This is a genomic window from Shewanella maritima, assembly GCF_043643735.1.
In the GTDB taxonomy this organism is placed as follows: Bacteria; Pseudomonadota; Gammaproteobacteria; order Enterobacterales; family Shewanellaceae; genus Shewanella; species Shewanella maritima_A.
The window spans coordinates 1-57,671 of record NZ_JBHZSM010000006.1; the positions used below are offsets into that span (position 1 = coordinate 1).

At 42.6% G+C, this 57,671-nt stretch carries 53 protein-coding genes (1 of these 53 running past the window's edge); 34 read left to right on the forward strand and 19 right to left on the reverse strand.

Annotated features, from left to right (window positions below; all coding sequences use genetic code 11):
* Positions 1–409: 409 nt before the first annotated feature.
* From ACHUGF_RS08420 to ACHUGF_RS08520, 21 genes are all read left to right on the forward strand, one after another.
* Positions 410–865: a hypothetical protein gene (locus ACHUGF_RS08420; protein ID WP_394130361.1), complete on the forward strand. Its 456-nt coding sequence runs from the start codon at positions 410–412 to the stop codon at positions 863–865.
* Between the two features lie 145 nt (positions 866–1,010).
* Positions 1,011–1,469, forward strand: coding sequence for a tRNA (adenosine(37)-N6)-threonylcarbamoyltransferase complex ATPase subunit type 1 TsaE (tsaE, locus tag ACHUGF_RS08425; RefSeq protein WP_394130363.1), 459 nt, complete (start codon positions 1,011–1,013; stop codon positions 1,467–1,469).
* A 2-nt stretch (positions 1,470–1,471) separates the two neighbouring features.
* Entirely contained in the window at positions 1,472–2,797 is a 1,326-nt protein-coding gene (locus ACHUGF_RS08430) for an N-acetylmuramoyl-L-alanine amidase (RefSeq protein ID WP_394130364.1), read from the forward strand.
* Positions 2,798–2,799: 2 nt separating this feature from the next.
* Positions 2,800–4,824, forward strand: coding sequence for a DNA mismatch repair endonuclease MutL (mutL, locus tag ACHUGF_RS08435; protein ID WP_394130366.1), 2,025 nt, complete (start codon positions 2,800–2,802; stop codon positions 4,822–4,824).
* Entirely contained in the window at positions 4,808–5,734 is a 927-nt protein-coding gene (gene miaA / locus ACHUGF_RS08440) for a tRNA (adenosine(37)-N6)-dimethylallyltransferase MiaA (RefSeq protein ID WP_394130367.1), read from the forward strand. The genes mutL and miaA overlap by 17 nt, the downstream gene beginning before the upstream one ends.
* A gap of 78 nt (positions 5,735–5,812) precedes the next feature.
* Positions 5,813–6,076, forward strand: coding sequence for an RNA chaperone Hfq (hfq, locus tag ACHUGF_RS08445; RefSeq protein ID WP_394130369.1), 264 nt, complete (start codon positions 5,813–5,815; stop codon positions 6,074–6,076).
* A 22-nt stretch (positions 6,077–6,098) separates the two neighbouring features.
* Positions 6,099–7,406: a ribosome rescue GTPase HflX gene (hflX, locus tag ACHUGF_RS08450; protein WP_394130371.1), complete on the forward strand. Its 1,308-nt coding sequence runs from the start codon at positions 6,099–6,101 to the stop codon at positions 7,404–7,406.
* A 31-nt stretch (positions 7,407–7,437) separates the two neighbouring features.
* Positions 7,438–8,598 carry an FtsH protease activity modulator HflK gene (gene hflK, locus ACHUGF_RS08455; RefSeq protein ID WP_394130373.1) on the forward strand — a complete coding sequence of 387 codons (1,161 nt, stop codon included), beginning with the start codon at positions 7,438–7,440 and terminating at the stop codon, positions 8,596–8,598.
* 2 nt (positions 8,599–8,600) lie between these two features.
* Positions 8,601–9,491, forward strand: a complete 891-nt coding sequence (gene hflC, locus ACHUGF_RS08460) for a protease modulator HflC (RefSeq protein ID WP_394130374.1) — start codon at positions 8,601–8,603, stop codon at positions 9,489–9,491.
* Positions 9,492–9,906: 415 nt separating this feature from the next.
* Positions 9,907–10,497 (forward strand): ubiquinol-cytochrome c reductase iron-sulfur subunit, encoded by a 591-nt coding sequence (gene petA / locus ACHUGF_RS08465; RefSeq protein ID WP_394130375.1) that lies wholly within the window; start codon positions 9,907–9,909, stop codon positions 10,495–10,497.
* Positions 10,497–11,711: a cytochrome b gene (locus ACHUGF_RS08470; RefSeq protein WP_394130377.1), complete on the forward strand. Its 1,215-nt coding sequence runs from the start codon at positions 10,497–10,499 to the stop codon at positions 11,709–11,711. Before petA ends, ACHUGF_RS08470 begins: the two co-directional genes overlap by 1 nt.
* Positions 11,711–12,454, forward strand: coding sequence for a cytochrome c1 (locus tag ACHUGF_RS08475; RefSeq protein ID WP_394130379.1), 744 nt, complete (start codon positions 11,711–11,713; stop codon positions 12,452–12,454). The genes ACHUGF_RS08470 and ACHUGF_RS08475 overlap by 1 nt, the downstream gene beginning before the upstream one ends.
* Before the next feature lie 95 nt (positions 12,455–12,549).
* Positions 12,550–13,179, forward strand: a complete 630-nt coding sequence (sspA, locus tag ACHUGF_RS08480; protein ID WP_394130381.1) for a stringent starvation protein SspA — start codon at positions 12,550–12,552, stop codon at positions 13,177–13,179.
* The gene (locus ACHUGF_RS08485; protein WP_394130383.1) at positions 13,179–13,646 is read left to right on the forward strand and encodes a ClpXP protease specificity-enhancing factor; all 468 of its coding nucleotides are present in this window, start codon (positions 13,179–13,181) and stop codon (positions 13,644–13,646) included. The genes sspA and ACHUGF_RS08485 overlap by 1 nt, the downstream gene beginning before the upstream one ends.
* Positions 13,647–13,722: 76 nt before the next feature.
* Complete coding sequence (locus ACHUGF_RS08490) at positions 13,723–14,292, forward strand: anthranilate synthase component II (RefSeq protein ID WP_394130384.1); 570 nt, start codon at positions 13,723–13,725, stop codon at positions 14,290–14,292.
* Between the two features lie 139 nt (positions 14,293–14,431).
* Complete coding sequence (locus ACHUGF_RS08495) at positions 14,432–16,918, forward strand: S9 family peptidase (protein WP_394130386.1); 2,487 nt, start codon at positions 14,432–14,434, stop codon at positions 16,916–16,918.
* A 191-nt stretch (positions 16,919–17,109) separates the two neighbouring features.
* On the forward strand, positions 17,110–18,252 hold the full coding sequence (locus ACHUGF_RS08500; RefSeq protein ID WP_394130387.1) for an HDOD domain-containing protein: 1,143 nt from the start codon (positions 17,110–17,112) through the stop codon (positions 18,250–18,252).
* Between the two features lie 350 nt (positions 18,253–18,602).
* A complete protein-coding gene (locus ACHUGF_RS08505; RefSeq protein ID WP_394130389.1) occupies positions 18,603–19,820 on the forward strand; it encodes an aspartate aminotransferase family protein in 1,218 nt (405 codons plus the stop codon).
* Between the two features lie 98 nt (positions 19,821–19,918).
* Positions 19,919–20,938, forward strand: coding sequence for an arginine N-succinyltransferase (gene astA, locus ACHUGF_RS08510; protein ID WP_394130390.1), 1,020 nt, complete (start codon positions 19,919–19,921; stop codon positions 20,936–20,938).
* Between the two features lie 12 nt (positions 20,939–20,950).
* Entirely contained in the window at positions 20,951–22,411 is a 1,461-nt protein-coding gene (astD, locus tag ACHUGF_RS08515) for a succinylglutamate-semialdehyde dehydrogenase (protein WP_394130392.1), read from the forward strand.
* Positions 22,412–22,474: 63 nt separating this feature from the next.
* Positions 22,475–23,272: a DUF1338 domain-containing protein gene (locus tag ACHUGF_RS08520; protein ID WP_394130393.1), complete on the forward strand. Its 798-nt coding sequence runs from the start codon at positions 22,475–22,477 to the stop codon at positions 23,270–23,272.
* Between the two features lie 98 nt (positions 23,273–23,370).
* Here the strand turns inward: ACHUGF_RS08520 and ACHUGF_RS08525 are convergent, their stop codons facing one another.
* From ACHUGF_RS08525 to crp, 4 genes are all read right to left on the reverse strand, one after another.
* Positions 23,371–24,717, reverse strand: a complete 1,347-nt coding sequence (locus tag ACHUGF_RS08525; RefSeq protein ID WP_394130395.1) for an ATP-binding protein — start codon at positions 24,715–24,717, stop codon at positions 23,371–23,373.
* A complete protein-coding gene (locus tag ACHUGF_RS08530) occupies positions 24,714–25,388 on the reverse strand; it encodes a response regulator transcription factor (RefSeq protein WP_394130397.1) in 675 nt (224 codons plus the stop codon). Before ACHUGF_RS08530 ends, ACHUGF_RS08525 begins: the two co-directional genes overlap by 4 nt.
* Positions 25,369–25,713, reverse strand: coding sequence for a hypothetical protein (locus ACHUGF_RS08535; protein WP_394130399.1), 345 nt, complete (start codon positions 25,711–25,713; stop codon positions 25,369–25,371). The genes ACHUGF_RS08530 and ACHUGF_RS08535 overlap by 20 nt, the downstream gene beginning before the upstream one ends.
* A gap of 82 nt (positions 25,714–25,795) precedes the next feature.
* Positions 25,796–26,431: a cAMP-activated global transcriptional regulator CRP gene (gene crp / locus ACHUGF_RS08540; RefSeq protein WP_011864391.1), complete on the reverse strand. Its 636-nt coding sequence runs from the start codon at positions 26,429–26,431 to the stop codon at positions 25,796–25,798.
* A 311-nt stretch (positions 26,432–26,742) separates the two neighbouring features.
* Between crp and ACHUGF_RS08545 the strand changes: the two genes are divergently transcribed.
* On the forward strand, positions 26,743–27,519 hold the full coding sequence (locus tag ACHUGF_RS08545) for a tetratricopeptide repeat protein (protein WP_394130626.1): 777 nt from the start codon (positions 26,743–26,745) through the stop codon (positions 27,517–27,519).
* Positions 27,520–27,730: 211 nt separating this feature from the next.
* On the opposite strand, the gene ACHUGF_RS08550 is transcribed toward ACHUGF_RS08545, so the two are convergent.
* From ACHUGF_RS08550 to ACHUGF_RS08560, 3 genes are all read right to left on the reverse strand, one after another.
* Complete coding sequence (locus ACHUGF_RS08550; protein ID WP_394130400.1) at positions 27,731–28,627, reverse strand: phosphoribulokinase; 897 nt, start codon at positions 28,625–28,627, stop codon at positions 27,731–27,733.
* 189 nt (positions 28,628–28,816) lie between these two features.
* Positions 28,817–29,050 (reverse strand): YheU family protein, encoded by a 234-nt coding sequence (locus ACHUGF_RS08555; RefSeq protein WP_394130402.1) that lies wholly within the window; start codon positions 29,048–29,050, stop codon positions 28,817–28,819.
* Positions 29,047–30,021, reverse strand: a complete 975-nt coding sequence (locus tag ACHUGF_RS08560) for a hydrolase (RefSeq protein WP_394130404.1) — start codon at positions 30,019–30,021, stop codon at positions 29,047–29,049. The genes ACHUGF_RS08555 and ACHUGF_RS08560 overlap by 4 nt, the downstream gene beginning before the upstream one ends.
* 116 nt (positions 30,022–30,137) lie before the next feature.
* On the opposite strand from ACHUGF_RS08560, the gene ACHUGF_RS08565 reads away from it, so the two are divergent.
* From ACHUGF_RS08565 to arsJ, 6 genes are all read left to right on the forward strand, one after another.
* Complete coding sequence (locus ACHUGF_RS08565; RefSeq protein ID WP_394130405.1) at positions 30,138–30,659, forward strand: TAT leader-containing periplasmic protein; 522 nt, start codon at positions 30,138–30,140, stop codon at positions 30,657–30,659.
* A gap of 79 nt (positions 30,660–30,738) precedes the next feature.
* Positions 30,739–32,322, forward strand: a complete 1,584-nt coding sequence (locus ACHUGF_RS08570; protein ID WP_394130408.1) for a GMC family oxidoreductase — start codon at positions 30,739–30,741, stop codon at positions 32,320–32,322.
* Positions 32,323–32,385: 63 nt separating this feature from the next.
* Positions 32,386–33,306 carry a hypothetical protein gene (locus tag ACHUGF_RS08575; protein WP_394130410.1) on the forward strand — a complete coding sequence of 307 codons (921 nt, stop codon included), beginning with the start codon at positions 32,386–32,388 and terminating at the stop codon, positions 33,304–33,306.
* Between the two features lie 460 nt (positions 33,307–33,766).
* A complete protein-coding gene (locus ACHUGF_RS08580; protein WP_394130412.1) occupies positions 33,767–34,117 on the forward strand; it encodes a metalloregulator ArsR/SmtB family transcription factor in 351 nt (116 codons plus the stop codon).
* A 26-nt stretch (positions 34,118–34,143) separates the two neighbouring features.
* Positions 34,144–35,151 (forward strand): ArsJ-associated glyceraldehyde-3-phosphate dehydrogenase, encoded by a 1,008-nt coding sequence (locus ACHUGF_RS08585; RefSeq protein ID WP_394130414.1) that lies wholly within the window; start codon positions 34,144–34,146, stop codon positions 35,149–35,151.
* Positions 35,152–35,159: 8 nt separating this feature from the next.
* The gene (gene arsJ / locus ACHUGF_RS08590) at positions 35,160–36,386 is read left to right on the forward strand and encodes an organoarsenical effux MFS transporter ArsJ (protein WP_394130628.1); all 1,227 of its coding nucleotides are present in this window, start codon (positions 35,160–35,162) and stop codon (positions 36,384–36,386) included.
* Between the two features lie 33 nt (positions 36,387–36,419).
* Here arsJ and ACHUGF_RS08595 read toward each other — a convergent pair whose 3' ends face one another.
* On the reverse strand, positions 36,420–36,941 hold the full coding sequence (locus ACHUGF_RS08595) for a DUF2390 domain-containing protein (protein WP_394130416.1): 522 nt from the start codon (positions 36,939–36,941) through the stop codon (positions 36,420–36,422).
* Positions 36,942–36,944: 3 nt separating this feature from the next.
* The gene (locus ACHUGF_RS08600; protein WP_394130417.1) at positions 36,945–38,855 is read right to left on the reverse strand and encodes an ABC transporter ATP-binding protein; all 1,911 of its coding nucleotides are present in this window, start codon (positions 38,853–38,855) and stop codon (positions 36,945–36,947) included.
* Between the two features lie 136 nt (positions 38,856–38,991).
* On the opposite strand from ACHUGF_RS08600, the gene ACHUGF_RS08605 reads away from it, so the two are divergent.
* Positions 38,992–39,189 (forward strand): YheV family putative zinc ribbon protein, encoded by a 198-nt coding sequence (locus ACHUGF_RS08605; protein WP_394130419.1) that lies wholly within the window; start codon positions 38,992–38,994, stop codon positions 39,187–39,189.
* 66 nt (positions 39,190–39,255) lie between these two features.
* Here ACHUGF_RS08605 and ACHUGF_RS08610 read toward each other — a convergent pair whose 3' ends face one another.
* The 8 genes from ACHUGF_RS08610 to sfsA form a co-directional block, all read right to left on the reverse strand.
* A complete protein-coding gene (locus ACHUGF_RS08610; RefSeq protein WP_394130421.1) occupies positions 39,256–39,780 on the reverse strand; it encodes a DUF4124 domain-containing protein in 525 nt (174 codons plus the stop codon).
* 292 nt (positions 39,781–40,072) lie between these two features.
* A complete protein-coding gene (gene panC, locus ACHUGF_RS08615) occupies positions 40,073–40,918 on the reverse strand; it encodes a pantoate--beta-alanine ligase (protein WP_394130422.1) in 846 nt (281 codons plus the stop codon).
* A 102-nt stretch (positions 40,919–41,020) separates the two neighbouring features.
* Positions 41,021–41,815: a 3-methyl-2-oxobutanoate hydroxymethyltransferase gene (panB, locus tag ACHUGF_RS08620; protein WP_394130424.1), complete on the reverse strand. Its 795-nt coding sequence runs from the start codon at positions 41,813–41,815 to the stop codon at positions 41,021–41,023.
* A gap of 81 nt (positions 41,816–41,896) precedes the next feature.
* Positions 41,897–42,379 carry a 2-amino-4-hydroxy-6-hydroxymethyldihydropteridine diphosphokinase gene (gene folK / locus ACHUGF_RS08625; protein ID WP_394130426.1) on the reverse strand — a complete coding sequence of 161 codons (483 nt, stop codon included), beginning with the start codon at positions 42,377–42,379 and terminating at the stop codon, positions 41,897–41,899.
* 2 nt (positions 42,380–42,381) lie between these two features.
* On the reverse strand, positions 42,382–43,719 hold the full coding sequence (gene pcnB, locus ACHUGF_RS08630) for a polynucleotide adenylyltransferase PcnB (protein ID WP_394130428.1): 1,338 nt from the start codon (positions 43,717–43,719) through the stop codon (positions 42,382–42,384).
* 159 nt (positions 43,720–43,878) lie between these two features.
* Positions 43,879–44,739: a tRNA glutamyl-Q(34) synthetase GluQRS gene (gene gluQRS, locus ACHUGF_RS08635; protein ID WP_394130430.1), complete on the reverse strand. Its 861-nt coding sequence runs from the start codon at positions 44,737–44,739 to the stop codon at positions 43,879–43,881.
* Between the two features lie 60 nt (positions 44,740–44,799).
* Complete coding sequence (dksA, locus tag ACHUGF_RS08640) at positions 44,800–45,243, reverse strand: RNA polymerase-binding protein DksA (RefSeq protein WP_394130432.1); 444 nt, start codon at positions 45,241–45,243, stop codon at positions 44,800–44,802.
* Between the two features lie 117 nt (positions 45,244–45,360).
* Positions 45,361–46,065, reverse strand: a complete 705-nt coding sequence (sfsA, locus tag ACHUGF_RS08645; RefSeq protein WP_394130434.1) for a DNA/RNA nuclease SfsA — start codon at positions 46,063–46,065, stop codon at positions 45,361–45,363.
* Between the two features lie 202 nt (positions 46,066–46,267).
* Here sfsA and pepB point away from each other — a divergent pair, with 202 nt between their 5' ends.
* Complete coding sequence (gene pepB, locus ACHUGF_RS08650) at positions 46,268–47,545, forward strand: aminopeptidase PepB (RefSeq protein ID WP_394130436.1); 1,278 nt, start codon at positions 46,268–46,270, stop codon at positions 47,543–47,545.
* 25 nt (positions 47,546–47,570) lie between these two features.
* Here the strand turns inward: pepB and thpR are convergent, their stop codons facing one another.
* Positions 47,571–48,164, reverse strand: coding sequence for an RNA 2',3'-cyclic phosphodiesterase (gene thpR / locus ACHUGF_RS08655; protein ID WP_394130438.1), 594 nt, complete (start codon positions 48,162–48,164; stop codon positions 47,571–47,573).
* A 218-nt stretch (positions 48,165–48,382) separates the two neighbouring features.
* On the opposite strand from thpR, the gene ACHUGF_RS08660 reads away from it, so the two are divergent.
* The 4 genes from ACHUGF_RS08660 to ACHUGF_RS08675 all read left to right on the forward strand — a co-directional run bounded on the left by ACHUGF_RS08660 (position 48,383) and on the right by ACHUGF_RS08675 (position 57,105).
* Positions 48,383–50,647 (forward strand): putative bifunctional diguanylate cyclase/phosphodiesterase, encoded by a 2,265-nt coding sequence (locus ACHUGF_RS08660; RefSeq protein ID WP_394130440.1) that lies wholly within the window; start codon positions 48,383–48,385, stop codon positions 50,645–50,647.
* 131 nt (positions 50,648–50,778) lie between these two features.
* On the forward strand, positions 50,779–53,319 hold the full coding sequence (gene hrpB, locus ACHUGF_RS08665; protein WP_394130442.1) for an ATP-dependent helicase HrpB: 2,541 nt from the start codon (positions 50,779–50,781) through the stop codon (positions 53,317–53,319).
* Between the two features lie 42 nt (positions 53,320–53,361).
* Complete coding sequence (gene mrcB, locus ACHUGF_RS08670) at positions 53,362–55,710, forward strand: penicillin-binding protein 1B (RefSeq protein WP_394130444.1); 2,349 nt, start codon at positions 53,362–53,364, stop codon at positions 55,708–55,710.
* A 249-nt stretch (positions 55,711–55,959) separates the two neighbouring features.
* Complete coding sequence (locus tag ACHUGF_RS08675; protein WP_394130445.1) at positions 55,960–57,105, forward strand: GGDEF domain-containing protein; 1,146 nt, start codon at positions 55,960–55,962, stop codon at positions 57,103–57,105.
* Between the two features lie 61 nt (positions 57,106–57,166).
* Here ACHUGF_RS08675 and ACHUGF_RS08680 read toward each other — a convergent pair whose 3' ends face one another.
* A protein-coding gene (locus ACHUGF_RS08680; RefSeq protein WP_394130446.1) for an ion transporter crosses the window boundary here: on the reverse strand, positions 57,167–57,671 show its 3' portion. Its footprint extends 356 nt past the window's final position; 505 of the gene's 861 nt are visible here — the last part of the coding sequence; its start codon lies off the right edge, out of view; its stop codon occupies positions 57,167–57,169.

The window sequence follows — 57,671 nt, forward strand, 5'->3', positions numbered from 1 at the left end:
ATTAGCTCAGTTGGTAGAGCGAAACCTTGCCAAGGTTTAGGTCATCGGTTCGAACCCGATATGTCGCTCCAAACTCTCTCATTGCTAGTCTACAATATTCAAATGCGATATTAGCTCAGTTATTAGAGCGAAACCTTGCCAAGCCAATTAGTTTAGTAAAAAGCGTCATCGGTTCGAACCTCTATTAATGACAGCATGGGTCGCTCCAAATCTCTTTTCGCTGTATTTTCACATTTCCCCTTTAAAAAGCTTTTCGATAGATTTCATCTTTTCAATCTTGTGTTCTATTAGCAATTTATAAAGTATTTACTGCGTGACGCTCAAAATTTGAACCTGTTCAAATTAAAGCGCTGGCAAATCAATGATAATGCGTTAAGTATCTTCTGATTGACCACCTTGGAGTGATGACATGCGAATTCAACAATTAAGCGAGCTTCTTGAATATATTGCCGAATGTAGATTGAGTATGGGGAAATTGTATAGCCGTTTACACCGAAATGCTGACTCGTCTCGTGTGAAGCTTATGTTGGAGTATTTTCAGCAGCATGAACAGCACATCCATGACACCCTAATACGGTATATTGATGATGCTCCCAAGCGTATTTTGGACACTTGGTTTAAAGATGTGGTGTTTGAGGACTTTGCTAAGCGTTGTGAAAATACAACCCTACCAGCAAACATGTCTGAAGAAGAGGTGTTGGAACTTCATCTTGATTTAGAAAATCGTTTAATTGACCTGTTAGAAAAAACGGCAACAAACTGTGCGACGAATGAAATTACCGGGGCCTTAACTGATTTAGTGACTGTCGCGCGTACCCAGCAAAAACGCCTTGTTCATAGCGCCATGCGGATGGATGATATTTAAAATCCACAATTTTGAATAAAAAACCAGCATGCATGCTGGTTTTTTTTGGTTTATTTACACTGTTGTCAGTGGGAGTTGTTAACATTGTTCTGGTATATTAAACGGTTTAGTATCAACAAGTATTAACTTTGCTTTGGCAGTAATTATGACAGTTTATGAATCCAACCTAGAGAATGAATCTGCAACCGTCGCGTTAGGGCAGCAAATTGCACAACATCTAACAACGCCTACTGTGATTTATTTATCAGGCGATTTAGGTGCAGGTAAAACGACATTTAGTCGCGGGGTGATTCGCAGTCTCGGGCACCAAGGCGCTGTAAAAAGCCCGACTTATGCGTTGGTTGAGCCTTATGAACTTGAGATAGGCGAAGTCTTTCATTTTGATTTATATCGCGTTGCAGACCCAGAAGAATTAGAGTTTATGGGGATACGTGATTATTTTACCGATAATTCAATATGCCTAGTAGAATGGCCTAATAATGGTCATGGGCTCATTCCCAAAGCTGACTTAGAGATATATATCAGTTATAAAGATCAACAAAGACAGATAACAATTAAACCTGTGTCAGAAGCAGGTCAAACTATTGTGAGCAAATTAAGATAATAATGATTATAAAGCGCTTCTTTGTATTTTGTGTTGTATTGCTTGGCTTGTTGATGACAACACAGGCCAGTGCGGCAAATAGATTGGACAGTGTGCGTATTTGGGCCGCTCCTGATACGACACGTGTTGTTTTTGATATGTCCAACGGTCCTGAATATACCTATTTTACATTGACTGAGCCTTATCGGTTGGTGGTTGATGTCAAACAAACTAGTTCTAAAATTGATCTAAAAAAAATAGAGAATAACAGTAAGCTAATTAAACGAATTCGTCTGAGTAAACCACCCAAAAAAGGGACACTCCGTTTGGTGCTTGATTTGACCAAACCTGTTCAATCAAACCTCTTTACTTTGCCACCCACGGCCCCTTATGGTAATCGACTTGTCGTTGATTTAAATGATGCTGAAGGTGGTAATTCACCATCCAAAACGGTGCGTAAATCGACCAGTGATTCAGCCAGAGACATCATTGTTGCCATCGATGCCGGTCATGGTGGTGAAGATCCTGGTTCAATCGGCCCCACCGGAATGTATGAGAAGAAAGTGGTACTGGCTATTTCGAAAAGACTTGAGCGATTAATTAATCAAACGCCAGGTATGCAAGCGGTGATGACCCGTACAGGGGATTACTTTGTCGATTTAAATCGCCGCTCAGAAATTGCTCGTAAGAGCCGCGCGGATCTGTTGCTGTCAATCCATGCCGATGCATTTACTACGCCTCAACCTCGAGGGGCTTCTGTATGGGTATTATCAATGCGCCGTGCAGATTCTGAACTGGGTCGCATGCTGGAGCAAAAAGAAAAACATTCCGAGTTACTCGGTGGTGTAGGCGATATTATTCAAAATTCAGATGTAGAAAAGTATCTTGTTCAAACCCTTATTGATATGCAGAAAAATAACTCTATGGTGGTCAGTAATGATATCGCCAAGGATATTTTGCGTGATTTGGATGATGTGACTCATTTACACAAGAAAGCCCCAGAAGCGGCAAGTTTAGCTGTGTTAAAGTCACCCGATATACCTTCAATTTTGATTGAAACTGGTTTTATTTCTAATCCGAAAGAAGAGCGCCAGTTGAAAGATGGTAATCATCAGGAGCGTGTCGCGAAGGCGATCCATAGGGGGGTGCTACGTTATTTCCAGACTAACCCTCCCACGGGGACCTTATTAGCCAAGCAATCTAATATTAAGCACAGTGTCAAACGTGGCGAATCTTTGTCTGTGATTGCACAGCGATACCAAGTAAGTGTGACTAATTTGAAAAAGGCCAATAATCTAAAGTCTGATATGCTTAAAATTGGCCAAAAACTGATAATTCCGAGAGCTTAGCCATGGCCATTGAACTGTTACCGCCACAACTTGCTAACCAAATCGCGGCAGGTGAAGTGGTAGAAAGGCCCGCTTCTGTAGTAAAAGAACTGGTGGAAAATAGCTTGGATGCTGGTGCCAGTAAAGTGGAAATTGATATTGAAAGAGGTGGCAGTAAGCTCATCCGTATTCGTGACAATGGCAATGGAATTGTCAAAGAAGATCTCTCACTCGCTTTGTCGCGCCATGCAACATCCAAAGTTCATACACTAGATGACTTAGAGGCTATTCTCAGTTTCGGCTTTCGTGGCGAGGCATTAGCCAGTGTTAGCTCTGTATCTCGCTTATCGTTGACATCTAGAACTGCTGAACAGACAGAAGCTTGGCAGGCTTATGCTGAAGGTTCTCAAATGGCGGTGAAGGTGGTGCCTGCGGCTCACCCTGTGGGAACGACTATTGAAGTGGCTGATTTATTTTTCAACACTCCCGCAAGAAGGCGTTTTTTAAAGAGCGATAAAACAGAGTTTACCCATATTGATGAGTGGCTAAAACGCATCGCTTTAGCGCGAACCGATATTCATTTCATATTAAGCCACAATGGCAAGCGCATTAGGCAGTATCGTCCAGCCAACACTAACATCCAATTGCAGCAACGTATTGGGCAGGTTTGTGGAAAAAGTTTTGCAGAGCAAGCTTTATCCGTGAGCTGTGAGCATGATGGGTTAGAGTTAAGTGGTTATTTACAATCGCCTTTTGATAGTGTGTATTCAGGTGTGCACTATTTTTACGTTAATGGCCGCTTGGTACGTGATCGCCTAGTTAATCATGCTGTAAAACAAGCATTCAATGAATTTGGCTTTGAAATTCAACCTTCGTATGTGTTGAAGCTGACATTGGATCCTCATCAAGTTGACGTTAATGTACATCCAGCTAAGCATGAGGTCAGATTCCACCAAGCTAGGTATGTTCACGACTATATTTTACAAGCGCTACAATCTGTATTAGCACAGGTAAACCATCAAGAACAGCAACCACTCATTGCTGAGCATGGTCTTCATTCTGAAGCTACTAAGGCTAATTATGCTGGCCCTGGTTCTAGTCAAGCTGATGTTAGTCATAGCAGTGTTAGCCAAAATGTTTTTAGCCAGAGTGAAGTCAGAAATGACAGTGCTGATCCATCAATCCAATCGCGAGATGATGCTGTTGTAAGCTCAGGTGGATTTAACAGTCATAGTCAGTATGGACGTATGCGGATACCAGATGGTTCTTCATCAGGTTACACCCAACAAACGAGTCAACCAGTAGACTCAAACCATACCGCTGCTGCAGGGTCACAGAATACTGATGTTTCTGGTGGTGCTGGGAAAACTGGTTACCAATACGGCCAACCTCAAGCTGTGTCAAAGACTGCTATTGCCAGTTATGGTCAATTATTATCAACGACTTCAGCCCAGAGCAACTCGTCATATGTTGAAGAGCAACCATTGAATTCAACGGGTTTATCTCAATCTACAGTCAACATGCCTAACGTCTTAGATGGACAATATTGGGTAATGGTTAAGCAAAACTCATTGTCGCTACTCGCCATCTCTAAAGTCGCTACTGTCACCATAAAGTCAGAAATATTAGCTAAGCTAAGTAATGGTTTAGTTGGGCAACCTTTGCTCATGCCGGTATCAATTAAAGCAGATAGTGATTGGCAAGCACTGATTGAACAACGTTCCATTTTACTGAAAAAATTGGGTATTGAACTTGCTATTCGTTATCAGCAGTTGATTATTAAAAAAGTGCCCCAATATATAAGAGATACCCATTTAGCAAGTGTTATGCCTGAGCTACTCCAGTGGATAGCACTAGAAGAACCGTCTGATGAAGCGATTGCTCACTGGATTGCGCCATTGGCTAGTGAGAAATTCGAATCTGCGCAAACTATTTGGCAAAAGTATTGTCAATTAGATAACGATACACAACTGCAATTAGTGCAAAGCGCGATACATATACCTTGGCAGAATTGGATACAAGAGCAAACCTGTGAACAGCAACAGTAAACCCAAAGTCATTTTTTTGATGGGACCCACTGCTTCCGGTAAAACCGCATTGGCCATAGAAATGGCTAAGCAGCATAATTGTGAAATTATTTCGGTGGACTCCGCGCTGATTTACCGTGGTATGGATATTGGTTCAGCTAAACCGACAGTCGATGAGTTAGCACAAGCACCTCATCGCCTAATTGATATTTTAGATCCAAGTGAGAGCTACTCTGCTGCCGATTTTAGGCGAGATGCACTGCAAGAGATTGAAGTGATTCTTGCAAAAGGGAAAACACCACTGCTTGTAGGTGGTACTATGATGTATTTTAAGGCCTTACTTGAAGGTTTATCACCACTACCGAGTGCTGATGAAGCTGTGCGTGCACAAATCGCAGACGAAGCAGAGCAACATGGTTGGCAGGCCTTACATCAGCAACTTTGTGATATTGATCCTGTTGCTGCTGAAAGAATACACCCTAACGATCCGCAAAGGCTTTCAAGAGCATTAGAAGTCTATAGAATATCGGGTAAAACCATGACTGAGCTCACTCAGTCAAAAGCACCTGCTTTACCGTATGATGTCGTGCAGTTTGCTATTGCACCATCCGATAGAAAAGTGTTACATGAGTTAATTGCCAAACGTTTTAAGTTAATGCTTAAGCAAGGATTTGTTGCTGAAGTGGAGCAGTTAAAAGCAAGAAGTGATTTACATATTGATATGCCATCTATGCGCTGTGTAGGTTATAGACAGTGTTGGCAATATTTAGATGGTGAGTATGACTATTCGACTATGGTCGAAAAGGGTACCGCTGCGACTAGGCAATTAGCCAAACGTCAATTAACATGGCTTAGAGGTTGGCCAGAGTTAATTTGGCTAGAAAGCGGTGCAAGTGAGAATTTAGTTACACTTATGCGCCAAAGCCACTAGCATATTAGTGAGTGCTGTATAATACTAAAACTAAACAATAAAACGTGAATTGATAATTTTAAGAAAAGGATATTAGAAATGGCTAAGGGGCAATCTTTACAAGACCCATTTTTGAACGCTTTGCGTCGTGAGCGCGTACCTGTTTCAATCTACTTGGTGAACGGTATCAAGCTACAAGGACAAGTTGAATCATTCGATCAGTTTGTCATTTTATTAAAAAATACTGTAAGCCAAATGGTTTACAAGCACGCTATTTCTACAGTTGTGCCTGCTCGTCCGTTTAATGTATCTAATCATCAAGGTGCCAATGCACAAGGTGATGATGCCGGAAGCGCAGAGTAATAATTAAAAAGGAAATCGCTTTTTGTTTGAGCGTTATGAAGCCGGTGAGACCGCAGTACTTGTTCATGTTGACTTTTCTGACGATGAACGTCGTGAAGATGTAGTCGAATTACAATTACTGGTTGAATCTGCTGGTGCCCGCGCTGTAGGCGTGGTGACTGGTAGTAGGCGCTCACCCGACCGCAAGTTCTTTATCGGCACAGGTAAAACTGAAGAACTTGCAGCATTGGTCGCTGCCACAGAAGCCAATGTTGTTATTTTTAACCATGCACTGAGTCCAGCTCAAGAGAGAAACCTTGAAGCTGTATGTCAGTGTAGGGTGTTAGATAGAACAACATTAATTCTAGATATTTTTGCTCAAAGAGCCCGTACCCATGAGGGTAAGTTGCAAGTGGAGCTAGCGCAATTGCGCCACATGTCGACTCGCCTAATTAGAGGTTGGACTCACCTTGAGCGTCAAAAAGGCGGTATTGGTATGCGCGGTCCTGGGGAAACCCAGTTAGAGACCGACAGACGATTACTGCGTGGGCGTATTAAGAATATTAATCGCCGTTTAGAAAAAGTTGATAAGCAACGTGAACAGAGTCGACGCGCACGTAAACGTAGTGATTTAGCCACAGTATCCCTAGTCGGATATACTAATGCGGGTAAATCAACGTTATTTAACGCGCTCACGACATCTGATGTTTACGCGGCTGATCAGCTTTTTGCGACGTTGGATACTACGTTACGTAAGTTATCTTTGCCTGATGGTGAAATTATTCTTGCTGACACAGTAGGGTTTATTCGTCATTTACCTCATGATTTAGTTGCAGCATTTAAAGCAACGTTACAAGAAACTCAACAGTCAGAAATTTTATTGCATATTGTTGATTGTGCAGATGACAACATGAGTGACAACTTTGACCAAGTTCAATTGGTATTAGATGAAATTGGTGCAGGTGATATCACCCAGTTGGTCGTATGTAATAAAATAGATTTACTAGAAGATTTTTCGCCACGTATTGATTATGGTGAAAACGGTAAACCTGAACGCGTGTGGGTTTCAGCGCAACAGCGCCAGGGCTTTGATTTACTGTTACAAGCCATTACCGAATTAATCGGTAAGGTGATTCATGAGTTAACACTAAAAATTCCAGCAACAGCTGGACATTATCTCGGCCAATTTTATCGGCTGGATGCAATACAGCAGAAAGAATATGACGATCTGGGGAACTGTATTTTATCTGTTCGAGTTTCGGATGCCGATTGGCGCCGATTGACTAAACAGAGTCAAGGCGAGTTAGCGTCATTTGTTTTTGAATCACCAGAAATAGATGACACAAATTAAACTCTTTTTTTCATCCAACTTGGAGTGCTAGATGGCTTGGAATGAGCCCGGTAACAAGGGTAATAAAGATCCTTGGGGAAACAAAAGTGGTAACGATAAGGGACCACCTGATCTTGACGAAGTATTTCGTAACTTTTCAAAACGCTTTGGCGGCAAAGGCGGTAACTCGTCTTCAGGTCAACCGTTTAGTTCTGGCGCTTTCATTGCCATTGCTGTTGTTGCGCTGATCATATGGGGTCTTTCTGGCTTATATACCATTAAAGAAGCGGAGCGTGGTGTGCAACTGCGTTTTGGTCAATTTATTGGTGAAGTAGGCCCAGGTCTTCACTGGAAAGCAACCTTCATTGATGAAGTTTACCCTGTTGATGTAGAAACTTATCGCTCATTGCCAGCTTCTGGCAGCATGCTAACTTCTGATGAAAACTTAGTTAAAGTTGAATTAGTTGTGCAATACAGTGTGAATGATGCGTATTCATACTTGTTCAGCGCTGTTGATGCGAATGCAAGTTTAAGTGAAGCGACAGATAGTGCTTTCCGCTTTGTGATTGGTCACAACAATATGGATGACATCTTGACTACGGGTCGTGATGCTATTCGCCGTGATACATGGCGTGAGCTTGAGCGTATTATTGAACCTTATAAGCTTGGTATTCAAATTCGCGATGTCAACTTCCTGCCAGCGCGTCCACCTGAAGAAGTGAAAGATGCATTTGATGATGCCATTTCTGCGCAAGAGGACGAACAACGTTTCATTCGTGAAGCAGAAGCCTATGCTCGTGAAATTGAACCTAAAGCTCGTGGTCAAGTTGAACGTATGGCGCAACAAGCAAGTGCATACATGCAGCGTGTAACCCTAGAGGCACAAGGTCAAGTCGCCCGCTTTGAGCTATTACTTCCTGAGTATCAGCAATCGCCAGAAGTGACTCGTAAGCGTTTGTATTTAGATGCAATGCAAGAAGTGATGAGTGACACCAATAAAGTGCTTATTGATACGAAAAACAATGGCAACTTAATGTATTTACCGCTTGATAAACTGATGGATTCTTCTCGTAGCAATCAAGCTCAAGAGGAACCAGAAGTGGAAAGACACATTAATTCCAACTCTGCTACAACTAATAGCAACTCGTTCACGCGCATGCCAACCGATGGCAGAATGTCTCGTGAAGAACGTGCTCGTCAAGGGAGGGATTAATCATGGGTCGTATTAGCTTAATTGTGATTATTGCTCTACTTGGTGTGGGATTCTCTTCATTGATGGTTGTTAATGAAGGCGAACGTGCAATTGTATCTCGCTTTGGTAAAGTGGCTAAAGATATCGTGGATGGTGAAGAAGTGACGCGTGTATTCGGTCCTGGACTTCACTTTAAAATTCCTATGATTGATAAGCCGCGTTATTTAGATGCGCGTATCCAAACCTTAGATGGTGCAGCTGACCGCTTCGTAACATCAGAGAAAAAAGACTTAATGGTCGACTCTTATGTTAAGTGGCGCATCAAAGATTTTGAAACCTACTATCTTGCTACCAACGGTGGTGTAAAAGAAAACGCTGAGCGTTTACTACAAGATAAAATCAATAACGATTTACGTACTGAGTTTGGTCGACGTACGATTCGTGAAATTGTCTCTGGTAAGCGTGATGAACTGCAAACTGATGCGTTAGAAAATGCGTCGGAAAGTGCATCAAATTTAGGTGTTGAAGTCGTTGACGTACGTGTGAAGCAAATTAACCTGCCTTCAAACGTCAGTAACAGTATCTTCCAGCGTATGCGTGCAGAGCGTCAAGCGGTTGCTCGTGAGCATCGTGCACAAGGTCGTGAGCAAGCTGAAATTATCCGCGCAACCATTGATGCAGATGTGACGATTAAAATAGCAGAAGCTGAGCGTAAAGCACTTACCGTTCGAGGTGAGGGTGATGCGTCAGCTGCTAAAATTTATGCTGATGCATTTAATAAAGACGCTGAGTTTTATGGTTTTCTTCGCAGCCTAGAAGCATACAAAGAAAGCTTCTCTGGTAGCGGTGATATCATGGTGCTTGAGCCTGACAGTGACTTCTTTAAATACATGAAGACGATGGAAGGCAAATAGCTATTTATTCCAATTCAAAAAAGCTCGGTTTAATACCGAGCTTTTTTATGCCTGTGATATACAAATATTCACAAACAGATTTAGCTAAAATCAAAAAAAATCAATTTTTATTGAAATAGTGCTGTTAACTATATTAGCAACCAATGTCATACTTAAAAAAGCTTATGGTTCAGTGCTTTATTGATTTTATTCTGCAAGGTTATGTTGTGAAGTTGTAGCTTGATGTCACTGTTTGGCCGCAAAAATTAAAAAAACAGGTAATATCCTCAACTTAGTTGTGTATTTTAACTATGATCTGCCTCTAGTTTTTCGCTATAATGAGCCCCGCCTCAAACTATGTTTTTAGCTAGTTACTGATTTTCACTGCTAAAACATTGAATTATAAAAATTCCAACACCCTTTGGGAGATAAGTGGATGAGCAATGCGCCAGTCGATACCGGACGTCGCAGATTCTTGACAGCCGCCACCGCCGTAGTCGGTGGTGCTGGAGCCGTCGCTGTAGCGGTTCCGTTTATAAAGTCATGGAACCCTAGCGCCAAGGCAAAAGCTGCAGGAGCACCGGTAGAAGTAAATATTAATAAAGTTGAACCAGGTCAGTTAATTCGTGTTGAATGGCGCGGAAAGCCTGTCTGGGTTGTACGTCGTACAGATGCTGTGCTTTCTGAGCTTAAAGGCTTAGATGGTCAGTTACGCGATCCTGATTCAAATGAAGAGCAACAGCCTGAATATGCTAAAAATGCGGCACGTTCAATCAAGCCTGAGTTTTTCATTGCCGTGGGTATTTGTACTCACTTAGGTTGTTCACCTACTTACTTACCAGATTCGTTTGGTGAGCAAGTTCAAGGTGTCACTGCCGGTTTCTTCTGTCCTTGTCATGGTTCTAAATTTGATATGGCTGGTCGAGTATTCTCTGGTGTACCTGCACCATTGAACCTTGTCGTTCCACCTCATCAATATGTGGATGACAATACCGTATTAATCGGTGTCGATAAGGGAGAAGCATAATGGTTAAGAATGTAATTGATTGGATTGATGCTCGCATCCCAATGACGGCAACTTACAACCGTCATGTTGGCCAATACGCAACACCTAAAAACTTCAACTTTTGGTACTTTTTTGGCTCGCTAGCCCTACTAGTACTCGTCAACCAATTGTTAACTGGTATTTGGTTAACAATGAACTACGTACCGACTGCAGAAGGCGCATTTGCGTCGATTGAATACATCATGCGTGATGTTGAATACGGTTGGTTACTGCGTTACATGCACTCCACTGGGGCATCCGCCTTCTTCGTGGTTGTTTATTTGCACATGTTCCGTGGTCTTATTTATGGTTCTTACCAAAAACCAAGAGAGTTACTTTGGTTGTTCGGTATGCTTATCTTCCTCGTGTTGATGGCTGAAGCATTCATGGGTTACCTACTGCCTTGGGGACAAATGTCTTACTGGGGTGCACAGGTAATTATCTCATTGTTCGGTGCGATTCCATTTATTGGTGATGACCTAACATTGTGGATCCGTGGTGACTATGTTGTATCTGGTGCGACGTTGAATCGTTTCTTCGCACTGCACGTGATTGCATTACCATTAGTGTTAGTTGTGCTTGTATTCCTACATTTGATTGCGCTGCATGAAGTAGGTTCAAACAACCCAGATGGTATCGAAATTAAGAAGAATAAAGATGAAAATGGTTGGCCAGTAGATGGCATTCCATTCCACCCTTACTACACAGTGAAAGACATCATGGGTGTAGCGGGCTTCTTAATCGTATTTTGTTATGTGTTGTTCTTCATGCCTGAAGGTGGTGGTTACTTCCTAGAGAAGCCAAACTTCGAAGCTGCTAACCCGATGAAGACGCCAGAGCATATTGCGCCAGTATGGTACTTCACACCATTCTACGCCATCTTACGTGCTGTACCTGATAAGTTATTAGGTGTTGTGGCGATGGGCTTAGCAATTGCAGTACTGTTCATCTTGCCTTGGCTAGATCGTTGTAACGTTAAATCTATTCGTTACCGTGGTCTGATCCATAAGATCAACATTGCACAGTTTACTGTTTCATTCCTTGTGCTTGGTTACTTAGGTGCAGTACCAGCTACACCAACGTTAACTATTGCGGCACGTATTTTCACTTTCACTTATTTTGCATTCTTCGTTGCGCTGTGGGTTTACAGTAAAAGCGAGAAGACTAAAGAAGTGCCAACGAGGGTGACACACTAATGAAAAAGTTATTAATTGCATTAGTTGCATTGTTACCAACGCTAGCAATAGCGGCAGGTGGCAACAATGAATTTGTTAAGAGTCCTGAGCAAGCGATAAACCTACATGACAATGAGTCACTAGAGCGTGGTCTTGGTTTGTTCCAACAATATTGTAGTGGCTGTCACAGCACTCAGTATCAGCGTTACGGCCGTGTTGCTGAAGATCTTGGTATCTCAGTCGAAGATATGCGTAATAAGTATATGTTCACTGACGCTAAAATTGGCGAGCTGATGGAAAATGCCATTCCAGCTGAGGATGCTGCAAAATGGTTTGGTGCAGCAGCCCCTGACTTAACGTTGGTTGCACGTGTTCGTGGTGCAGATTGGGTATATTCATATCTGAAAGGTTTTTATACAGATGAGAGTCGTCCTTTCGGTACGAATAACTCAGTGTTCCCATTAGTGGGTATGCCGCATGTACTACAAGACTTACAAGGTCTTTCAACACCAATCTACGAAACCGTAAATGAGAATGGCGTTGAAGTACAAAAGCTGGTAGGTCTTGAAGCGGCAACAGGTGGTAAATTAAATGCCGAAGAGTATGACCAAGCAGTACGTGATATTACTGGTTTCCTCGTATATTCTGCTGACCCAGTAAAATTAGAGCGTGAAGCTATGGGCTGGTGGGTACTTGGTTTCCTCTTCATTTTCTTCGTGATCTCATATTTCTTGAAGAAAGAGTACTGGAAAGATGTACACTAGCCATCAATAACGGGTAGAATACATTATCCGCATAGTGTAAACGGGGGGCTCTGCCCCTCGTTTGTTTTGTATTTTTTAGATTCTGGAGGGTATCAATGGCTGTTGCTGCCAACAAACGCTCTATCATGACACTGTTTTCTGGTGCCGATGATTTGTATAGCCATCAAGTACGTATCGTACTGGCTGAAAAAGGGGTAACTGTTGATGTATTGCAGGTAGACCCAAGTGAGATGCCTGAAGATTTACTTGAAGTAAATCCATATAACTCAGTACCAACACTCGTTGACCGTGAGTTAGTTTTATATGAATCTCGCATTATTATGGAATACTTGGATGAGCGTTTCCCACATCCACCATTAATGCCTGTTTACCCAGTATCTCGTGGCCAAAGCCGTTTGATGATGCACCGTATTGACACTGACTGGTATGTGCTTGTTGACCGTATCCGTAAAGGAGACCGTGTAGAAGAAGCGCGTAAAGAGCTAACTGAAAGCTTAGTGGCATTAGCGCCAGTATTTGCAGAAATGCCTTACTTCATGAGTGAAGAGTTTGGTCTAGCAGATTGTTATCTAGGTCCATTGTTATGGCGTTTACCTGAGCTAGGTATCAACCTAGATATGCGTACATCTCAAGATATTAATGCTTACATGACACGCATTTTTGAGCGTGAATCATTCAAAGCTTCATTAACTGAGGTTGAGCGCGAAATGCGCATGGGTATGTAATGAAACCATTAACACCTAATCGTCCATATTTGTTGCGTGCTTACTATGAGTGGTTAATGGATAACCACTTTACGCCTCATGTTGTTGTGGATGCTTTTGTGAAAGGGGCGGAAGTACCTCAACAATTTGTCAAAGATGGCCAAATTGTTTTAAACATCGCATCGGGTGCTGTGGGTAATTTACAAATGAACAATGATGCCGTGCAATTTAACGCCCGCTTTGGTGGTGTGCCGCATCAAGTGTATCTACCAATGGCATCTATTGTTGCTATTTATGCTCGTGAAAACGGTGCAGGTACAGTATTTGATATGGAAGAAGCTTACGCGGCTGAAGATGACAGTGAGTCATTAACGTCGGTACCGCAATCCACAGATACTGAAAAATCTGAGCCAGCACCTAAGGCTGATAGCAAAGCAACTGAAGTTGATAAGTCGAAACGCAAAAGCCACTTAACGTTAGTGAAATAACTTTTGTGTGTTGAGAGAAAACCAGTCATAAGGCTGGTTTTTTATTGCCTAAATTTGTGGTTATAACAGGTAATATATGCTGCTAGTGATTGATAATTATGATTCGTTTACGTTTAATCTTGTCCAGTACTTACAGGAGCTGGGACAAACCGTCTTAGTCAAACGTAACGATCAGATTTCATTGCAAGATATCGAAGCGCTATCCCCAAGTCACATTGTGATTTCTCCAGGCCCCTGTACTCCAAATGAAGCTGGCATATCATTAGCGGCGATTGAAGCATTCGCTGGCCGTATTCCGATTTTGGGTGTTTGTCTTGGTCATCAAGCTATTGGCCAAGTGTTCGGTGCAGAAGTGGTTAGAGCGAAGCGTGTGATGCATGGTAAAACGAGTTTTATCAATCACAACAACAATAGTATTTTTGCAAAGCTTAATCATCCCTTAAGGGTAACGCGTTATCACTCCTTAGTGCTTGAGCAAGTCCCACAAAACTTTGTCTTAGATGCTTGGTTTGATGATCCTGTTCATGGAACAGAAATTATGGCAATGCATCATGTCTCAATGCCATTAGTTAGTGTTCAATTTCATCCTGAATCAATTCTATCTGAGCAAGGCCAAGACTTGCTAAAAAACTTCTTACTGTTGTAAGTCCATTTCATCATTCCCAGAAAGTTTCAAGTGTCTGCTAATTTCGTTACAAATATGGTTAATATTGTTGAGGAAATTGGCGTATAAGTTGTGATATAAAGACTGCTTATAAAAATAATAGACACAGGAAGGATTATTCATGAAAAAGCTAATGCGACACTTTGCAATTAGTGCGCTCTCTTTAGCTGTGATTACTGGCTGTAACAGCACTCCGAGTTCCACAATTAGCACAGCTGTAAAGCAAGATAATGCTATTCAAGTTCCCTTGGCTCAACCTCCTCAAGCCGAAACCGCATTAACTTTAAATCAAATCATGGCTAACCCAGATTGGATGGGCATTTTTGCTAAAGGGCAATATTGGGCTGACGACAGTAAATCCATCTATTATGCGCGTCAGGCACATCAGGCTCCCATTACAGATTATTACCAGTTAAGCTTAAATGATGGTGCAAAGGCGCAAAAACTAGCAATTAACCAGTTGCATCAAGCTGATCAACGCTTTGGCTCATTCAATGCTGATCACTCTAAAAAGGCCTATTTATATCAAGGCAATGTGTTTGTAAAAACACTCGCGACTGGTGATGTGCAACAGTTGACTAAGCTCAACGGCAAAATTTCTGATATTCGCTTTTTAAGTAACGGTGATATTGCCTATTTCTTAAAGGATAATATTTACCGTATCCATGCAGATACAGGTATGGTTGAGCAGATAGCCGATATTCGTATGTCGAAAGCTCCTAAAGGTGTTAATGAGCCAGAAAGCTATTTAGCTAAACAACAACATCGCCTCATTAATTATGTATCGATGCAACATGAAAATGCTAAAGCAAAACAGGCATTCAAAGACGAAGTTGCAGCTACTGATCCAAGCTTTGCTTCGAAAACTTGGTATTTAGGTGACTCTGAGTCGATCACTAAAATGAGCCTGTCTGCCGATGGTCGATATGTGTTTATGGCACTTATTGATAAGAGTTATAGTTGGCGCAGCGAGCACGACATTATGCCTGATTACCTTGGTAAAGACGGTTATGTTGACGCAGTGCCTGCGCGTGCGCGTGTGGCTGAAGATGACTTCCCTGGTCACCGCTTTGTTTTATTAGATTTACAAGAGCATCAACAAAAAGACATTACCATTGAAGGTTTAGATGGCTTTGATGAAGATGTGCTAGCGAAAGTTAAAGCTGAAAATGCTAAAGCAAAAGGTGAAACTTACCGCAGCGAATCAGAGGTGCGTAAAATCCAGCTTATGCAGGACTGGGGCTGGAGCCAAAGTGCAATTCAATGGCATCCGACTGAAAACAGTTTATTAGTAATGTTGGAAGCCGTTGATAATAAAGACCGTTGGATTGCAAGTGTTGACCTGAAAAAGGGAAGTTTAACCACTGAGCATCGCCTACATGATACGGCATGGGTAAACTACACTTTCAACCAGTACGGCTGGTTAGGTAATTCTAGCAATTTCTATTACTTATCTGAGCAATCGGGTTATTCTCAGCTTTATGTCAAAAATGCCAATGGCAAAGTAACGCCATTAACTGATGGCAAGTATGTGGTAGACCAAGTTACTGCTAGTCGCGATGGTAAACATTTATATTATCGTGCAAACCCATCTCATCCAGGTATCTATAATGTCTTTAGAGTGTCCACTGATACTGCTGAAATTGAGCAGCTTACTGATTGGAAAGGGACTTTAGATTACACTGTTAGCCCAGATGAACAGCATTTACTTTTATCGGCTTCATCAAGAATTAAACCAGCTGAATTATATGTTCAACCGATTGGTGGCAAGCTGACTCAGCTAACCAATTACACTAGCAAAGCATTCAAGCAATATCCTTGGCAAGCCCCCCAAGTAGTGGCTGTTCCATCAAACCATGGTGCAGGCGACGTATATGCGCGAGTATATTTGCCACAGGGTTATGATGCTGACTCAGCAGATAAGTATCCTGCGGTTATTTTTAACCATGGTGCTGGTTACTTGCAAAATGCTCACTATGGTTTCTCAGGTTACTTTAGAGAGTTTATGTTCCACAACATGTTAGCTCAGCAAGGTTATGTTGTGATGGATATGGATTTTAGAGGGTCTAAAGGTTACGGCCGTGACTGGCGTACTGCCATTTATCGCAACATGGGTTATCCAGAAGTGGAAGATCTTAAAGATGGCGTGACTTGGATGGCTAGCAATGCAAATGTTGATACTAAGCGTGTCGGCACTTATGGTGGTTCTTATGGTGGCTTCTTAACCTTTATGGCACTGTTTAATGAGCCAGAGTTATTCCAAGCTGGTGCCGCGCTGCGTCCTGTGACAGACTGGGCTCATTATAATGCTCCGTACACTTCAAACATCCTTAATAAACCTGATGTAGATCCAATTGCTTATGAGCGTAGCTCGCCAATTGAACACGCTGAAGGGCTACAGAAACCACTATTAATCATGAGTGGTGTACTAGATGACAACGTGTTCTTCCAAGACAGCGTGCGTCTAGTGCAGCGATTGATTGAACTTGAAAAACCAATGTTTGAAACGGCAATCTACCCAGTAGAGCCTCATGGTTTCAAGCAACCATCAAGTTGGTTAGATGAATACCGCCGTATTTATAAGTTGTTTGAGCAAGAACTCAAGTAATCCGTAATCGTTAAATCAAGGCTTCCTTCGGGAAGCCTTTTTATTGGCGAGCAGAAATAAAACAGTCAGCGCCTGTCTGTTTGAAAAACGTACCGTTAATCAGTTTGTTATTTAACGTGTTGCTTGGTTCAATCGTGTAAGAGCTTAAGGTACACTCTACAGTAGGTTTAATGATCAAATAGGACGTTTGAGTGGCAGTGTCGATAGCTGGTGGAGTAAAGCCGGGAAAAATCATCCAAATAGAACGCAGGCTTTATCGACAAATGATAGTCGGTAAACGCAACAAAGATACCATTACAGATAAGGTGTTTATTGAAGCTGCGGATGACGCCAATAAATTGGAAATTGAGCGGATTGCGATTAATGAAAGGTTAAAAAAGCAAGCTGACGCTCAAGCTACCTATCGTCAAATATCGATGCAACTGACTAACACTGTCAATAATGCCATTGAACATGAGCTTGCATCCCCTGAACTTGTACTCGCAAATTCGAATGTAACTGAGTCGCAAATGTTAGTGCTGGAAATGGTGCTAGAAAAAGATCCTAACCTAGCTCGTTTAAGACCTCTAGTGAGTGGATTAAGTTGGTTAGCTCGTGATTTAACAACCTTGATCAATAGCCCCGCGTCTTCTCATCGTCGTCCTAAATCCGCAGATGTTCAGGTAACAGACCTTAAATTGGTGTTGAACTATATTGGTGTTGAAAACCTTCGCCTTCTCATTCCATATTTTAGTTTACGTTATTGTTTACCTTCTAATAATGCCAACTTAGCCTGGCCTACCCGCAAGCTATGGCGTTACAGCATAATGACGGCCATAGCTGCTAAAGCCTTAGCTGAAATGCATCGACTACCGACAGGTTTGGTTTATACCGGTGCGTTAATGAATCAATTTGGCTCAGCAGTTATTCTCAATAATAGCGCTAGCATATTCTCTAAAACATGGGGTAACTGGTTACGTGAAGCTAGCGAGGAGGGTAATCGGGAAGTACATGATGCCGTTATGGCAACAGAATTTCCTATTGAGTCTGTGCTTGAGCATGTTCTCGAACAAGGGCAGCAATTAAATTGGCGTTTACTCACTTTATTGAATTTCGAAGAGAGTCGCTTAACTAAAGTGTTAAAAGAGCTCGATGAACACTTTAACTTATCTGACTTATCAGCTGAAGCTGCGGTCATTGCAAAGGCAAGTTGTTATGCCAAGATGCGCCTATTAGAAGAACAGAATCTCATTGATAATAAGGAAAAGCGTTTAATGGCTGATTATTATCAGTTCTTACCTGAAGAGCTGATTCGCCTCAAAGCGCAAAATTATCGTAAGGTCGATCTCATCTAATTAAATACCACAACACAAATATCCTAGTACTTTTGGTTAGCTTATAACTGTGTAGTTATGCATTTTCGGTGAATAGCTACACAAAAACAGTGCAACGAAGTTTTTTTATGACTATTTATGCTGTAAATCCACCAAATAAGCGCTTTGTTTGCATGTATTTTTCAATCTTTATTCAGATTAACTAGATGAGACCCACAAGGTAAATGTCAATTACTGGCATTTTGATCACATTTTCGCTAATAATGTCCTGTTAGGTAAATAAACATGGGTCTTTTCACTAACAGAATAAAAAGAAAACACCCGATATTGCAGCGTTTACGCCGCAAATAACTAATTAAGGATTATAAGCGATGAGTGTTGAAATGAACTTAACTCGAGCCCAATTTGATGAAGTCATGGTGCCTAATTATGCGCCTGCAGCTGTCATTCCAGTAAAAGGCGAAGGTAGCCGAGTCTGGGACCAACAAGGCACAGAGTTTGTCGATTTCGCTGGCGGTATCGCGGTTAATTGTCTTGGTCACTGTCACCCTGCTTTAGTGTCTGCATTGAAAGACCAAGGTGAAAAACTGTGGCACCTTTCAAATGTCATGACCAATGAGCCTGCATTAGCATTAGCGACAAAGCTAGTGAATGCCACTTTTGCTGAGCGTGTATATTTTGCCAACTCAGGAGCTGAAGCGAACGAAGCAGCACTTAAATTAGCTCGTCGTTACGCGCTAGATAACCATGGTATAGAGAAAGATCAAATTATTGCATTTGATAAAGCCTTCCATGGTCGTACATTCTTTACTGTCACAGTCGGTGGTCAAGCTGCTTACTCTGATGGCTTTGGCCCTAAACCGCAATCGGTTACACATCTACCATTTAATGATGTTGCTGCATTAGAAGCTGCAGTGTCAGATAAAACTTGTGCCATCATGTTAGAGCCACTACAAGGCGAAGGCGGCATTATTGATGCCGACCCAGCGTTCCTTAAAGCGGTTCGTGAATTAGCTGATAAGCATGATGCACTTGTGATTTTTGATGAAGTACAGACTGGCGTTGGTCGTACTGGTGAGCTATTTGCCTACATGGGTACCGACATTCAGCCTGATATCCTTACTAGCGCGAAAGCGTTAGGTGGTGGATTCCCAATCGCTGCAATGCTGACCACAGCAAAAATTGCTGCGCACCTTAAAATTGGTACCCACGGTTCTACCTATGGTGGTAACCCACTTGCATGTAGCATTGGTAATGCTGTGATGGATGTTGTGAATACACCTGAGGTTTTAGCAGGTGTGAAACATCGTGAGCAACTCATCCGTGATGGTTTAACCAAAATCAATGACAAGTACGATGTATTCAGTGAAGTCCGTGGTAAAGGTTTACTTTTGGGCGCGGTATTGAATGACAAGTACACGGGTCGTAGCCGTGATTTCCTGGTAGCAAGTGTAGCTGAAGGCTTAATGAGTCTGATTGCTGGTGCCAATGTCATCCGTTTCACTCCTTCTCTTGTTATCCCTGAAGCAGACATCACTGAAGGCTTAGCGCGTTTTGAGCGTGCTGTCGCTAAAGTGGTTGCTGGTTAATACAAATCAAATGCGTCGAGATTCGGCGCATTTTTGTATGTTGGGATGGCATAACAAGTACTCATAAACAGTGCTTGTTATGCGCTTAGGAGAAATGAATGTTAATCATACGTCCGATCCGAGCATCTGATTATGATGCTCTCCACTCAATCGCAATTGAGTCGGGTCATGGTTTTACCTCACTGCCTGTGAACGAAGAGTTACTACGCTCAAAAATTGCGCGCGCAGAGGCTTCATTTACTAAAAATGTCGACACACCGTTGGATGAAGGTTATCTGATGGTGCTTGAAGACACCAAAACAAATGAAGTCGTTGGGACTTGTGGTATTGAAGCTGCAGTAGGGATGGAAGATGCCTTTTACCATTATCGGTTAGGCACAGAAGTCTATTATTCAGAGCAAATATCAGTGCGTAATGAGGTTGAAACCTTAACCTTATGCCATGACTACACAGGCGCTGCTGAGCTGTGCACCCTGTTTTTAAAAGATCGTTACCGTAAAGGTCGAAACGGCCGCATGCTATCGCGCTCACGCTTCTTATTCTTAGCACAGCACAAAGCTCGTTTTGGTCATACCGTCATCGCAGAAATGCGTGGTGTAAGTGATGATAAAGGCGATTCCCCTTTCTATGAGTGGTTACAAAAGCACTTTTTAGGTATCGACTTTGTCGAAGCAGACTATTTATCTGGACTGGGTAAAAAGGCTTTTATGGCAGAAATGATGCCTCGCAGCCCAGTTTACGTATGTATGTTGCCGTCTAAAGCTCGCCGAGTGATTGGTGAAGTTCATAAAAATACCAAACCCGCTTTACGTTTACTGGAAGCGGAAGGTTTCAGGTTCAGAAACTATGTTGATATTTTTGATGGCGGACCCACCGTCGAATGTAGCTTGACTGACATCCGCGCTGTGAAAAACAGCCGATTATTGACCGTCAATATTGGCAAAATGCCACATACGGATCAGCATTTTATTATATCTAATACCTCAGTGGCTGATTACCGTGCATCTTCAGCAAAAATCTTGATTTGTGAAGAAAGTGACAGTGTCACTCTTACACAAGAGATTGCCGATGCGCTGTTAGTGAAAGCGGGTGAGCAAGTTCGTGTATTAGCCATGTAGGGAGATTGAAACATGACACAATTTATTCAAGGACAATGGCTTGCAGGGCAAGGCCATAGTGTAAGTTCAACCAATCCAGCTAACCAGCAAGTGATTTGGCAAGGTAATACCGCCACGGTTGAGCAAGTTAACCAAGCGGTTGATGCGGCGCGCAAAGCCCAGTTTGACTGGTTTATGTTAGGTCATGAAGGCCGTTTAGCAATTATCAATGCTTATCGTGATCAACTAGAAGCCCACAAAGCAGAAATTGCAGAAACCATTGCCCAAGAAACGGGTAAGCCACAATGGGAAACTGCCACTGAAGCTGGTGCGATGATTGGTAAAATTGGTTTATCTATTCAATCATATGATAAACGTACAGGCACTGAAACTAACGAATTACCAGCAGGCCGTGCGGTATTGCGTCACAAGCCACATGGTGTCGTTGCCGTATTTGGTCCATATAACTTCCCTGGTCACTTACCGAATGGCCATATTGTGCCAGCGCTTATTGCGGGTAACACTGTGGTATTTAAACCATCAGAATTAACCCCGAAAGTGGCTGAGTTAATGCTGAAGTGCTGGGAAAAAGCTGGATTACCAGCAGGTGTGATTAACCTTGTTCAAGGTGAAGTTGAAACAGGTAAAGCACTCGCTTCTCATCCACAAATTGATGGTTTGTTCTTTACCGGTAGCTCACGCACTGGGCATATTCTGCATGAGCAGTTTGCAGGGCACCCAGGTAAGATTCTGGCATTAGAGATGGGGGGTAATAACCCACTGATCATCAAAGATGTTGCCGACACGAAAGCTGCGGTTCACGACATCATTCAGTCAGCATATATTTCTGCCGGTCAGCGTTGTACTTGTGCACGCCGCTTATATGTTGAACAAGGCGCGAAAGGTGATGCATTAATTGCTCAGCTTGTTGCAGCGGTGAAACAAATTGTTGTAGCCCCTTGGGATTCGCAACCACAGCCTTTCATGGGTTCAATGATTTCTGAAGCCGCGGCTAAAGGCATGGTGGCAGCACAAACAAACTTAGTTGAGTTGGGTGGCCAGCCTTTGATTGAATTAACCCATATGCAAGCTGGTACAGGTCTCGTTAGTCCAGGTTTGATTGATGTTACTGCGATTGAACAGCTACCTGATGAAGAATACTTCGGTCCATTGCTACAGGTTGTACGTTACAGCGATTTTGATCAAGCTATTGAATTGTCAAATGATACTCGTTATGGATTATCAGCTGGCTTATTAGCAGATAGCCGTGAAGACTACGATTACTTCTTAGCGCGCATCCGAGCAGGTATTGTCAATTGGAATAAGCAAATTACTGGTGCGTCAGGTGCTGCGCCATTTGGTGGTGTTGGTGCTTCAGGTAACCACAGAGCGAGTGCTTATTACGCAGCCGATTATTGTGCTTACCCAGTTGCTTCTATGGAAGCTGATAGCGTGAGCTTACCTGCAAACTTAAGCCCAGGTCTGAGCTTATAACAGCAGCTTGTTGGGCTACGCGTCAAACTAGTAGTCCATCATATTTTTACAAGGAGTTTTAGCGTGCATACAGATGTGAATTCGCTCTTTGCCGAGTTATGGCAAGACTATATTAAAATGACGCCTTCAGCGGCAAAAATCCACCAACTGCTTGGTCAAGGTGCGCCGATCATTAACGACCATATCGCACTAAGAACATTCAATATTGCTAAAGTCAATTTAGCTGTGCTGGCTGAGCATTTTCTGTCAATTGGCTACAAGGCTTGTGGCGACTACAATTTTGAGCAGAAAAAACTGGTTGCTAAACACTTTGAGCATCCTGACCCAACCCAGCCAAAAGTGTTTATTTCTGAGCTTTTAGTCGAGGAGTTTAGCCCTCAATTACAAGCAGCAGTTAAAGGCTTTGTAGAGCAGATGGATGCAAGTGTGACTACCGCGGATAATTTCATCTATTCAGGCCGTCATTGGGATGTTGATATTGCCACTTATCATGCTTTACAAGCTGAAAGTGAGTATGCAGCTTGGGTTGCTGCGTTAGGTTATCGTGCGAACCACTTTACCGTGTCGATTAATCATCTGCCAAATTTTGACGATATCATTGCAGTGAATCAATCGCTTAAAGATGCTGGTTTTGTATTAAATAGTGCTGGTGGTGAAGTAAAAGGTTCTCAAGAGGTACTACTTGAGCAGTCATCGACCATGGCTGACAAGATGGTAGTTAAGTTTTCTGATGGTGAGCTGGAAATCCCAACTTGCTTCTATGAATTTGCTAAACGCTACCCTATGGATAATGGTGAGATTTACACTGGGTTTGTTGCGGCCTCTGCCGATAAAATCTTTGAAAGTACCAATGCTCAATAGCATGTTGGTATTTCAGTAAGCTATGCAAGCTGAAAATAAGTTTGCATACTAGCCAAGCAAAAAAGGTCACATAATGTGACCTTTTTTATATCTGTACTTTAGGTTAATTGGTTACTGGTAAACCTGATATGCACAGCTAAACCTGACAGTGTTTGGCTGTTATGGAAGCGTAATTCAAAACCATATTGTTCGCAGATTTCTTTTACAATTGATAATCCAAGTCCATGACCTATAACTGCTTCATCGAGGCGAGTTCCCCGATCGGTTAATAGCTGTAATTCTTCTTGTTTCACACCTGGGCCATCATCTGAGATGACAATGCACTGTACTTGCTGTTCATCCTTATACAGCTGAACAGTTACATTGCTCTGCGCCCACTTAAACGCGTTATCAAGCAAGTTACCAAACAACTCCATGCCATCTTCGCGGTGGATAGGTATACGCAGAGTATTAGACTGATTATCTATCGTTGCTTGAATAGATTTATGATGATGGACTTTATTAAGTGTTGAAAGCAGACTTTCAAAATCTTTAGGGACAGCCATTTGAGCTGCTGGAAGCATGTCTCCAGTGACTCTGGCTGCAGCAAGTTTACGTTCAACCATTTGTCTAATACTGTCTAACTGCTGCTGCATTGCTTGAGCTGCTTCAGGGTCGCTTAACCCTAGTGCCTCCACCTGTTGTTGCATAACGGCGAGTGGTGTTTTTAAACCATGGCTTAAGTTGCCCAAGTTGTTTCGACTGCGTTCAATCTGTTTAGATGTATAGTCCAGTAATTCATTGTAGGTTTCTGCAAGCGGGATGATTTCTTGGGGTATTTGATCGACTTCAAGACGATCAATTTCACCATCTCTTAGCTTAGCTAAAGAAGCTTGCACTTGTTTTACCGGCTTAAATGATTGACGCAAAATGAGAATAATGCCGACTAACATTGAAAACAGCATGGCAATATTAATCGCGAGTTTAACGCCAAAGACTTCACTGAATACTCGTCTACCAATACTTAAATCTTGGGCAACGGTCAGTGTGGCAGTGAGGTCTGTATTAGGGGCACCAATTGCAATAGATAACAATTGAATATCATTATTCTTCGGACCTTTGGCTTGCCAAGAGCGAGTTGCATTGGCCTCTAATAATTTCACATTGAGCTCAACATCCCACAGTGAGCGTGAGCGAATCACTTTATCAGGCAGGTTTAGTTGATAATAACGCCCTGAATAAGCTGGATTATAAAAGCTGGAGAGTTGGCTTTTATCAATGAGTAGCTCACCGTCTTCTAAACTGGTGGCTAAGATAATATGTTCTAAGTCTTCTTCTAAGCGATTGATTATGGAGTCATGAAAAGCTTCTCTTAGCATAGACTCAAATAATATCAGCCCAGTGACAGTACCAACAATGATAAGGCCACTAAGCCAAAGACTGAGCTTAGAGCGAATGGAGATCATTCAGTCAAACCGTGGAAGATATATCCTTGACCACGACGGGTTTCAATAGCTGTTTTGCCGAGTTTTTTACGTAAATGGGTCACATAAACCTCAACTACGTTACTCTCTTTTTCATCGTCGAACTGATATAACTTATCGGTTAGTTGCGCTTTAGATAACAGCTTTTTAGGTGACATTAAAAAGATTTTCAATAATCTAAATTCCATTGCTGTTAACTCATACTCATCTTCACCAATAATGACTTTTTGCTCGTTTTCATCAAGGGTGACACCAGCATAACTGAGCTGGTTCGATGTGGTATTCATACGACCATGAGCACGGTGAATAAGTGCTTGAATGCGAGCGAGCAGCTCTTGTGCATGGAAAGGTTTGCCTAAGTAGTCATCGGCGCCAGCATTAAAACCTTCGACTTTTTCATGCCATTGGCTTCGCGCTGTTAGCATGATTACCGGTGTCATAATGCCTTGTTCTCGCCAAGATTCCACCAAGCTAAGGCCATTTCCATCAGGAAGGCCAATATCAAGGATAACGCAATCGTATTGAGTTTCTTTTATGAGGTAGTCAGCTTCAACGGCTTTATCAGTAATGTCAGTGACATAACCTGCTTGTTTTAGCTGCTTTTCAAGCTCAGTGACTAAAAGTGGATTATCTTCAACGAGTAACAGTTTCATTTTGAGTACATTCACTTGGTAATTGTGTCATGGATTCTAGCATACCATTGACTGCATTGAGTTTAATATCGATCAATTGATTTTCATTAACTCTTAATTGCAGGTTGTAATGTAATTTATCGAGACTTTGATAGAGTCTGGCGTCGACCAGTTGGCCATTACAAAACTGGTTAATCCAATTCAGTGAGTAATCAAGAGACTTGATTTGACCAGATGCCACTAATTTTTGCGCCTGATCGTGCTCAAGCTCTAACGGAGTAATAATTGTACTTTGGCTAACGATAAGTGTGCTTAGGCTAAGTAGAAGGCCTGAAGACGTACTCATGTTTTACTCCCAAAAAAAGTGGTGACCAGAATGACTGAGCACCACTTTAAATATTTAGGCTTAAAACAAGCTGAACCTTAAATTAACGCGTGCCGTACACCACGATTGTTTTACCGTGAGCTTGAATAAGGTTTTGTTCTTCAAGCATTTTTAAGATGCGTCCTACCGTTTCACGTGAACAACCAACAATTTGGCCAATTTCTTGTCTCGTGATCTTGATCTGCATACCGTCTGGGTGCGTCATGGCATCAGGTTGCTTCGCTAGGTGCAACAAAGTTTGAGCAATACGGCCTGCAACATCTAAGAATGCAAGGTCACCCACTTTTTGGCTGGTGCTTTGTAAGCGGTAAGCCATTTGTGATGACAACTTCATTAAAATTTCAGGGTTGACTTGAATCAGCTGCTTAAATTTCTTGTAAGAGATTTCAGCAATCTCACAAGCTTGTTTAGCACGTACCCAAGCAGTACGCTCAGCTTGTTCTTCAAACAAGCCCAATTCACCGATGAAGTCGCCTTGGTTTAGGTAAGACAATATCATTTCCTTACCTTCTTCGTCCTTGATCAGCACGGCGACTGAACCTTTAACGATGTAATAAAGCGTATCAGAGTCTTCACCAGCGTGGATCAAGGTGCTTTTGGCTGGGTACTTGTGGATGTGACAATGTGAAAGAAACCACTCCAAAGTAGGGTCTGGTTTAGGTTTACCAATCAAAGCCATAGTTAAGCTCCTAGATTTAAATAAATTAAGTATTCTCTAATTAAGTATCATACGCAAGAGGCAATCACAAAACATTGATACAGATCGAATAATTTCGAGCGCATATTTTATTATAACTTGCTAAGCATTTGAGTTATTTTGTCTTATTTGCGAGCGAGGTCAATAAAAATGTGTATTTTACCGCATATGTCACGGATAATTATGCTGTTAGTGGGTGTTTTTTATTGCGTTACCCTTATGAGTTGATTAGTGTTACTGATAAGCATTTTCAGTTGATGTATTGTCGTGTGAGGTTAGGTTTGAATTTGTCTATGTTTTCTCGATTCACTCGAGGTTTCCTCTTAGTATCAGTGTTTACTATAAGCGCTCAGGTTCAATCGTTTTCTATTCCGCAAACTGAACAAACTGCTATAGCAAGTAAGGTCCTAGGTATTCAATATCGTGCGGCTCAAGGTGACAAAGATGCACAATACCTATTTGGGCTAATGAACCTTGCTGGGCGATATGTAGACAAAGATATTGAAACTGGCCGACTGTGGTTAGAAAAAGCCGCCAACTTGCAACATGCTAAAGCGCAACAGGCCTTGGCTGATTTAACCTATGAAGGTAAATTGTTTGACCAAGATTTGGCTGTCGCCGAGCACTGGTACCAACTGTTAGCTGAAACAGGCAACAAGTGGGCTAACTTTCGATTAGGCTTTATATATTCTGCAGGCGGTAACGGTGTTGAGCGTAACTGTGGTAAGGCCATGGAACAATTTACTGCAGTGGGTGATGATATCTCATTGGGTAATGTTGCTTGGATTCTGGCTACCTGCCCAGAAGCTGAGTACCGAGATGGAAGTAAGGCGTTGGATTTATCGTTGCGCTTATTAGAGTCTAATCAAAATGACCCAACCATGTTAGATAACTTGGCCGCTGCCTATGCTGAAATAGGGGACTTTTCTCTCGCTGTGGATACGCAGCTAAAAGCCATTGATGCGTTAGAGCAAAGCCAAGACATTGCCAACCTAGATGAATTTCAATTGCGATTAGAGCAATACCGTAACCAGCAAGCTTACCGAGAAATTATCCCTCTACTTAATTAAGATTTTAATAGAGAAAAAGTTGGTAGGTTTCTAAAGTGAGTATTTAATGAGACTCGCGAACGCAGATGATCGACAAGAAGGTTAAGGTGCGTCGATGTACTCATGATACCAACAAAACAGATGGGGGAATCGATACCCGAGTACATCAACTATCGTTATTTCTTTGAAATTCCGATGGGCGCTATTTTAGCGATGGATACTTAAATCAAACTTAACCTTGTTCAAGATCATCTAGCTTTTGCAGCTCAAGTCGCTTATCCATTAACGCTTTGATTAATGGTGTTAAAATCAATTCCATTGCTAATGACATTTTACCACCAGGCACAACAAGTGTATTCACTCGAGACATGAATGAGCCTTGGATCATGTTGAGGTAGTATTGAAAGTCTACATTTTTAATCCCACGAAAACGGATCACGACAAAGCTCTCATCTAAGCTAGGAATATCTTTAGCACTAAAAGGGTTCGAGGTATCAACTGTTGGTACACGTTGAAAGTTAATATGAGTGCGCGAAAATTGTGGCGTCATGTGTTGAATATAATCATCCATACTGCGAACAATTGACCCCATGACTTTTTCGCGACTATGACCGCGATCTTTGGTATCGCGAATGATTTTTTGGATCCACTCTAAATTGACGATTGGCACCATGCCAATCAGTAAGTCCACATGCTGGGCCACATTCGCTTCATCAGTCACAACACCACCATGCAGACCTTCGTAATACAACATGTCAGTATTAGGTGGTAGATCGCGCCATAAGGTAAATGTGCCAGGCATTTGATTGAAAGGCACTGCTTCATCAAATGTGTGCAAGTAACTTCGGGTTTGGCCATTACCAGTACTTGCATAGCTAGCAAAACATTCTTCAAGCTTGACGAAATTATTGGCTTCGGGGCCAAAGTAGCTAATATTCTGGTTTTCAGACTGGGCTTTGCGGATCAATACTTCCATTTCTGCCCGAGTAAAGTTGTGAAAACTGTCGCCCTCAACAAAAGCTGCATTGATCCCTAGTTGTCTGAAAATATGGGTAAATGCAGTGGTGGTTGTCGTTGTACCTGCACCTGAAGAACCTGTTACAGCAATAATAGGGTGTTTGGCTGACATGCTTTCCGCCTAATGTTAAAGAGGGTTAAAGTGATGTTGTTGTTTTTATTTAGAGCAATAGTTATACGGTAATCTAGTCTGTTAGGTCAAATTACCTCACATAAGTGACAGCGCAAAGACAGACTAAAAGATACATCTCGCATTAGCGAAAGTTCAGCTTTGTATGAACTTTGCTCTTCCAAGCAACGATTACAACAGTTGGTCTTTCGCTTTGATAGCAATCGTTTCATCTTCTTCACTGAATTCGACGACTAATTCACCTGATTTTAGTTTCTGTTTACATAGTGCTATTGCTTGGATTAATTGCGCTTTACTGGCTTGATCAAAACCACCATCTTCCACTTGCGTAATCAGATGCTCCTTGATCATTTGCTCAAAAGTTTCTTGGGGTAAATTAAGTAAAGCATCAAAAGGTACTATCACGAATCACCTGAAATATTGAAAAAGTCTAATACACGTTGCTCAATATAATACCTTGGATTCCATGGGGAACCACCATTAATAAAGCCGACATGCCCACCACGATGATGCAGCTCATATTCCACTTGTTCGGATAGCTGCTCCTGTGTTGGGATAACATCATCAGTCATAAAGGGATCGTCTTTGGCATGAATAATGAGTGTTGGCACGGTAATATGTTGCAAATACCCAATACCACTTGCTCTTTGGTAATAGTCTTGAGCTCCTTTAAAGCCGTGTAATGGGGCGGTAATTTGATCATCAAATAAGTAGAAAGTGTTGAGTTGCGCCAATTGCTCTTGTGCAATAGGCATGCTGGCTACCATTGATGGTGTGTCTAATTTATCTTGCATTTTTTGCTGCAGCTGTTTGATGAGGTAGCGTTGATACACAGTGGAAAATCCCCCCTCAAGACGTTTTGCGCACGCGCCTAGTGCTAAAGGTGCTGAAACGACAACTGCGCGAGTCAATCGACTGCAATCTTGATAAGTACCCTGATATTTAGCCAGTACGTTACCGCCTAAGCTGTAACCCACTGCATAAAGTGGTGAATTAGGATAATGCTGATGAAGCTGTTCTAACGTAAAGGCGACATCTTCAATATCACCACTATGATAGCTGCGCGTCAGTCTATTTGGTTCACCTGAACAGCCACGGTGGTGATGCACCACAGCACAAATACCAGCCTCTTTGGCTGCATTAAGCATACGTCTTGCATAGTGACTGCTTGCACTGCCTTCTAAGCCGTGAATTATCACCATTATTGCTTGACCGTCTAGCGGCGTACCTTGCCAATCTAAGTCAATAAAATCACCATCAGGCATTTCTTGTCTTTGCCTGCGTGTTCTTGGCTGAGTCACTTTTGTGAGCACGGGTAATATGGTTTGAATATGTGGGTTTAACGCCCACCAAGGCGGTGAAAATGCAGTTTTCATACTGAGCTATAAATGCCGGTGTTGGTAAAAGTTTAAACGTATGTTTAAATGAAGGTGTAAGCTACTTTAACATATTCAACAAACTAACAACATGTTAGCGTTTTTTGGGGGGGAAGATGAAAAGACGCACCTTACTGACAGGCGCTTTTGTTGGCACTGCAGCACTTGCGCTTGGTGTGCAGCTGATACCATCTTCCTTTGAAAGTTCTGAGCAAGACACTGAACAAAATAGTGAACATCGTCTTTTATTTGCCGCGCTCATTCCTGTGCTACTTGATGGTGCGTTACCACAAATTTCAAGTCATCGTGAACAAGCGATTAATCGAACCTTAGATGCCATAGGGGCAACTATTTCAGCGCTCCCAGAAACGCAACAAGAAGAATTGGAAGATCTTTTACAAAAAATGGAATCACGTTTTTATTTATTGTTCCTATCGGGCAGCATGACGCCCGTTTTGTTAAAGCAACCTGATGAGCTTATCGATATGCTTGAGTCTTGGCGTAATCATTATACTGCGTTATTGCAAAGTGCTTATGTCGGTCTAAGGGAAGTCATTATGGCGAGCTATTATTCTTGTCCTGAGCACTGGGCTCGGATGCAATATGCTAAGCCTAACTTTATTGTAAACGCCGAGTAATCTCCCCGAATTATCAACATACTTTTTGTTGGTTCATTGTATTTATCTGGCGTCTTAAGCAGAGTATAAGGAGTTTTTGTTGGCCATTTCAGATCCTATAAAAGTTGGTTTAGCGTCAGGTTGGAAGCATATTAATGCAAGTACGTTAGTCACTGATACTCACTTAGAAGCCGATGTTGTTATTGTTGGTACGGGGGCCGGTGGTGGGACCGCTGCGGAAATATTAACCCAAGCTGGACTTTCTGTGATTATGGTTGAAGGCGGCGCATTAAAGTCTTCTAGCCATTTCGATATGGAAGAACGTACGGCGTATCCAAACCTATACCAACAAGCTGCAGCGATGAAAACGGCAGATAAAGGCATAGGGATTTTTCAAGGGCGCAGTGTCGGTGGCTCAACAACCATCAATTGGACTACTTCAATCCGTACTCCTGAACCAACATTAGCGTATTGGGCGGCGAAGAAGTCAGTCCAAGGCTTGTCCGGTGATGAACTCAAACCTTGGTTTGAGAAAATGGAACAAAGACTCAACATTAGCGAATGGACATACGAGCCGAATAAGAACAATGCTGTGTTGAAACAAGGTTGTGAAGCGCTAGGTTGGGAATACACTGTTATTAAGCGTAATGTCAGTGGTTGCTGGAATACAGGATATTGTGGCATGGGGTGCCCAGTTAATGCTAAGCAATCTATGTTAGTGACCACCATTCCAAGTGCACTTGAGCAGGGTGCTACGCTGGTTTCCCAAGCTAAAGTAATTGATTTACAGCATGATGATAACAAGGTGTCAGGGCTCACAGCCATTGCTCAAACTCAATTAGGCAAACCGCTCACAACTAAGATCCACTTTCATGCAAAACATTATGTGTTGAGTGCTGGTGCGATCCACACTCCAAGTATTTTAATGCGGGCTCAAACTCCCGATCCATACCAATTGCTTGGTAGAACATTTCTGCATCCTTCATTATTATCTGGCGCTTTATTTGATGAACAAGTCAATGGGCACAATGGTGCGCCACAGTCTATTTACTCAGATCAGTTTGTATGGCCACAAGGCGACCCTAACAAGATGGGCTATAAGCTGGAGTCTGCGCCAGTTCATCCTGTGTTGATTGCATCGAAAACCATTGGCTATGGGGAAAGTCATGCACAATTGATGGAGAATTTTAATCGTATTCAAGTGCTTGTTGCGCTTGTGAGGGATGGCTTTAACCCTGATACCATGGGTGGCCAAGTACATTTGACTGACAATGGCTTTAACTTAGATTACCCATTGACTGATACGTTCTGGAATACTGCGCGAAATGCCTACCTTTCTATGGCTGAATTGCAGTTTGCGGCTGGTGCAAAGCAAGTGTTGCCGATGAATGACGGCTTAGTATTTCAATCATCATGGCAGCAGGCGAAGCAAACGATTGAAAATATGGATCTGGCTTTATTGAAAACCATTGTGGCTTCAGCGCATGTGATGGGTGGTTGTCCTATGGGGGAAGATAAATCTCAATCAATGATTGATAGCTATGGTAATTCCCATTATCTGGAAAATTTATCTGTATTTGATGGCTCTATGTTCCCGACTAGTTTAGGGGCTAATCCTCAACTATCCATTTATGGCATAGTTGCTCGTAATGCTACTGAGTTAGCTCGAAGGCTCAAAGTCTAACGGTTTGTATTAACGTGGTTTTGGTCTAAAATTCAACCAAACTTGTTGAAGGGCTAGGCTATAGTGGTTTTCACGGGGGGTGCTAATAAACTTTTTCGAATTATTATTCTGCTCACAGTAGTGGCTATTGCCAGCTACGCTATGGCATGGGCAAGTGAAAACCCCGTCAAAGATACCATTAAAATTGTTAAAGCTCGCAAGATTAATGACCTTCGGGCTCAGTATAACTTTACCGTATTACGCCGGGCAATGGAGCTAACCAAACCTGAATTTGGTGAATACAGTATCCAAACGGTTGAACAAAGGATCCCCAGTACACGACTTAGACAGCTCATTGTTGAAGGAGATGTCATTAACACTGCGATGGCTGTGACCAATAATGAGTGGGAGCGCTCAGCGCTGCCTGTCCGTATTCCATTACGTCGGGGCATATTGAGTTATCGCTTACTACTGACCCATAAAGAGCAGTTGGTAGAATTTGCAAAAATTACTACAGTCAAACAGCTTAAACAAAAAAAAGTAGGGCTACTACGCCATTGGTCAACTTGGGAAACAATGACAAACCTTGGTTATCATGTGGTGAATTCTTATAGTTATGAGTCTATTTTTACCATGCTAGATAGGCAACGGTTTGACTATGTGCCACGTGGTATCCATGAGATTTACGAAGAGCTTGAGTTACGTGAGCAGCAGTTAACTGGGCTAACAGTAGAGCCTAACCTTGCCCTATATATTCCTGCACCTTTTTATGTGTTTGTTTCCCCTAACCAACCTCGTTTACATCAAAGGTTAAGCCAAGGGCTGGAGCTTATGGTGCAACAAGGGGAGTTGGCCAGCATGCTAAAGCTATATTATGCAGACTATATTGAGCGAGCAGCAATTGCTAAGCGGGTAATATTGGATGTTGGAAACCCAGTATTACCTGAAAAAACGCCTATTGATCGCAAGGAACTCTGGATTAGCTGGGATGATATGAGTAAGTAAGCACTTTTTCGCTTGCGCGGTAGGCATTAGTTATATTGCTCGTCAGCTTATAAAGTAAGTACAAGGTACATAATCCAAATCCACATCTTTATAAATCTTATGACTATGTTCCTTTCTTTAGCTGTGATGTTAATCGATGCCCTAAGGTTTAGAGCAACATCTAGTAGTATTCAGTCTCAATTCATATTATTCACTCGCCCAGCTAATTCATAATATGAGTGAAATTATTGGTCAAATATAAAATAAAATCTCTCAAATCCATACCCATGCCTATACCCACATGTGGCCTTTTTCGTTAAGACTGGAGATTACTGCATGATGAGCACATCTGTCATCAAACTGTCACTTTACATATATGATATTTCATATATACTTTTGCGCATATATTAGCCCAGCCTATTGATAGGTACCAGTTTCAAACCGTATCGTTAATTCAAATAGGCATTTTGATGGAGTCACTATGCTGACAGCGATTGATTTTTATAAAGCACTTGCGGATGACACGAGGCTGAAGTGTATTTTACTTATTACTCAGGAAAATGAGCTGTGTGTGTGCGAGTTAATGGAGGCACTTCAGGAAAGCCAACCTAAAATTTCGAGACACCTCGCTCAGCTACGCAAAACCGGCGTGTTGCAAGACCGTAGGCAAGGACAGTGGGTGTTTTATGAATTATCAGCTGAGTTACCTCAATGGATGAAACAGGTATTAACGACGAGTTTGACTAATAACCAAACTTATTTATCAAACAGTTATGATCGCCTAGCAAAGATGGGTGACAGACCACAGCGATTGAATAGTTGCTGCAAATAATCAGGTTGAACTAAGAGGAAACCCTAATGACGATTAAAGTAGGTATTAATGGTTTTGGCCGTATGGGGCGTTTAAGTTTGCGTGCCGCATTTGACTGGCAGGACGTCGAATTTATTCAAATTAATGACCCTGCAGGTGATGCAGCAACCTTAGCGCATTTATTGAACTTTGATTCTGTACACGGCACTTGGCAGCATGAAGCCACAGCAGAAAATAATACGATTAATATCAATGGTCATCGTATTTGTTGTACTGCCAATAAAGCCATTGCTGACACAGATTGGTCTGAATGTGATGTTGTGATTGAAGCTTCAGGTAAAATGAAAACCAAAGCTATTTTACAATCATATCTTGATCAAGGTGTTAAGCGTGTTGTAGTAACGGCGCCGGTGAAAGAAGAAGGTGTGTTGAATGTGGTAATGGGGGTAAATGACGACCTTTATGACCCACAGCAACACCCAATTGTGACCGCAGCATCTTGTACCACCAACTGCCTAGCGCCAGTGGTTAAAGTACTCCACGAAAAGTTGGGGATTAAGCATGGCTCAATGACGACGATTCATGACATCACCAATACTCAGACGATTATCGATGCGCCGCATAAAGATTTGCGCCGTGCTCGCGCTTGTTCAATGAGTTTAATCCCAACGACCACAGGCTCAGCAACGGCAATTACACACATCTTCCCTGAGCTAAAAGGTCGCTTAAATGGTCATGCTATTCGCGTACCGTTACTAAATGCTTCTATCACAGACTGTGTGTTTGAAATGAACAAACCCACCACGGTTGAAGAGATTAATGCTTTATTGCAAGATGCTGCAGATAATGAGCTTAACGGTATTCTTGGTTTTGAAACTCGTCCGCTAGTGTCGATTGATTATCGCACCGACCCACGCTCAGCCATCATTGACGCCATGTCGACTATGGTGGTTAACGATACTCAAGTGAAGCTTTATGTTTGGTATGACAATGAGTGGGGTTATGCAAACCGCACAGCAGAGTTAATGCGCAAGGTTGCTTTGTTGGATAAATAATGATGTCAATGCTAGCTAAGTTACAGGCACTACCGAGTGCCGTAAAACAATATTTAGTGGTAACCGGTAATTACTGGGCGTTTACCTTAACAGATGGTGCACTGCGCATGCTGGTGGTGTTGTACTTTCATCAGCTTGGGTTTGACCCATTATCGATTGCAATGCTGTTTTTTTTTTATGAGCTCTTTGGTGTTGTTACTAACTTAGTTGGCGGATATTTAGGGGCCAAGATCGGCCTCAACCGCACCATGAATATTGGCTTAGGTCTGCAAGTGTTTGCCTTAGCGATGTTACTGGTGCCGACAAGCTGGTTAACCATTGTGTGGGTGATGATAGCCCAGGCGTTATCGGGTATTGCTAAAGATCTCAATAAAATGAGTGCCAAGAGCAGCATTAAGCTGCTTGTGCCAGATGATGCCCAAGGTAAGTTATACCAATGGGTCGCTATTCTTACTGGTTCTAAAAATACCTTAAAAGGGGTTGGCTTCTTTTTAGGTGGTGTGCTGTTAACCTGCTTTGGATTCCAGCTCGCTATTTTAATCATGGCGGTCGCATTGGCTTTGGTATGGGTGTTAAGCCTTGTTTTGTTAAAGCAGGATTTAGGTAAGGCAACAACTAAGCCTAAGTTTTCTCAGCTGTTTTCTAAAAGTCGTGCTATCAACTATTTATCAGGGGCAAGAATGTTCCTGTTCGGCGCGAGAGATGTCTGGTTTGTGGTGGCTCTACCTGTGTTCCTTGCAAGTCAGTTTGATTGGGATCATTGGTATGTCGGTGGCTTTATGGCCTTATGGGTGATTGGATACGGCATAGTACAAAGTTTTGCGCCTCATTTTACCGGTAAGAAGCAAGGTAAAGTGCCTGATGGTAAAGCAGCGTTTATCTGGGCTGCGCTTCTGGCTGGTATTCCCGCGTTAATCGCATTATCGCTTTCCTATGAAGTCGCGATAGAGACGGCGCTGATTGGTGGTTTGATGCTGTTTGGTGTGGTGTTTGCCATTAACTCTTCATTACATAGTTATCTGATCGTCAGTTATGCTGACGGTGATGGCGTGTCGTTAGATGTCGGCTTTTATTATATGGCCAATGCTATGGGTCGTCTTATCGGTACCGTTTTGTCTGGCTGGTTATTTGGCAGTTATGGCTTGGTGGTTTGTTTATGGGTATCTGCAATATTTGTGGTGATGGCCGCGCTATTATCATTAAGCTTACCAAGGCATACTCATTCCGAGGTTTAATACTCTCATCACAAAAATGTATTGCTGAGGGAACTAGCGTGTTAAATCTTCAGCAGCAAGCTGATAGCACGCTAGATATGCCTGCAAATTATGTTGGCTCTTAGCTAGGTGCTTGGCTTGGTCTAACTGATTGGTGTTAATGCTGAACTCTCGTAATTGCTCATGCTCGTCTGGCGTGAGCAATTTATCCAGTTGTAGTGTGATTAACCTTTGGCATTGATGCTCAAGGGTTAATTCTACAGTCAGCATTTGCTGGTATTGTGGCTTGCCCAACTGCTTTTTTGCCTGTCGTCGCGCTTGGCGATAAGGTTTCAAAACTTGTTTATCCCAATTTGAAATAGCATCAATCAGGCTATGCCATTGAGCTTGGCTTAGTTCAATGTCGGCGTTATCAAGACATTGGGCTAGCAATAACAAATTCACATTTAGCTGGTGGTTATCTTGCTGGTCAACATAAAACGACGGCTGTTGCAGGTATGTGTGCTCGCACAGTTGCCAAATTGCATCATGCCACTGTGGTAATAATCGTGATAATACCTGCCCAGACAAACTCATGGTTTATTCAGCTTCCATGGCTTGTTCAATCTGTTCAATTTCTTCTTGGATGGTTAACCAGTCCATCTCACTTTCTTCCATTGATTGTGTCAGCTGGGTGCGTTCGTCTAACACTTGCTTAAGTGTGGTTTTGTTTTCTGCATCATACAAGCTTGTATCGGCGAGCAAATTCTCTAACTCTGCTAATCGACTGGACCACTTTTGTTGCTCAGTTTCGAGTTTGGCCTGACGTTTTCTAAAAGGCGACAGTTTTTGCCGAAGTTCGGCTTGTAGCCTCTTTTGCTGTTTCTTATCAACTTGTGGTGCACTGGCTTTTTGAGGTGCATCAGCCGCTTGCTGGGCTTTAGCTGCATCTAATAACCATTGATGGTAATCATCTAAATCACCATTAAAGGGGCTGACATTCCCGCTATCAACTAGGTAATAATCGCTACAACTCAACCTGAGTAAATGACGGTCATGGGACACAATTACCATGGCACCTTCAAAGGTCTGCAATGCCACGGTTAATGCATGGCGCATTTCTAAGTCTAGATGGTTAGTCGGTTCATCGAGTAACAATAAGTTGGGACGTTGCCAAACCAGCAATGCTAATACAAGGCGTGCTTTCTCACCGCCTGAGAATGGTTTAACAGCTGATAAGGCCATGTCTCCATCAAAACCAAAGCCCCCAAGGAAGTTTCTAAGCTCTTGCTCTCTAGCATTGGGTGCGAGGCGAGATAAGTGCTGCATTGGCGTTTCATCAAGGTGTAAGAATTCAATTTGATGCTGGGCAAAGTAACCAATGTTGAGGCCTGGGTTTGGTTGGTAAACCCCTGAGCTGGCATTTAACTGTCCTGCTAGTAACTTTATTAAGGTGGATTTACCCGCACCATTACGTCCTAAAAGGCCAATACGAGCACCGGGTACCAGATTTAGCTGAACTTTATTTAAAATAGTAATATCGCCGTAACCCACAGCCACTTTTTCCATCGCAACGAGTGGATTGGGTAAGGCATCAGGTGCTTTAAATGCCATTTGGAAAGGGCTTTGTGCGTGAGATGGCATTAACTCAGCCATTTTTTCTAGCGCCTTTAGTCGGCTTTGAGCTTGTTTGGCTTTACTGGCTTTATAACGAAAGCGATCAACAAATGATTGCATATGCGCGCGTTCTTTTTGCTGGCGTTCATAAGCGACTTGTTGCTGCGCCATTCGCTCAGCACGAATACGTTCAAATGAGGTGTAATTGCCTTTATAGAAGTTTAGCTTTTGATGCTCTACATGGACAATTTCATCGACAATACCATCGATAAAGTCTCGGTCATGACTGATGAGGATTAACGTACCTTGATAGGTCTTAATCCAACTTTCTAACCAATATGTGGTGTCTAAGTCTAGGTGGTTAGTGGGTTCATCGAGTAATAATAAATCTGAGCGGCACAGCAGCGCTTGTGCAAGGTTTAAGCGCATGCGCCAACCACCAGAGAAGCTTTTTACCGGATTAGTTTGCTCTGCCTCATTAAAACCAAGGCCCGCTAAAAGTGCGCCTGCACGAGCATGAATACTGTAACCACCTATGGCATCAATTTTACCGTGTATGGTTGCAATGGCATTGCCATCGTCTTGTTGCTGAGCCTTGGCCAATTGTGTCTCAAGTTGGCGGTACTCGGCATCACCATCGATGACATATTCAATGGCGCTGGTTTCTAATGCTGGCGTTTCTTGTGCTACCGCAGCAATTTGCCAGCCTGAAGGTAGGCCGAACTCACCTTTATCTAATTGTAAATTCCCCATGATCAATGCGAGCAACGACGATTTACCGGTACCGTTTGCACCCACAAGGCCCACTTTGTGTCCTGGGTAAACAGTGAGTGTGGCTTCGTCGAGTAATGTCTTACTGCCGCGAATTAGTTGGGCTTGGCTGATGTTGATCATGAATAGCAACTTGAGGTGTACAAAATAAGTGGCGCGATCATACCTGAATTCAGCATTTTTTCCCACTAAGGTGGGACGTACAATGGTCATCCATGGCAAAATGTCACCAAACAAGAATGCAAACAATGAGCTGTGGATGTCAAAAATTAAAAAACGCTTTGTGGCAGGGGCTAAATGCCCGAAATGTGCCGCCCAAGATAGCATTGTGTTATTTATGGACAATGGAATAGAAACGGTTGAATGCACTGATTGTGATTATCGTGAACAGCAAACGGATAACCAGGTTAAGCAGCAATCGAGTGGTGATATGATTGGGGTATTTAAGCCTGATTAAATACCGGTTTAGCCCAAGAACAGAAAAAGGCGCGTTAAGCGCCTTTTTGGTATTTGATGAAGCCGTTTACTGACTCATAAATAAGTCGGCTGGTGTATCAGAGGTAATTTTCATTTTATGTTGATTAAGAAGTTGAATCACACTGAGATTATTATTCATTAAGTCATCATAACGCTTATTGATTTCTGCTAATTCAATGCCGTAGCTTGGATCGTCTTTATTGCCTGATTGCCAGTAGTGCTTGCGATCAAGTTTCTGTAATTCACTTGCTCTCAAAATATCGTAATAGCTATTTTCTTGTTGTAGACGATATATTTCTGCATTAAGTAGCTGCAGTAGTTTTTCTTTTGAGATGGTTTGTTTTTTGAGTAGTGCTTTTAACGGATCGTTTTTAATGGTTTTTTTGTCAGAGTCGGTTTCTGTGGTGATCCCAAGATCGTACTCAATTTTGTGCTGACGAAACTCTTCAGGACAAACAGTATGGCTAAATACAACCTTATCATTTTGCATGCATTTGTATATCGTATTCGTATCCGCCTGAGCTGAGCAGGGGATAGCGAGTAGCATGAATATGAACAGTCTTTTTGCCATGCGGCCACAGATCCTTTTGTAAAGCTATAATGCACCTATCTCGAGGGGTATCACAGTTTTACCGCATTAAAAGTGTAGGAGTATTCCATTTAGCGTCGATAAACTTATGTGATCCAAGCATTTCCGAGAGGAATTGTTAATCACTATGGTTCAATTTTACAGATAAAACCAGTTTTTTAACAACTGATTTTTGACATTTGACGCTAAATGTCATTAATTTTTATGTGGTTACGCTGTTTCCTGTTGCATAGTGTTACAAAGTGAATGTTTTTCAAGGTAATTAGCGAAAGAATTAACGGTTAAAGCATTGATTGTCGATTAACCTTGCTTTACCTAAATAGGCTGCTGCGACAATCACTAGTTCACTATCACTGGGCTGGGCTTTAGCGAGTGTTTTAGCACTGCGTACTTCAATATAATCTACCCTAAATCCAACTTGGGTGATGTATTGTGATGCGGCTGATATTGCTTGTTCAATAGGGATGCCTTGCTGAATATCGCTTGCTATTTGATCCATTGCTTGTTTAAGGCTAGCTGCGCGGTGTTTCTCACCTTCAGTTAAGTAGCCATTGCGAGAACTCATAGCAAGGCCTGAAGCTTCCCTAATGGTTTCTACGCCGATGATTTCAATGGGCAAAGATAGGTCTTCAACCATGGTTTTGATGACGAGCAATTGCTGAAAGTCTTTACGTCCAAATAATGCGACATCTGGCTGAACAATATTGAATAGTTTATTAACAATGGTGGCGACGCCTTTGAAATGCCCAGGTCTACTTGCGCCGCACAGCTCATCGCCAAATTCAGGGACTTCAACATAGGTTTGTTGTGCTAACCCTTTCGGATAAATGATGTCAGGCGTAGGCATAAATAACAGATCTGCACCCGCGGCGATGAGCTTTTGGCTATCCCGCTCATAAGTACGAGGGTAACCATCAAAGTCTTCATTTTGACCAAACTGCATTGGGTTAACGAAAATAGACACCACAATATGATCAGCGTACTGCTTTGCTTGCTCAACTAACGTGATGTGACCTTGGTGAAGATTACCCATGGTCGGCACAAACGCAACACGTTTTCCCTCGCGCTTCCATTGCGTGACTTGGGTACGTATATCTTTGATGAGTGCCGTCGTTTTCATGCCGCTTGCCTATGTTTGTTCTTATGTAATGTTCGTCGCTGCGTTCTTGCTGCTGATTATTTTAGCCAAGTAAACGTGCTGCTTAATCTTTGTATATTGAGCTTAGTTAAACGTGTGTTCGTCACCAGGAAATAAGCCTTGTTCAACTTCTTCAATATAGGCCTTCACTGCCGAGCGAATTTCACCAGTTTGTTTTAAGTAGTTCTTTGAAAAACGTGGAATATAACCGCTGGATATGCCCAGCACATCGTGCATGACTAGAATTTGGCCGTCAGTGTCTTTACCCGCACCAATACCAATTACTGGAATCGTTAACGCTTGTGAAATTGTTTTGGCTAACGCTGCAGGAATACACTCTAGTACTAGCAGTTGCGCACCGGCAGCTTGCATTGCTTTGGCTTCATTAATGATACGCTTTGCATTGTCGCTGTCACGACCCTGTACTTTAAAGCCACCAAACACATGAACAGATTGCGGAGTGAGTCCTAAATGTGCACAAACAGGAATGCCTCGTTCAGTCAGCATTTTCACGCTTTCAAGTAACCAATCTCCACCTTCTACTTTGACCATGCTCGCACCAGCTTGCATTAGCTTTGTTGCGTTGGTTAATGTTTGCTCTGGGGTGGCATAACTCATAAATGGCATGTCAGCAATCAGTAGTGTTCGTTCGATACCGCGCCTTACACAAGCTGTATGATAAGCAATATCATCCACAGTTACTGGCAGTGTATCGCTGTGTCCTTGTAATACCATGCCCATTGAGTCACCGACTAACAATACATCAATGCCTTCACTGTCAAATGCGCCGGCAAAACTCGCGTCATAGGCGGTTAATGCTGTGATTTTTTTTCCTTCTTGCTTGAATTTAATCAAGGTTGAACTGGTAACTTTTGACATATCTGAACTCTTACGGACTAATGAATGAACATGAAAAGATATTGGCAGAGCTTACCGTGTTGCCGAGTTAGGTTAAATAGTCTAACTAATTTTTTCTAACTCATCTCGCATTGTTGCACTAATCAATTGTTGGATTGCTCTGCCGCAGGGTAACACTAACTCTGGTGAAATTTGTTCAAGAGGGATAAGTACAAAGCTACGTTGTTTCATCCCGTAGTGCGGCACGATTAACCTGTCGGTAATAATGGTTTGTTGACCATAAAGCAACACATCTAAATCTAGGGTTCGAGGGCCCCAGCGCACTAGGCGTTCTCGGCCCTGTTGCTGCTCTATTTGTTGAAGTGCATCGAGCAGTTCGATAGGCGTTAATGCTGTTTCAAAGTAAGCAACAGCATTAACGTAATCAGGTTGAATCACATCGCCCATCGGTACTGAGCGATAGTAAGATGACACTGTCACTTGTCCATTTTCAGCCAGTGCTGTTAATGCTGTGACAGCTTTATCTAATTGTTTTTCGGGGCTGTTGAGATTAGCTCCGAGTGCGATGTAGCAACGGGTAAGCATGGTTACTCACTAGCAGGCTTTTTACTGGCAGGCTTTCTGCGACGTTTACGCTGATTGGCGTTTCGGTTACGCGAATTACCTACACGGCTTTTCTTTGCAATTTCTGAGCGGCCTTGTTCATCAGCGTTAATAAAGTCAGTCCACCATTGTGCATTCTTAGCTGGCGTGCCGCCTTCTGCTTCACCGCGCAATAGCAGTAAGTCATAAGCTGCTCTGAACTTAGCATTTTCTAGTAGTTTAAATGCTCGGGTATTTTGGCTGCGCTCTAAACGTAACTGTAATAACCAAACATCCTTCGCTGGTGTGCTAAATCGTCTTGGAATGCTGATGGTTCGGCATTGTTGTTCCATGACATCACCCATAGCAGCCACGTGCGCATCATATGTGTTCAATCCACTTTCAACGGCAATATCATCAGCACGTTGTTTTAATGGGTACCACAGCATCGCCGCATAGAAAAAAGCAGGGGTGACAGGTTTGTCTTGGATGACTCGTCTATCCGTGCTGTCCATAATGGCTTTAAGCATTTTTGACATAGTGCCGTTTGGTGCTTCGTTCAGTAACTGCTGCACCTGAGGGAAAAGCGGTGCAAATAAACCAAAGTCTTGCATCATGTCGTAATTAGCTTTTGCTTTGCCAGAGAAGAACAGCTTAAGTACTTCTTCATACATGCGTGCGGCGGGGATATCACTCAGCAATGGCGCTAATGCAGGGATTGGATCTGCAGTACGAGGCTCAATTTGCATATCTAGTTTGGTGGCAAAGCGCACTGCTCGTATCATGCGAACAGGGTCTTCACGGTAACGAGTTTCTGGGTCGCCAATTAAGCGAATGGTACGGGCGCGAAGATCTTGGATACCGCCACTGTAACTGTGGATAGAAAAGTCGCTGATATCGTAGTAAAGCGCATTGACGGAAAAGTCACGGCGTTCGGCATCTTCATCAATTGTGCCGTAAACATTGTCTCTGAGTAATCGGCCTTCAGCATTGGATTTAGAAATTTTATCACTCTTGTTGTCGTGATGACCTCTAAAGGTGGCAACCTCAATGACATCACGACCAAACACTATGTGTGCTAATCTAAATCTGCGTCCTACTAAACGACTATTTCTAAATAGGCGTTTGATTTCTTCAGGTGTTGCATTGGTTACGATATCGAAGTCTTTAGGTTCTAGACCCAATAAAATGTCACGCACACCACCGCCAACCAGGTATGCTTTATAACCTGACTTACTTAGGCGATATAACACTTTCAATGCATTTTCACTGATTTGTCGGCGTGAAATATCGTGACTATCGCGTGGAACGATTGTCAGGCCTGATTCATCTGCTTCAGGCAATATTTCTTCTGGGGCTGTTTGATTATTGTCAAAAAGCTGCTTGCAGAATTGGCTAATGCGGCGAAAAATAACACACCTCGTATTACAAAATTGGATTGATTAAAAATCTGGCGGCTATGATATACCCAACGCAGTTAATATGCGAGTTTCACAATGGGCTTAAATCAATATTTCAGCTTGTTTTGGCACCAAATTAATATCGAACTGTGATACAGCTTGAGCCAACATGGTATCAACGTCATCAATATCAACTTGAGATTGCCCTAAAAATTGCAGCGCTGCATTAATACTCGCTTGTGGTGCTTTATCATTAATTGCTTGTGCATGGTTTTGTTTAGACAGCTTAAATCCCGGCTCTAAACAGGCTACAGGTAAGTGTAACCAACTTGGATGTGGCAAGTTGAGCTGATTGAACAAGCTAAGTTGCCGGCAACTTGATGTCAGCAAATCACTGCCTCTGACAACTTCAGTGATCCCCTGAAAAGCATCATCTAGCACTACCGCCAATTGATAGGCATAGAGTCCATCTCGACGCTTGATGATGAAGTCTTCACTGGCAAAGGCGGTATCAACACTCACTTGTCCCATAACTACATCAGTAAATTGTGCCACTTGTGCCACATTACATACGCGTACAGCGCCTTCTTGGTTCAACGGTGTTAATGATTTGCAATGGCCATTATAAATGCCTCCCATTGCTTGCACCTGTTTGCGAGTGCACTGGCAATAATAGGCTTGTTGATGACTAAGTAAATCATTAATACATGATTGGTATGCATCATGGCGCTGGCTTTGATAAAGCACACTGCCGTGCCAATGCAGGCCAAAAGCGTCGAGTGTGCGCAGGATATTATCACTGGCGCCTGCAACCTCTCTTGGAGGGTCGAGATCTTCCATTCTGACCAACCATTGGCCGTTAAGTGAATGTGCTCTTAAATAACTGCCAAGTGCAGCAATCAATGAACCAAAATGAAGTGGACCTGAGGGGGATGGTGCGAAACGACCGATGTAAGCTGACATATTGGCTTTACTTGTCAGAAAATAAAAAAGGGTGAGCAAGCTCACCCCTGATTAGCTGGATTAACCCGCCATTTGCTTTTCTTTGATCTCTGCGAGTGTTTTGCAGTCGATACATTGGTCAGCAGTAGGGCGAGCTTCTAAGCGGCGAATACCAATTTCAATGCCGCAAGAGTCACAATAGCCAAAATCGTCATCTTCGATTTTTTGAAGCGTTTTCTCAATTTTCTTGATCAGCTTACGTTCTCGGTCACGGGCACGAAGCTCTAAGCTAAACTCTTCTTCTTGAGCTGCACGGTCAACAGGATCCGGGAAGTTAGCCGCTTCATCTTGCATGTGGTTCAATGTGCGGTCGACTTCTTCACGTAACTGGTTTCGCCATGCTTCTAAGATCAACTTGAAATGCTCAAGCTGACCATCATTCATATACTCTTCACCAGCGGTTTCCTGGTAAGCTTCCACACCAGCGATAGCGAGTACGCCAAGTTTTTTATTGCCTTCAGGCATAACGCATCTCCTGTAAATAATTGCGTTTTAAGGGCGTCTTTATTTTAAGGCCGATATCTATAGCAGAATCTAATATGCGTGGCAAACTTTTTAACAGCTAATTTATTGTTTTATGATCTATACAATAAACTGACATGGGTGAGTTATTTGCCCGCCTTCAACTGACATCTCGACTTTATATGCCAGTACTTCTACGCCCTTATCAAGCGCTTGCATGAGTAAGTCTGCGTACTGTGGGTCAATATGCGCTGCTGCTTTGACGGTTGAAATTCCACCGTGCTGTACCACAAACAATAATACAGCGCGGTGACCTTGCTGCACCATTGCCATTAATTCTCTTAGGTGTTTTTGCCCACGAGTGGTAACAGCATCAGGGAAGTAACCTTGGCCATCTTCAAGAAGTGTGCAGCTCTTAACCTCAATATAACACTTTGGTCTTAATTGGCTAGTCAGTAAGATGTCTATGCGGCTTTTTTCATCACCGTACTTTACTTCTCGCTGCAGTTTTTCATAGTCGCGTAACTCTTCGATAGTGCCATTATTGATTGCCTGTTCAGCAAGGGCATTAGCATTACCAGTATTGATACCAATTAAATGGCCTTGATTATCTTCCATCAATTCAAAGGTATGTGGGTATTTGCGCTTAGGGTTGTCGGACGTCGAATACCAAACGCGATTACCTTCAAACAAACAGTTACGCATAGAGCCTGTATTTGGACAGTGGATAGTAATGTGTTGGCCACCATCAGTGACAATGTCTGTTAGAAATCGTTTGTATCGCTTAATGAGGCGACCTGATTGTAGTGCTGGTGAATGTTTCATCAATTACAAGTAGATAAGAGAGAGTGGCATGATGTTAACAAATTTTTTGCTTGGTAGTTGATCTGTTAACTGACTACACTAAGCATCCAAAATGTAGATCGCATTATTATTTACTCAAATTGAACAGTGGGTTCCCCCTAATAATACGAAATTATAATAAGCCAGCATCAGTTTGGCATTTAGCTTTCACAAGGAAAATACCATGGCATTTATGAAGGTGACATTAACTCATGAGGCGATTAGTGGCCCATGGGGAGCATCAGATATTAGTTTCAGTGGTGAGCAAGCAAACATTCACTTAGGTGTGGCGCAGCCGCTTCGCCAAGTTCAGTCTGCGGCGCGCAAATTACGCTCTCAAGGCATTAACCAAGTAACGCTGATTGGCGATGTATGGGATGTGCATTCTCAATGGGCTTTTGCACAAGGTTTCGCGACAGCTAAGCCAGCTTTTGAGATTCAATGGACAGGCAGTGAAGCAGATAAGCAACTATTGACCAACCAGTTTGACGCTGCATCTTTTGCTAAGGCGCTTACCAATGATACACCAGAAAATGTTTCACCAATGAACCTTGCAACACGCGCGGCAGATTGGTTGAAGGCAATTGGCGGTGATGCTGTTACGTATAACATTATCGAAGGTCAAGCGTTACTTGAGCATAAATGGGTAGGTATTCACGCTGTCGGTCGTGGTAGTGAGCGTCCGCCAGCTATGCTGGAACTGGATTATAATCCAACAGGTGATGACAATGCAGAAGTTGCTATCGCGCTAGTAGGCAAAGGCATTACTTTTGATTCAGGTGGTTATAGCATTAAGCCTTCTGAAGGCATGCTAACCATGAAGTGCGATATGGGCGGTGCTGCAACCGTGACAGGGGCGCTAGGTTTAGCAATCAAGTCTGGTTTAAATAAACGCGTCAAGTTGTTCTTATGCTGTGCAGAGAATCTGATTAGCGGTCATGCATATAAGTTAGGTGATATCTTGACTTACAAAAACGGCGTGACTGTGGAAGTGGTAAATACCGATGCTGAAGGGCGTTTAGTATTAGCTGATGGTCTACAAGCTGCGTGTGAATCTGGTGCCAAGTTGGTGATTGATGCTGCGACATTAACGGGCGCAGCGATGATGGCTGTGGGCAGTAATTACAATGCAATTTTCTCGCCTCAAGCTGAGACCTTAAATAAGGCACAGCGATGCGCATCACAAGTCGCTGAACACGTGTGGCCACTACCACTAGACCCGTGGCATAAAGACATGTGTCCATCTCCTTATGCTGACACCGCTAATAGTCGCCCAGTCAAAGGTGGCGGAGCCGGTGGCGCATCTAATGCTGCAGGCTTCTTATGGCGCTTTGTGTCAGATGATGTGAACTGGCTGCATATGGATTTAGCTGCTGCATTTGAAAATAACCATGGTGCTATGTGGTCAGCCGGTGCGACTGCACACGGTGTATTAACTATTTCTCAAATGCTTCAAGAGTAGTGAGCAACGGTGCTTGGGAGGTGAATTAGTTAATAATTTGCTTCCCAAGCGGCCAACTTGCTAAGGCTTGGTAACAAGGCTTAATTGATAAGTTTTCTCCGGATGATTGGTAGAGCGTCAACATGTCTGGCGTGAAAGTAATTGGTTGCGCTAATGTCATTGGAAAACCATCATTCGATAAACCTTTAGCCAAATCTTTCACATTTCTAATTAAACTAATATGCGGTCTAAATGGCTGCGTTGGCTGGAAGAATTTCAAAGGCTCAATGAGCTGTTGTAGTGTTTGATGCATGATATCGAGTTCGGCAGATTTTATGCCTGTTAAGCAAATGAGATTTGCTGTTGGCCAATGTTCAACTTTCGACATTGGTAAGCTAAAACGCGGTTTTTGCAGCTGCTCTATTCTATTGCAAAGCGAGACTACCTTCTCTTGTTCAACTTGACCCAAAAAACGTAATGTTAAGTGTAAGTTACCTGGATGGATGGCGGCTAAAGGCTTAAAATGTCGCTGCGTTGTGTGCCAGTGTTGCTGAATATATTGCTGTAATTGAATGAGTTGTCCACAAACGTTGTTTGATAAGCCAAACCCTAGGAATAATCGTACTTTTGTCGATGCCATAATGGTCCTTAAGTTTGATTGAAATTTATCTTTGGATATAAATTATTACAAAGCAGTCAATTTTTTAATAAAAATGATTGGCTTAGATAGCTATCAACTTTAATAAATGCAATTATCATCTATGATTAATTTTACACGGCCATCGCAGTACCAAAACAAATAAAATAACTGCAAAATATAAATGGACCGACTCCCTAGCATTTTGATTGAGTAACGACATGTTCATAAGCACACCACAACTACTTAAAAGCGTCCTTCAGGATGGCGCTTTTGATAGCGAAGAGACTTCCACGTTATCCATATTGGATCATGCACTGGAATATATTTGTGAGTCTTCAGCTTGTGGTGGTGCATTTATTATAACTAGTCAACAAAATAACGTATTTGCGCCTAGCCTCAATATCGTCGATACCGCTAAGAAGCAGGTTGCCAGTCGCTTTATCGATGAGCGTTCGCAGCAAGCTGGGTTTACTCAGGCAGTCACTGAAGATCAAGCCTTAATGGATGCGCTATTAGATAGTCGCTTAAACCTTGAGTTGAATATTGAAGATTTTGGGGCTGAACATGACGATCCTCAAGTACAAGTTATTCTACAGCGGCTGCCCTTTGCATTGTCGCAACTATCCAGTTGTCAGCATGTTGAAATAAGTCCTGCAATCACAGTGGGCAATGTCACGGTTATGGTCGGTACGTTATATTTTTCTCACATGTTGCAAAGTACACAAGAGCAAGGAAACACCTTAGCTTGCCGTCATTTTATTTTGGAAGATATGGCATTTCAGGTGGCATCTTCCAAAGAATTACAGCGTGTTTCTTCGCTACTTGATAGCAAAGAAAAGCAATATCAAGAGCTGTTCCAGCAGCTACCTATGGCGTGCGCCTTAATTGACACAGATAACTGCGTCGTGATGCAAAACCAAGTAGCAGAAAATAGTTTGCCTTTGTTAGTTGGTCAAAGTCTATTTTCTATATTGCAGTTAGAAGATCATTCACTACTAACCGATACTTTACATATCGTTCGTACAGGAGTGCTACGCCAGGCATATTGTGAAATCCCATTGCGTACCAGCATCCAGCAGCATTGGTATAAACTCAGTTTTTGCCAAGCATTAAATAGCCAAAAGCAATTATTGTTGATGGTTGAAGATATCTCTGAGCGATATCGATTAGCTGATGAATTATCATTCCATTCCAATCATGATGCACTAACTGGCCTACCTAACCGTTTACAGTTTGAAAGCATGTTGGAAGAGCTGCTTAATGATAAAGACGATATTCCTGCTTGTGTTGCCTTCCTAGATTTAGATCAATTTCAGGTGATTAATGATTTAAGTGGCCACCAGGCTGGTGATCAGTTACTGCAAGAAGTGTCTAAGCGCTTGAAGCAGTTACTTAGAAAAGGGGATATTGTTGCACGGTTAGGCGGCGATGAATTTGGCTTATTAATGTATTACGCCGATGAAGAGTCAGCCAAGCAAGTGGCTAAACGGATATGTCATCAATTATTTGATCATGAGTTCATGTGGAATAAGGTCAAACACAATGTCAGTGCCAGTATTGGTATTGCTACATTTGATCGCAACGCTACCGATATTTATGATGTAATGAGCCAAGCTGATGCCGCTTGCCGAGTCGCTAAAGAAGAAGGCCGTAACCGGTGGCATTACTTCAGCCCTGATGATCCCCAAACCCACATACTTTATAACCAAATGGCTGCTTCTGTAGACATTACTGGTGCGTTAGCGAACAACAAATTTGAGCTTTTTTATCAGATTATTGAGCCGCTTGAAATGGCAGAGGATGGTCTGCATTTAGAAGTGTTGTTGCGTATGGTGCAAGAGGAAGGCAATTATGTCTCACCTGGCGTCTTTTTACCTGCTGCTGAACGTTATAATTTGGCATCCCGTGTAGACCGTTGGGTGATTGATAATTTATTACGTTGGGGTGGTGAGAATTTGCACGTTTGGAATGAGTTGTCGATGGTATCGATTAACTTATCTGCCATTTCTTTAGCTGATCAAAAGTTTATGGGATGGCTTGAAATGCGTTTAATGGTTGAGCCTGAATTGGTTGATAAACTGTGTTTCGAAATCACCGAAACAGCCGCGGTGAGTCAATTACAGCAAGCTGCAGCCCTCATAGAGCTATTACGACCATTAGGATGTAAATTAGCGCTAGATGATTTTGGCGCAGGCTTCTCTAGTTTTGCTTATTTGAAAAGCTTAGACGTTGATTTTGTCAAAATTGATGGCCAATTTGTAGTCAATCTTTGTCAGGACAAAAGTGATGAAGCTATTGTGAAGGCTATCTGTCAGTTGGGTAAAGATATGGATTTTCAGGTCATTGCTGAGTTTGTTGAAAGTGAAGAAATCGGCAGGCGATTAAAAGCGTTAGGTGTCGATTATGGTCAAGGATACGCCATTAATAAACCGACCCCATTAGAGGAATTACTCACTGGTAAGCGTCAAAGATGGTTGACGTAACCATGCTAGATTTTCACAAAAATTATTCAGGCTTTAGTAGACAAGATTCGTGTTAAAGCCTCTCTTTGATTGTCATACTCCACTGCAAAGGTTTACCATTGCCTTCATCGTTAATGAATAACTAAGCATTTATGAGCCAGTTACCCATTTACCAAGTGCTCAGCGAGTTAAAAAGCACCCTTCATCATCACCAGCAAATCATTTTAGAAGCGCCTACTGGAGCGGGTAAATCTACGGCTTTGCCTTTGGCCATGATTGATTGGCCAGAAATAAAAGGCAAAATCCTATTGCTGGAGCCTAGGCGAGTTGCAGCGCGCAATGTGGCTCGTTTTGTTGCCCAATCATTGGGTGAAAAGCTGGGGGAAAGGGTCGGTTATCGTGTACGTGGTGAGTCAAGAGTCAGTGATAAAACCCGCCTTGAGGTCGTCACAGAGGGGATACTGACACGAATGATCCAACAAGATCCGGAATTAACCGGTATTGATATGATCATTTTTGATGAAATTCATGAACGTCATTTAACAACTGATATCGGTTTAGCACTGGCACTAGAAGTGCAAGCATCTTTGCGTGAAGACCTCACTATTCTAGCAATGTCAGCCACACTAACAGGTTTAGCGCTTGAATCTGTTATGCCAGATGCAGTGCAAATTAGCTGTGAGGGACGAAGCTTCCCCGTAGAGACACTTTATAGACCTGTTGCTGGGCAGCAAGCTTGGTTAACTCATCTGCAGCAGGTGGTCTTAGGCGTCATCAACAATCCAACAGAGACTGAAAAGCCTTATCATCAAGGCTCAATATTGGTGTTTTTACCTGGCAAGGGAGAAATTCAATCGCTAGCTGAGAATCTAGCATCATTATTACCAGCGCATTATCAAATATGCCCATTATACGGTGAATTATCGACCTCTGAGCAGCAAAGAGCGGTTGAAGCCGCGCCTGATAACAAGGTTAAACTGGTGCTGGCGACCAATGTGGCCGAGTCGAGCTTAACCATAGACGGCATCAGTATCGTGATTGATGCTGGTTTTCAACGTAGCGCTAAATTTAATCCGAAAACTGGGGTGAACAAGTTGAGTTTGGCTCGAATTAGCCAAGCATCTGCAGCCCAGCGTGCCGGTCGCGCAGGGCGCTTACAGCCTGGTCTTTGTATCAGGTTATGGAGTCATGAGCAGCAAGGGCGGTTGCTCGTTGCTACGCCACCTGAAATCACCCAAGCAGAATTAACCCAAGTCGCATTAGAGTGTGCTTACTGGGGAGAGCGAAGTATCAAGCAATTAGCCTTGTTGACAGAGCCTCCAGCGGTACATGAGTCTTTAGCGTGGCAATTATTGCAACGACTTCAGTTAGTGGATGCTAACCACAAAATAACGCCTTTGGGACGCCAAGCATATCAACTAGGTACTCAACCTCGATTGGCGCATATGTTGTTAAAATCGAAAGCCTTAACAGAGGGGGAGGCCACAAAGGATTTAGTGGTGCTAGCTTGTGTGTTGGCTGCGATAGTAGATGCCAGAGGCTTACCTCGCAAAGGCGCTGATATTTATCATTATTTGCCTTTGGCGCTAAAAGGGCAAATATGCCAACAAGTTAAACAATATTTAAAGCGATTGAATGTATCTGCTGATCTCAGCCAAGTGCTGCAACATGCCAATACCCAAGATATTGGTTTTTTATTGGCATTAGCTTACCCAGATAGAATTGCCAAGGCGCGGGGTAAACAAGGTTATCTATTGAGTCATGGCTGCGGTGTGATCTTAGCGGCAGAAGATAGCTTAGCGGCTGAAGATTGGTTAGTCGTGGCAGACTTTCAAGAGATGAACCATCAAAAAAGTGGCCGTGTATTCTTGGCGGCTAAATTTCATCCCTCATTGTTACAACAAGCGTTAGCCTATTTAGTCACCGAGCAAGAGTATGCTGGTTGGGATGAACAAAAAGGTCGTTTCTATGCTGAAAAACGTCAGCTATTAGGTAAAATTCAATTAGCTACAGAGTCAATCTCACAGCTTGATAAGCGGTTATTGAACCAAGCTTTATTGACTCAAGTACGTGCTAAAGGGTTAAGTTTATTTAGTGATTACCCTCAACTACAGCAGTTGCAATTACGCGTTAATTTAATGCGAGAACACGATACTCAATATGACTGGCCTAATGTCGATGACGCTCATCTACTTGTTTCACTAGATGAGTGGTTAACACCTTATTTATCACAAGTGCGCACTTTATCCGGGTTGGCTAGATTAACGGTTGCGACACTGGTGCATAACAGCTTACCTTGGGAGCAACAACAGAAGCTGGCGGGTGCGGTGCCAACTCATTGGTTGATGGCGACAGGCACTAAAGCGCCGATACGTTATCAGCAGGATCAATCTAATGATCAACAAGCTAGCCAAACACGTGGATTATTGAGCGTACGTCTTCAAGAGGCTTATGGTTTATCTGAAAGCCCATCGTTATTTAATGGTAAGCTTAATATCACCATGGAGCTGTTATCCCCAGCACAGCGACCTATTGCCGTCACGGCTGATTTAGCCAGTTTTTGGCAGGGGCCCTATGAGCATGTAAAAAAAGAAATGAAAGGGCGTTACCCCAAGCACCTTTGGCCTGACGACCCAGCAAATACCAGTGCGACTAAGTTCACCAAAAAAAGAACATTAAATTCGTCACGCTGATTACTATCTAACGTTTACCCAGTGAATAAGCAGTAAATAAACATGGCAAAAGCAAAAGCAGCGGCAAAAAAGACAACCAGAAAACCCGCTAAGTCATCAAAAAAGAAAGTGTCCCAAAAAGCGCATTCGAGCCGATTTCGCAAAGTGATAAAATCGCTTTGGGGGCTGACGTGGAAGTTAGCAATCATCGCTATTGCTGCAACCAGCTTTTATGCCATTTACCTTGACCAGATTATTGCGCAAAAGTTTGAAGGACAAAAGTGGCACCTACCCGCTCAAGTGTTTAGCCGCTCTATGGCCCTTTACCCGGGTGCAGCGGTAAACCATCCACAATTGATGGCTGAACTTTCTTTGCTGGGTTACCGTAAAGTGGCTAATCCTACTCAGGTTGGCGAGTTTTCTGCCTCCAAAACACGCATAGAATTATGGCGTAGGCCTTTTTTACATCCAGAAGGCGATCAAGTCGCACAACGGGTGATGATTAGTTTCGATCAACAAGGCGTGGATTCTGTTCAGCGCTTACCCGATAACCGCGAAATGGCCGTATTTCACCTTGAGCCAGTATTACTCGATCGCATGATTACCACTGGAGATGAAGATAGGTTATTTGTTAAGACTGAACATATGCCATCGACCATTATTGATGCGCTGATTTTAGTCGAAGATCGTAGCTTCTATGACCATTATGGCATTAACCCAGCAGCGATTGCTCGCGCAGCTATGGTTAATATCAATGCGGGTCGAACAGTTCAAGGTGGTTCTACATTAACTCAACAGTTAGCTAAAAACTTCTTCCTATCCAGCCATCGTAGCTTAGTTCGTAAAGCACGTGAGGCGTTGATGGCGTTGATTATTGATTTTCGTTATAGCAAAGATGAAATTCTTGAAGCTTATTTGAATGAAGTTTACATGGGACAAGCAAAAGCCCGCGGCGTACATGGTATGGGGCTCGCGTCGCAGTTTTACTTTGGACGGCCCATTGCGGAATTAACCATAGATCAACAAGCCTTTTTAGTGGCGGTGATTAAAGGTCCTTCCTACTACAACCCGTGGCGTTTCCCGGAACGTGCTCAAGCAAGACGAGATTTAGTATTACGGATTTTAATGGAGAACGATAAATTAACGGTTGCGCAATACAAAGCAGCAGCAGGCGCGCCTTTAGGGTTGAGAAGCGGCAAACACTCGGTGAACAAAAAGTTGCCAGCATTCTTTGCAAGAGTACGTGAAGAACTCAATGAACGTTATGGTTCAAGCTTGTTACAACAGTCAGGTGTGAAGGTGTACACCACTTTAGACCCGATAGCGCAGGAGGCCGCCGAGAAAGCTGTCATAGACACCTTAGCGACGCTAGATAAGCGCACCAAGGATGTGCAAGTAGGAATGGTTGTCACTGATAAGTACACTGGCGGTATTGCTGCGATGGTGGGTGACAAACAGCCAAGTTATGACGGTTTCAATCGCGCAGTCAACATTAGAAGGCCCATTGGCTCATTGATGAAGCCATTTGTTTATGCAACCGTGCTGAACAATGGGAGTAAGTACACCCTAGCCAGTCATATTGAAGATAAGCCTATTACGCTTGAGAATGGCCAAGGACAAACTTGGTCACCGCGTAATGTCACCAACGAATTCAGCGGTAATGTACCTCTATTACAAGCATTTAAAGATTCTATGAATGTGCCAACCGTAAATGTGGGTATTGATGTTGGTGTAAAAAATGTGGCTAATACATTGTCTAAAGCGGGTTGGTCTGAGGCCGTACCAACTTATCCTTCAATGCTATTAGGGGCCGTAAATGGTTCTCCGTTAATGGTGGCGCAAGTATTCCAAACGCTGGCTGATGGCGGTCGATATCGTAAATTGTCTTCTGTGACAGCTGTGTTAGACAGTCAAAATAATCCCTTGCCGGTTAAGCGTGTGCCATCTGCGATGGCCTTAGACCCTGCAACCGATCACCTTGTACAGTATGCCATGAGTGAAGTGGTGCGTCAGGGGACAGCGAGGCGCTTAGGCAATGCATTTCCACATACACGATTAGCGGGTAAAACTGGTACGAGTAACGATAGCAGAGACTCATGGTTTGCAGGCTTTGATGAGCGTAACGTAGCGGCAATTTGGGTAGGCCAAGATGATAATAGTAAAACAGGTTTATACGGTAGCAGTGGTGCCATGGCTGTTTATCAAGCGTTTTTGCAGCAGCGGCCCCCTCTAAGTTTACGTATGTCACCTGTTGATGGCATTGTAAATGGCTATTTTGATGTGAATACTGGTGTTGCAATGCAGCCAGGTTGTGGTGATGTGGAACTATTGCCTGCATTAGAAAGCAGTTATCAACCTGCAAAAAACTGTGGCGAACCATTGTCTTGGTGGCAAAAGCTGGTCGGGCAGTAAATAGATAGTGATAAATAGATAGCAACTAAATGAAGGCAGTAACTGGCTGGAAAATTAGGCGGAAAACCTAGACGAAAATAATCAAAAGGGCAGTCGCTGAATCAATTGATTGAATAGCTTTAAGCAACATTCAGTTAGTCAATGTTCTATGATTACTTGATGGCATATTCGTACAACTACTCATCTATATTGCCTGTGTGATGGATAAGTTAACGACAGAATAATTAGAATACTTAAGAAGGTTACTACATGGGTAGATTCTGGCAGGGTCTAGTTATCTATAATAAGTCCTCAATGGGCCATTATCGGTTCAAACATTTTCATATCCACCAAGTGATGCTGCCTTATTCTAATTTTATTCTCACCGCTGTGGTGGTTTACTTTTTATTCATTGGATTTGACTTTGCTCACTTAGATGAGCATTTCGAGCAAGCGGTGCTCATCCGTGTTGTTTTATCCATTTGTTGTATTTCTGCCATGCTTTATTTCAAGAAGCAAAACCCTAAATATCTTGATGTGGTTGAACTCATACTCATTTGCCTTATTTACTGGTCTTTAATGTATATCGGTCAACTGGCGATGGCACAAAATGATTATAACTATCAATTAGGTGGTGTGTTGGTGATGGCGTATGTAGCAGCGTTATCTCGAATGCCATTTGCATTTAGCTTTATCAGTTTAAGCTATATGATGCTCTTGTATTGGCTGATGATTGCACCTGATCGTTTAGCGATGAATTATGATGCTGAAGTCGATCGTTTATCTATTTATTTTGGCCTGTATTGTTTTGGATTGATTGCCAGTATCAGAAGAGATTCTGAAACCAACAAGGCGTATGAGCAATATCGGCAAATTCGCCGTCACCAGTTGCATTTAAAGGCCAGTCGTCGTGATTTAGCCGATCAAGCTGTCACTGACCCATTGTCAAAATTAAGAAACCGACATTACTTTTCTCAACAAGCTTCGGCCGTTGAGAAGCATGCCAAACAAAATCAATATCCTATTAGTGTATTAATGATAGATATCGATAATTTTAAAATCATCAATGACTCTTATGGTCATCCATTTGGTGATGAAGTGATTCAACAAGTAGCAAAAGTGATTCAGCGTCATTGTTCAGTGCTGACAGACATGAACATACGTTATGGTGGTGAAGAGTTTTTATCTGTGTTTATCCGGTTATCGCAAGATGAATTGGCAACGTTGGCTAATCTATTAATCGATGACGTAGCTAAGCTACAGTTGTCTATGCCTGATGTACAAGTCACAGTGTCGATTGGCGGGGCTTCTGCACAAGCACGGTCAAGTTCGTTAAATAACTTAATTATCCGTGCAGATAATGCTTTATATCGAGCAAAAGAAGAAGGTAAGAACTGTTTACGTATGTCGCAGTGACATTGTTAACGCGCATTTTAGTTACTTACATCTATCTCTGGTATCTCAAGGGATAGCGTGATTAATCTTGCTTATTATTGTTGTGAAGCTTTTGCTTGAGTACAGATTTAAGAGATTCAATCTCGCTCAACATTTGTTGCTGATTCTGCTCCATTTTCAATTGTGTTTTTTCCATATGTTGCTGGTTTTGCTCCATGCGCTCTAATGCGTGTTCAATGTCCGATTTTATATCTGCACGCTCTTCTTGTGCTTCTATCCGGTCTGCTTCATCTGGGGCAACGAAAACAGATGCCATGTAACCTGAAATGATACCGAAAAAGCTCACTCCACTGATTATTACAACGCTACCAATGATATGACCAGCGGTGGTGACAGGATAATAATCACCGTAACCTACCGTTGAAATGGTCACCAGCGCCCACCACAAAGCTTGTTCTGCTGTGGTTATATTGGCATCAGGTGCGCCAGATTCAACTAGTAGAATAAAAATTGATGAGAAGCTGAGGATTAATATCATCGCTAGCATCAAGCTTGAAAGCGTTGTCTTTGCTCGCTGTTTGATTAAT

Bases quoted from the DNA above. Each gene is read 5' to 3' on its own strand.
- ACHUGF_RS08420 (WP_394130361.1), top strand. From the start codon at position 410: ATGCGAATTCAACAATTAAGCGAGCTTCTTGAATATATTGCCGAATGT.
- tsaE (WP_394130363.1), top strand. From the start codon at position 1,011: ATGACAGTTTATGAATCCAACCTAGAGAATGAATCTGCAACCGTCGCG.
- ACHUGF_RS08430 (WP_394130364.1), top strand. From the start codon at position 1,472: ATGATTATAAAGCGCTTCTTTGTATTTTGTGTTGTATTGCTTGGCTTG.
- mutL (WP_394130366.1), top strand. From the start codon at position 2,800: ATGGCCATTGAACTGTTACCGCCACAACTTGCTAACCAAATCGCGGCA.
- hfq (WP_394130369.1), top strand. From the start codon at position 5,813: ATGGCTAAGGGGCAATCTTTACAAGACCCATTTTTGAACGCTTTGCGT.
- hflK (WP_394130373.1), top strand. From the start codon at position 7,438: ATGGCTTGGAATGAGCCCGGTAACAAGGGTAATAAAGATCCTTGGGGA.
- hflC (WP_394130374.1), top strand. From the start codon at position 8,601: ATGGGTCGTATTAGCTTAATTGTGATTATTGCTCTACTTGGTGTGGGA.
- petA (WP_394130375.1), top strand. From the start codon at position 9,907: ATGAGCAATGCGCCAGTCGATACCGGACGTCGCAGATTCTTGACAGCC.
- ACHUGF_RS08470 (WP_394130377.1), top strand. From the start codon at position 10,497: ATGGTTAAGAATGTAATTGATTGGATTGATGCTCGCATCCCAATGACG.
- ACHUGF_RS08475 (WP_394130379.1), top strand. From the start codon at position 11,711: ATGAAAAAGTTATTAATTGCATTAGTTGCATTGTTACCAACGCTAGCA.
- sspA (WP_394130381.1), top strand. From the start codon at position 12,550: ATGGCTGTTGCTGCCAACAAACGCTCTATCATGACACTGTTTTCTGGT.
- ACHUGF_RS08485 (WP_394130383.1), top strand. From the start codon at position 13,179: ATGAAACCATTAACACCTAATCGTCCATATTTGTTGCGTGCTTACTAT.
- ACHUGF_RS08490 (WP_394130384.1), top strand. From the start codon at position 13,723: ATGCTGCTAGTGATTGATAATTATGATTCGTTTACGTTTAATCTTGTC.
- ACHUGF_RS08495 (WP_394130386.1), top strand. From the start codon at position 14,432: ATGAAAAAGCTAATGCGACACTTTGCAATTAGTGCGCTCTCTTTAGCT.
- ACHUGF_RS08505 (WP_394130389.1), top strand. From the start codon at position 18,603: ATGAGTGTTGAAATGAACTTAACTCGAGCCCAATTTGATGAAGTCATG.
- astA (WP_394130390.1), top strand. From the start codon at position 19,919: ATGTTAATCATACGTCCGATCCGAGCATCTGATTATGATGCTCTCCAC.
- astD (WP_394130392.1), top strand. From the start codon at position 20,951: ATGACACAATTTATTCAAGGACAATGGCTTGCAGGGCAAGGCCATAGT.
- ACHUGF_RS08525 (WP_394130395.1), bottom strand. From the start codon at position 24,717: ATGATCTCCATTCGCTCTAAGCTCAGTCTTTGGCTTAGTGGCCTTATC.
- ACHUGF_RS08530 (WP_394130397.1), bottom strand. From the start codon at position 25,388: ATGAAACTGTTACTCGTTGAAGATAATCCACTTTTAGTCACTGAGCTT.
- ACHUGF_RS08535 (WP_394130399.1), bottom strand. From the start codon at position 25,713: ATGAGTACGTCTTCAGGCCTTCTACTTAGCCTAAGCACACTTATCGTT.
- crp (WP_011864391.1), bottom strand. From the start codon at position 26,431: ATGGCTTTGATTGGTAAACCTAAACCAGACCCTACTTTGGAGTGGTTT.
- ACHUGF_RS08545 (WP_394130626.1), top strand. From the start codon at position 26,743: ATGTTTTCTCGATTCACTCGAGGTTTCCTCTTAGTATCAGTGTTTACT.
- ACHUGF_RS08550 (WP_394130400.1), bottom strand. From the start codon at position 28,627: ATGTCAGCCAAACACCCTATTATTGCTGTAACAGGTTCTTCAGGTGCA.
- ACHUGF_RS08560 (WP_394130404.1), bottom strand. From the start codon at position 30,021: ATGAAAACTGCATTTTCACCGCCTTGGTGGGCGTTAAACCCACATATT.
- ACHUGF_RS08565 (WP_394130405.1), top strand. From the start codon at position 30,138: ATGAAAAGACGCACCTTACTGACAGGCGCTTTTGTTGGCACTGCAGCA.
- ACHUGF_RS08580 (WP_394130412.1), top strand. From the start codon at position 33,767: ATGCTGACAGCGATTGATTTTTATAAAGCACTTGCGGATGACACGAGG.
- ACHUGF_RS08585 (WP_394130414.1), top strand. From the start codon at position 34,144: ATGACGATTAAAGTAGGTATTAATGGTTTTGGCCGTATGGGGCGTTTA.
- arsJ (WP_394130628.1), top strand. From the start codon at position 35,160: ATGCTAGCTAAGTTACAGGCACTACCGAGTGCCGTAAAACAATATTTA.
- ACHUGF_RS08595 (WP_394130416.1), bottom strand. From the start codon at position 36,941: ATGAGTTTGTCTGGGCAGGTATTATCACGATTATTACCACAGTGGCAT.
- ACHUGF_RS08600 (WP_394130417.1), bottom strand. From the start codon at position 38,855: ATGATCAACATCAGCCAAGCCCAACTAATTCGCGGCAGTAAGACATTA.
- ACHUGF_RS08605 (WP_394130419.1), top strand. From the start codon at position 38,992: ATGTCAAAAATTAAAAAACGCTTTGTGGCAGGGGCTAAATGCCCGAAA.
- ACHUGF_RS08610 (WP_394130421.1), bottom strand. From the start codon at position 39,780: ATGGCAAAAAGACTGTTCATATTCATGCTACTCGCTATCCCCTGCTCA.
- panC (WP_394130422.1), bottom strand. From the start codon at position 40,918: ATGAAAACGACGGCACTCATCAAAGATATACGTACCCAAGTCACGCAA.
- panB (WP_394130424.1), bottom strand. From the start codon at position 41,815: ATGTCAAAAGTTACCAGTTCAACCTTGATTAAATTCAAGCAAGAAGGA.
- folK (WP_394130426.1), bottom strand. From the start codon at position 42,379: ATGCTTACCCGTTGCTACATCGCACTCGGAGCTAATCTCAACAGCCCC.
- gluQRS (WP_394130430.1), bottom strand. From the start codon at position 44,739: ATGTCAGCTTACATCGGTCGTTTCGCACCATCCCCCTCAGGTCCACTT.
- dksA (WP_394130432.1), bottom strand. From the start codon at position 45,243: ATGCCTGAAGGCAATAAAAAACTTGGCGTACTCGCTATCGCTGGTGTG.
- sfsA (WP_394130434.1), bottom strand. From the start codon at position 46,065: ATGAAACATTCACCAGCACTACAATCAGGTCGCCTCATTAAGCGATAC.
- pepB (WP_394130436.1), top strand. From the start codon at position 46,268: ATGGCATTTATGAAGGTGACATTAACTCATGAGGCGATTAGTGGCCCA.
- thpR (WP_394130438.1), bottom strand. From the start codon at position 48,164: ATGGCATCGACAAAAGTACGATTATTCCTAGGGTTTGGCTTATCAAAC.
- ACHUGF_RS08660 (WP_394130440.1), top strand. From the start codon at position 48,383: ATGTTCATAAGCACACCACAACTACTTAAAAGCGTCCTTCAGGATGGC.
- hrpB (WP_394130442.1), top strand. From the start codon at position 50,779: ATGAGCCAGTTACCCATTTACCAAGTGCTCAGCGAGTTAAAAAGCACC.
- mrcB (WP_394130444.1), top strand. From the start codon at position 53,362: ATGGCAAAAGCAAAAGCAGCGGCAAAAAAGACAACCAGAAAACCCGCT.
- ACHUGF_RS08675 (WP_394130445.1), top strand. From the start codon at position 55,960: ATGGGTAGATTCTGGCAGGGTCTAGTTATCTATAATAAGTCCTCAATG.